Raw genomic sequence first — 57,671 nt, 5'->3', positions numbered from 1 at the left:
CAGCGGATCGTGCCCGCACCCGCTGTCGTGCAACCGAATCCGGCCGCCACCTACCAGGTCGGTCCCGGAACCGTCGTGTTCACGTCGTGGCGCTCCCCTGACGCCCTGCAGATCGGCCAGCAGCTGGCCGGCGTGCTGCGGCCGTCCACCGGGTACCTCATCCCGGTCATCCCGGTGCCGCCGGTCGACCGTCCGCTGCCCGGCATCTCGTTGACGCTCGGCGGTGCCGACCCGCAGGTCGGCGACGAGGGCTACCAGCTCGACGTGACCGACCGGTCGGTGGTGATCCGGGCGAACAAGCCGGCTGGGCTGTTCGCCGGTGTGCAGAGCCTGCGCCAGCTGCTGCCCGGCGCGGTGGAGGCCCGGTCCCGGCAGGCCGGGCCGTGGACCGTCCCAGGTGGACGGATCGTGGACTACCCCCGGTACCAGCACCGGGGCGCCATGCTGGACGTGGCCCGGCATTTCCTGACTGTCAAGGACGTCCAGCGGTACATCGACCAGATCACCCTGTACAAGATCAACTATCTGCACCTGCACCTGACCGACGAGCAGGGCTGGCGGATCGAGATCCCGGGCTGGCCGAAGCTGACCCAGATCGGTGGCAGCACCCAGGTCGGCGGCGGTCCGGCCGGCTACTACACCACCGCGGACTATCGCGCGATCCTTGAGTACGCTCGGAAGCGTTACCTGACAGTGGTTCCGGAGATCGACGGGCCGGCGCACTCGAACGCGGCGCTGGCGTCGTACGCGGAGCTGAACTGTGACGGGAAGGCCCAGCCGCTGTTCACCGGCGTCGGTCCGGCGCCGAACGGCACGCTGTGCATCAACAAGCCGATCACCTACAAGTTCCTGGACGACGTGATCGGCCGGATCGCCGAGCTCACCCCCGGTCCGTACGTCGACGTCGGCGGCGACGAGTCGATCAGCACGACGCCCGCGGACTACGCCACGTACATGCACCAGGTCGAGCAGATCGTGGCGAAGCACGGCAAGCGTTTGATGGGGTGGGGCGCGGCGCTGACCGTGACCAACCCGGCCACGTCGACCGGTCAGTTCTGGATCTATGACGGCACCGAGGACAAGCTCGCGCAGACCACCCACGAAGGTGCTACCGTGGTGATGTCGCCGTGTGTGTTCTCGTACCTCGACATGAAGTACACGCCGACCGTCCCGGCTGATCCGCTCGGTCTGCGCTGGGCGGGGTACATCGAGGTCCAGACCGCGTACAGCTGGGATCCGACGTGGGTGCTGCCCGGTGTGCTGGACAGCGCGGTACTCGGCGTCGAGACTCCACTGTGGACGGAGACGGTGTCGAGCGTGGCGGACGTCGACTTCATGGCGTTCCCGCGGTTGCCGGCGATCGCCGAGATCGGCTGGTCACCGCTTGCCACGCACGACTGGGCGGGGTTCAGCGGCCGGCTGGCCGCACAGGGACCGAGGTGGGACGCCATGCGCGTCAACTACTACCGGTCCCCGCAGATCCCGTGGCCCGCAGGCGCCAGGTAGAACGGCGGGTCACGACCGACGGTCCGGCTTCGCTTCTCCCCCCTAGAGAAGCCGGACCGTCATCTTTCGCTGTTCGCCGCTCTGAGTGAGGAGAGGACAATGGCCGGCCAGTACGGCAAGCTGTGGGACAGTTTCTGGAAGGACCTGCCCGGCCGGCCGGGCGAGGCGTTCTGGGACTGCTCGGCCACGCTCGGCGCCGCCACCCACGTCGAGCTGTTCAAGCCGCACTTCGACCCCGGGCTGCCACTGGTCGACCTCGGCTGCGGCAACGGCACCCAGACGCGGTACCTGGCCGGACTGTTCGAGCGGGTGATCGGCGCGGACATCTCCGTGGCCGCGCTCGACCGGGCCCGTGCCGAGAACGCCGCGGACAACATCGAGTACCTCCCGCTGGACGTCCTGGACGCGGAGCGGGTTCGCGCGTTCCACGACCGGTTCGGCGACGTGAACGTCTACCTGTCCGGGGTCATCCACCAGCTGTCCACTGAGGACCGGATGACGTGCGTCCGATCGCTGGCCGTGCTGGCGGGCGACTTGGGCGGCGTGTTCGACCAGGAGCTGACGCCGGCGAGCTACACGTACATGCAGCGGCTGATCAACGAGTCGAGCGAGGACCTGCGGAAGCTGGACCGGGTCTCCACGTACTTCCGGATCGGCCTGCAGCCGAGCGCGGGCGAGGCACAGCTGGAGACCGTGTTCGCGGCGGCCGGGTTCACCATCCTGGACGCGGGCGACCTGATGCTGCACACCACCGAGACCCTCGCCGACGGCACTCCCCTCGACCTGCCGACCCACTACGTGGTCGCGGTCCCCAGCCGGTCATGACACCACCAGGGCAGCCCGGTCCACCTTGCCGTTGGCGGTCCGCGGCAGATCGTCCACAAGAGACACAGTGTCGATGATCATGTACCGGGGCAACCGTTGCGCACAGTGCGCCTTCATCGCGAGCACGCCGGGTCGTTGTCCCGCCTTGGGGACGACCACGGCGTGCAGGCGCATGTCGATGCCCTCGCCGACCACGACAACAGCCACCGCGTCGACCGCGTCGTGTGTCGAGATCGCGGCCTCGATCTCGCCGAGTTCGACGCGATGCCCACGGACCTTCACCATGGCGTCCCGGCGGCCCAGGTACTCCAGTTGGCCGTGCTCGTCGTACCGGCCGAGATCGCCGGTCCGGTACGGGCCACGTTGGGGCTCACGGCCCCAGTAACCCAACATCACGGTCGGCCCGTCGACGACGATCTCGCCGTGTTCGTCCAGGATGATCGTGTCGCCGCTGGCCGCCGTCCCGATCGGCAACGGCCGGACGCGGTCCACGTCCGCGGCTGTGACCTCATAGGACGTGCAGACGTTGGTCTCGGTCGGGCCGTACCAGTTGAACAGCCGCACCCCCGGCCAGGCGGCGCGCAGCTGAAGCACGTTCGGTGTCGGGAACGGTTCACCGGCGAACACGCACACCCGCAGGTCCGGCGGTGCTCCCCGGTCCAGCAGCCCACCGAGCCGCATCATCAGCAACAACGCGGACGGCACCGAATACCAGACCGTGATCCGGCGTTTCTCCATGAACTCCACGAGCGCTTCGGCGGCGTAGGCGTAGTCGGCGGGTATCAGATCCACCGCCGCGCCGACCAGGAACGCGCCGTACAGGTCGAACACGGAGAGGTCGAAGTTGAAGGGCGCGTGGTTGGCCAGGCGGTCGGCGCCGGTCAACCCGGTCTCCTCGGCGGCCCACCGGACGAACGCCAAAGCGTTGCGGTGGCTGATACACACGCCTTTCGGCTCGCCGGTCGACCCGGACGTGTAGAGGATGTAGGCCGGGTCGTCGGGGTCGCTGACATGTGTCTCGTCGCGCTGTTTGTCGACGCCTTCCTGCTGCTCGACCTGCGCGGCTTTCGCGCGTAGCTCGGCGAACGTCACCACCTGGTAGTCGGTTTCCCAGGCCTGGCGGCCGGCGTCGTCGGTGACGATCAGCGCGGGTGTGCAGCCTGCTGCGATGCGGCCGACGCGTGAAGGCGGGTTCGAGGGCGCGACTGGGGCGTACACCGCGCCGACCCGCAACACCCCCTGCATCAATGCGACAGTGTCAACGTTCTTCTCGGCCCAGATCAGGACCCGGTCGCCGACGGTGACACTGTTAGCGTGCAGAGCCGCGGCGTAGTCGTCGGCGAGCTGGTCGAGTTCGGCGTATGTGACAGTGTCATCGTCCGTGTGGACCGCTGGGGCGTCGGGGGTGCGGCGGGCGGCGTCACGGACTAGGCGGTCCAGGGTCATGGGCGGGGTCATGACAGTCCTAACTCCATGGCGACGATCCGGCGCTGGATGTCGGTGGTTCCGGAGAAGATGGTGCTGCCCATCGCGTCGCGCAGCGCGGCCTCGATGCCTTCGGACCTCAGGTATCCGCGGCCGCCGAACAGGCGGACGGCGTCGGTCGCGCTGGCCAGCGCGCCCTCCGAGGCGGCCAGTTTGGACAGTGCGGAGTGCAGAGCCGGGGCTTCGTCGTTGTCCAGCGCCCAACAGGCGCGGTAGAGCAGCAGCCGGGCGCTTTCCAGGCGGAGCTTCATGTCCACGATCCGGTTGGCCACCGACTGGAAGTCGCCGAGCCGGTGGCCGAACTGCCTGCGCTCCCGGGCGTGTTGGACGCACTGCTCGATCATCCGGTCCTGGACACCCAGGTACAGCGCGAACAGGCAGGACCGTTCCCAGCCCATCGAGTGCTGGAAGATCGCCGAGCCCTGGCCGCGTTCGCCGAGCATGGCGTCGGCCGGGACGAAACAGTCGTCGAACGTGACCGTGCCGGCAGGGCAGCCGTCCAGGCCGAGTTTGTGGAACGGCGGCCCGGCCTTGGCTCCGGGGGTGTTCGCGTCCACCACGAAGGTGCTGATCCCCCAGTTGCCCGCGTCCGGGTCCGTGACCGCGTACGTCACGTACACGTCGGCGACCGGGCCGTTGCTGACGAAAGTCTTGGTGCCGTTGAGAACGAACCCACCCTTGGTTTCGGTTGCTGTGGTGCTCAACGTGCCGACGTCCGAGCCGGCGTCCGCTTCGGTCATCGCGTTGGCGGCGACCAGTTCGCCCGACGCGAGGCCAGGCAGCAGGCGTTCCCTTGTCGCGTCGGACCCGAAGTCCAGGATGGGCATGGCGCACGCGAACAGGTGCGCCGCCGCGGCGAACACCAGTCCGGTGTCAGCGCATCCTTTGCCGGCCGCCTCGAAGACCCTCGCGGTGTCCACAGCGGACAGTTCGCCGCCGCCGTACCGCCGTGGCAGGCTCGCGCCGAGGACACCCAGTTTGCCCAGCCGCAACCATTTGTCCCGGGTGAAGGTGTGGACGTCCTCGGGTGGGAACGCGTCGGTGGTGGCGGCCAGCACGTCCTCGTATCGTCGCCGCTGCTCGGCGGTCCAGCCGAACTCCATGGATCGGTCCTCCGGGATCAGTTCGGCGGGTCCAGGATCTGCACGACCGCGGCGGCGATGTTCACACCGGGACTCATCCCCAGCATCAACACGTGGTCGCCGGGGGCGAGTTCACCGTGGGAGAGCATGTGGTCCAGCGCCACGATCTGGTCGCTCGCGCCGAGGTGCCCGACGTGTCGGCCGAACTCCCAGGTGGACCGGGACATCGGTACGTCCAACGTGCTGAGCAGGCCGAACTCGATGTGCTCCCGGGAAGAGTGGTTGTAGGCAAGGCGGGTGACCTCCTCGATGCCGATCCCGGCCTCGTCCAGCACCCGGTCGACCAACTCGGCCCGTGCCTTCACCAACGGCAGCCACAGGTGTTCGACCCCGTCGTCGGTGCTGGCCCGCCAGTTGAAGTCGTCGATGCGTTGGGAGAAGTCCCACGTCTGGCCGGTCGTCGGCGGGAACAACGGCTCATTGCCGCGGTGCATCCCTTCCAACTCGGCCACAGTCACCGACGCGACCGACAACAAAGCCGCGACCCCGGCCCGTTTCGTCAGGACAACGGCTGAACCGGCGTCACCCACGATGAAGTCCGGCCGAAGACACTGCCAACGGTTGATCTGCGGCAGCGTCATGTTGTCCGCCGCCGCGATCACCGCGGCCGCCTTCGGCTCCCGCGCCATCAGATAGCCGCCCGCGAGTTCAAGCGCCGCGAACATCCCGTTGCACCCCTGGCGAACCTCCGCGGAAACCATGTCCCCACCGGTCGCCAGCCGCTGCAGGAAGGCCTGCGGGTACCACCCGACAGGCCCGTTGTCGTAGTTGTCGACGTACAACAGCATGGCCAGGTCGTCCCGCCTCTGACCGGCCCTGCGCAAAGCCTGCTCGGTGGCCGCCAACGCCATCTCGACCGGCGGCGTGTCCCCAGCGACAGCGGCCCCGGTGTACCCGGACCGCTCAGCCACCGCGGCCGCCAACAACCCCTGATCGACAGCCTCCTGAACGGGAACAACCTCAGGCAGGCAAACACCGAGCCCACCGATGAAGACATCACGCAGCTTCAACTGGCTCTCCCCACGTCCGCGGTCACCGAGACGGTATCCACGAACTCCCCCCTGACCAGCCACTACCACGTCCAAGCTGGACATTTCCCAAGAACGCGCCTCACCGGGCCTTCTCGACCAAGGGCCGACCCGTGGGACCGAAGACCATGCCGTGCCCGCGGGCTGTGTCGACGTACTCGCGAACCCGGTGGATCAGCCCGTTCCGAAGTTCGAAGACGAAGCAGTAGTCGTTGCTGTAGTGGTTGCCGTTGGCGAGCGTCGCCGTCATGGTCGCCTCCACGGTCACCCGCTCGCCATCGGTATGGGATCCGTGGAAGGAGATGGTGACGTCCCGCGCGAACAGACGAGGGAAGTCCTCGGCGAAGAAGCGCGCGATCGCCTGCGCCCCCACCATGTGGTTGGTCGTCTCCAGCGCGACGGCAGTGGCGTTCCCAGGAGGCGACAGCCATTCGGCGTCTTCGGTCAGGACCGCCACGATCCGGTCGGGGTCGTTGCCGGCGAACGCCTGGAAGGCGTTCTGGATGATGTTGTCGCTCATGGACCTACTGTCGCCGGCCCCTGGCGCCAGCGTCTTGGACAAATGTTCCGCATAGCATGGGCCTATGCGATCCGCGGCCGGGTGGGACGTCGTACGGCCACCGACGCCGAACCGGGTGGCCGGTGTCAGCATGGCCGGGTTTCGCGGTCGCGCGACGGGCCCGGTGGACGTGCGGGTGGTGCCACACCCGGCCGTCACGCTCGTTCTGGAGTTCGGTCACGGCCCGCTCATCGTGGATGCCACCACCGGCCGGCAACAGCGGGGCAACCTTGTCGCCGGGTTCATGCACGACGCTGTCCGCGTGCGCGGCGAGAACATCGAGTGCCTCCAGGTGCGCCTGTCCCCAGTCGTCGCACACACTGTGCTGGGCGCCTCCCTCGCGGAACTGGATCACGTGATGGTGACCCTCGACGACCTGTGGGGCCAGGACGCGGCACGGATCCGACAGCGACTCGGCGACGCCACGTCGTGGCAGGACCGTTTCGCGTCGGTGGAGGCGTTGCTTGCCTGTCGAGTGGAGACGGGACCGTCGGTGGACCGCGAGGTGGCCTGGGTCTGGGACCGGATCATCGCCAGTCGCGGGCAGGCCCGAGTCGACGAACTGGCGGCCGAGATCGAGTGGAGCCGCAAGCGCCTGTGGTCCCGGTTCCGGGCACAGATCGGCCTGTCCCCCAAGCGCGCCGCGCGACTGGTCCGCTTCGACCACGCCGCCCACCGCCTGGCCGCGAACGAAGACGCGGCCGGGGTCGCGGCGGACAGCGGCTACGTCGACCAATCCCACCTGCATCGGGACGTTCTGGCGTTCAGCGGAGTGACTCCAGCGACCGTGGCCGGCGAGACATGGCTGGCGGTCGACGACATCGCGTGGACGACGCCCGGCGTCGCGTAGACGGGACGCGGCGTCGACGGGCGAGGCGAGGCCGGGCGGGGCGAGGCACGACGAGGCGCGGCGCGACGTCGGCGAGGCGGACTGGCGCACCGCTCAGGGATGGCGTCCACCCAAGGCAACGTCCGCCTCTCCGGGCGGTCCCCGGGAGTACCTTAACCTTGACAGTGTCAATATGACAGTGTCAAGGTTAAGGCATGGACGGGGAGGAGCTGTGGACACTGGAGCAACTGTCGGACCGGGTCTCGGAGGCGCTGTCCGTCGAGTACGACGGGCCGCCCAACCGCCGGGTCGCCGACGTGCCGAACATGCGCGCCATCCGCTGGTACACCACGATCGGCCTGGTCGACCGGCCGGCCGCGATGGACGGCCGGATCGCCTTGTACAGGCGGCGCCACCTGCTGCAACTGGTTGCGGTGAAACGGCTGCAGGCAGCTGGGCGACGGCTGGCCGAGGTGCAGCGGGAGTTGGTCGGCAGTACCGAGTCCGCCCTGGAACGAATCGCCCGGCTGCCCGCTGGCAAGTCCTCGCTGGATCGGATCGCCCGGTTGCCCGGCGAGACACCGTCGCGAGTGCGGTTCTGGGCCGCCCCGCCAGCGGCCCCCGCCGACAACGCTGACAGTGTCAGATCCGATGCCGGCGTCAGATCTGATGCCGGCGTCGACCTGACCACCGGTGCCGTCCTGACCACCGGTGCCGTCCCGGCCAGGACCACCTCGGTGGACGCTGACAGTGTCAGATCTGGTCCGGACAGCACCCTGACCGCTCGTGTCAGGGCCATCGCCGCCGCTCAAAGGTCAGGCGCTGGCCGGGCTGCGGACACCAGCCAACCCACAGGCACTGACCAGAACGAAGGCACCAGCCAAACAGCCGGCACCAGCCAGGCCGCGGACACCAGCCAGGCTGCGACAGGCAACCGCCAGTCCACTGGCGCGGGCCAGCTCGCACGCACCAGCCAACCCACAGGCACCGCTCAAAACGCAGGCAACCACCAACCCGCAGGCACGAGCCAGTCCACAACCAACGATGAGGACACCGCGTTCCCGCCCGCCACCCGCCTACACGGTGCCCGCCTCGGTGACAGTGTCATGGTCATGCTCCGCCGGGAACTGACCGACGACGAGTTGGCGGCCGTTGAGGACGCTGCCGCTCCGCTCCTGGACCTGCTCGATCAGCTGAGCCGCGACGAAAGGGACGTTCCATGACACCGCCTGTGCACATGATCGACTCGGCTGTGCTTCCGGATGAGGATGCCGGGGTGGGGTGTTTGCGTACTGAGCGGGGCAATTTGCCGCTTGAGTCGCTCGATGTTCGGGCTTCGATCACCGGGTTGGTGTCGAGTGTCGAGGTGGCTCAGGGGTTTCGCAACAGTTATGCCGAGGCGTTGGAGGCCACGTACATCTTTCCGTTACCGTCCAGGGCCGCGGTCACGGCGATGACCATGGAGGCGGATGGCCGGGTCGTCAAGGGGGTACTCAAGGAGCGGGGTGCGGCTCGCGCGGACTACGACACCGCTGTCGCTGAGGGGCGGCGGGCGTCGATCGCCGAGGAGGAGCGGCCCGGCGTTTTCACCATGCGGGTGGGCAACATCATGCCTGGTGAGCGGGTTGTTGTGCGGTTGAGTCTGGTGGGTGAACTGCCGTATGAGGACAATGCGGCCACGTTTCGGTTCCCGCTCGTTGTCGCGCCGCGGTACGTTCCCGGTGTTCCGTTGGCGGGTGAGCAGGTGGGGGACGGGTTCGCGGCGGACACGGACGCTGTGCCCGACGCTTCACGGATCAGTCCTCCGGTGCTGCTGCCTGGATTTCCCCATCCGGTTCGGTTGTCCGTTGAGGTTGACATCGATCCGGCCGGGCTTCCACTGACCGCGGTGGAGTCGAGTTTGCATACAGTAGTCAGTGAGCAGGAGGGGTTGCGGATTCGGCTGCAGCCGGGGGAACGGGCCGACCGCGATGTCATCCTGCGGCTGCGGTACGACGCCGACAAAACGGTCGCCACTTCGCTGGCGGTCCGCCCGGACGACGAAGGCGGAACGTTCGCGCTCACCGTCCTGCCCCCGGCGAAAACGCCAACGGACACGGCCAAGGACGTTGTATTGGTGTTGGACCGGTCCGGCTCCATGCGCGGGTGGAAGATGGTCGCCGCACGCCGAGCCGCCGCACGCGTGGTCGACACACTGTCCACCAAGGACAGATTCGCGGTACTGGCTTTCGACAACACCATTGAGACACCAAGCGGCTTGGTCGAGGCCGGTGACCGCAACCGGTTCCGCGCCGTCGAGTTCCTCGCCGGGCTGCAAGCACGTGGCGGCACTGAAATGCTGGCTCCGCTGCGGCGGGCCGCCGAGTTGCTGGGTGAGTCCGGTGACCGGGACCGGGTGCTGGTGCTCGTCACCGACGGCCAGGTCGGCAACGAGGACCAGATCCTGCGCGACCTGGCCGGCCGCTTGGCTGGTGTCCGCGTGCACACGATCGGGGTCGACCGTGCCGTGAACGAGGCGTTCCTGCAGCGGCTCGCCGCGTCCACAGGGGGCCGGTGCGAGCTGGTCGAGTCGGAGGACCGGCTGGACGAGGCCATGCGGCAGATCCACCGCCGGATCGCCGCACCGCTGGTCACCGGGCTGCGGGTGGAACCGGCTGGGCTCGCCGCCGACCTCGGCACGCTCGCGCCGGCCCCGCTGCCGGATGTGTTCGCCGGCGCTCCGGTGGTGATCACCGGCCGGTTCGCCGGGACGCCCGACGGCGCCCTGACCGTCGTCGGCGACGGCGGCTTCCGGCAGATCGTGCCGGCGTCAAGGAGCGAGAACCCGTGCCTCGGTGCGGTGTGGGCGAGGGCGCGGATCCGTGACCTTGAGGACCGTTACGTCGTCGGCACCGGGAACAACCACGCGCTGGAACGGGAAATCGTGGACACGTCCCTGCGGTTCGGCGCGCTCTCCCGGTTCACGGCGTTCGTCGCGGCCGACGAGCACGTCGTCAACGAAGGCGGCGCAGTGCACCGGGTGACGCAGCCGGTCGAACCGGTCAGCGGCTGGGACTTCCTGGAAATGGCGCCGCAGGCGATGGCGCCGGCCAGGCTCGCCCGGCCCGCCGCGGCCGCCCCTGCTCGGGCCAGGCGGGCGCACACCAAGCGAGCGCTCTCGATGCCGAGGCCGGTCACCACGATCGAGGAGTTCGTCAAGGAGGAACTGCTTGCCCTGCGAGCGGCGAGCAGCCAACCGGTCCAGACGCGAGAGACGCTGCTGGTGCGGTTGGCGTCCCGGATCGGCAACCTGGTTGACCAGTGGACCGGGGAGCAGGCCACCGCCCTTCGCGAACTCGCCGAGCACCTGGCCCGCCCAGCGGCCGGCGATGAGGAGACCGAGCGGCGGTGGCGACTCGCCGTGAACACCTTGGAGTCGTTGGCGAAACCCGCTGCCCGCAACGAATTCTGGAAGCGCTGACGCAGCTCAACGTGGTTGCTGGCGTCTGGCGTAGTGCGCCCGCGCCTTCATTCGGTTGCCGCAACGCGCCATCGAGCACCACTGGCGGTTGCCTTTCGGCGACGTGTCGGCGAAACGCAGTCCGCAGTCGTCGGCCGCGCACTCTCGCACAGTCGTCTCCGTGGCCGCCAGTTCGATGGCGTCGACGGCGAGCAAGGTGAGCACGCTCGGCACGTCCTTACGTGCCGCGACAACACGCAGCCGGCCGCCTTCGTTGGACCGCAACTGGGGAACAGGGAGCGGAACTGCTTGGGCCACCTGGTTCACGAGTCGGACACCGGCCACGGACGGCCGGTGTCCGAGCAGCACGTCGTCGACGGCTGTCCGGAGGTCCAGGGCGGCGGCGAGTTGTGCGGCGGTGACGCGGGGGCGCGTGGTGAGCAGGCCCGCGGCGACGAACCAGTCGGCCAGCGCGGCCGGGCCGGTCAGGAGTTCCCGGCCGCCGAGTGCCCGGTCCCGGAACGTGTTGACCAGGTCCAGGCACGGTCGGCCGCCGTCGAACACCCAGTCGCTCATACCCGATTCTAACCGTTGACGACGGTTAGTCGACCCCGTTAGCTTCTAACCGTATGAGAGAGTTAGAAACGGCCACCGTCAACGGCATCCGGATGAGCTACCAACGCGTGGGTGACGGGCCCGCGCTGGTGTTGCTGCACGGCTGGCCGCAGACGTCCTACTGCTGGCACAAGGTCATCGAGCCACTGGCCCGGACGCACACCGTCATCGCCCCTGACCTGCGCGGATACGGGCACACCGACAAGCCCCGGCACGGGTACGACAAGCGGACGATGGCGACCGACGTCGCCGAACTCCTGCGGTCCCTGGGGTTCGACACGGCCAAGGTCGTGGGCCACGACCGCGGCGGCCGGGTCGCGCACCGGTGGGCGTTGGACCGGCCGGCCGAGGTCGAGCGCCTCGCGGTGCTGGACATCATCCCCACCCGGGAGATGTGGCGCCGGCTGGACGCGCCGGTCGCCCGCGGCTACTGGCACTGGCTCTTCCACCTGCAGCCCGACCTGCCGGAACTGCTCGCGGGCCAGAACGTGGCCGGGTACCTGGGGTACTTCTTCGAACGGTGGACCCACCAGCGGTCCGGCCTGACCAAAGACGCCGTTGACGAGTACGTTCGCGCGTTCTCCGCTCCGGGCGCGTTGCGGGCCGGCTTCGACGACTACCGTGCCTCGTTCCCGGACGACGCCGCGCACGACGACGAGGACGCGGCGGCTGGGCGCCGGTTGACCATGCCGGTGCTGGCGCTGTGGGGTGCGACGGGTCTGCTGGGCTCCCTGCCCACGTTGGAGATCTGGCGGGACTACGGCACGTCGGTCACGGGTGAGGCGATCTCCGAGTGCGGGCATTTCCTCGCCGAGGAGCAGCCGGCCGCGGTGCTCGACCGGCTGCTCCCGTTCCTGGCCGCGTAGGCCACGCGAAGGGGAACTTCACGGTCCGGGAACGCGCGACACACCGTCTGGGAACGCGCGACACGGTGTCCCGGGAAGATTTCCCGGGGTCTCTGGGGGTTCTGCCTCTCGTTCACGGGTGAACTGTCGTCGACCATTGCCTCGACGGACTCGCGCGCGAGCAGGGGCGGAGCATGCGGTTTTCTCGACTGGCACGGCGGCCGGCCGTGGTCATGACGGCCGTGGCCGGGGTGGCGGTGGCCGGGGTGGTCGTGGTGGGTGTCGGCCAGGGCAACCCGACGCAGGGGGTGCGGCTGCTGTCCGGGCAGGCGTGGTTCGCGTCCGGCAAGGTCGGCCAGGTGACGTTGCTGGACGGCGCTTCCGCGGAGGTCGCCGCGCAGGTCAAGGTGGCGGCGCCGGGCGACATGCTCGACGTCGTGCAGCAGGGCAACACGGCGTACACAGTGGACCAGTCGGCTGGCATGGTCCGCCGGGTGGACGGCGCCACGTTCGCTCCCACGCCGCCGGCGACGCCGATCGCGGACGCCCGGGGCAGTGGCCTCACCGTGATCGCCGGACCGAACTCATTGTACACATTGGACAATACGCGCGGCATTCTGGTGAGTACCGACCCGAAGACGCTGGACCGGCGCGGGGAGATGGTGTCGGTGGCGGGCCGGCTCGCGGCCGGAACGGTCACTGTGGACGACGCGGGCACGCTGTGGGCGGTGGACACCGCGACCGGGGACCTCAACCGGGTCGCCGGCCAGGACAAGATCATCCGCAGCGGTGTGGTCAAGCCCGGGGTCAGCACCATCACGATCGCCAACGGGCGCCCGGTCATCGTCGACCTGGCCGACCGGACCGCGACGAGCGTCGACCGCGACACCGGCCGAACCGTCGGGAGCTTCGGGCTCGACCTGCGCACGGACGACAAGGTCCAGGTGAGCGGGTCGCCGAACGCCGACCGGATCTACGTCGTCGCCACCCGAGGCGTCCTGGACGTGTGCGACGTCGCCGCCCAGCGGTGTGCCAGCGCGATCCCGTTGACCGCGGGCAGCGACTTCGGCCCGGCGGTGGAGGCCGGCGACCGGGTGTTCGTGCCGGACTACACCACCGGCCAGGTGCTGGTCGTCAGCCTGCGGGAGTCCCGGGTGATCGCCCGGCCGAACGTGCTCCGGCCGAACGTCCGGTTTCAACTGCTGACCCGGGACGGCGTGGTGTTCTACAACGACGCCGGCTCCGAGGAGGCCGGCGTCATCAAGCTGGACGGCAGCCTGACCACGATCAGGAAGTACGACCCGGCCAACCCCGAGCAGGGCGTCGCCCGGCCCGACACCGGCGGGCAGCAGCCGACCCAGGGCGCCGGCCGAACGAGCGACCAGCGCCCGGCCGACTCGTCTCCCCGGACCGATCCGTCCCACCCCAACGATCCGCAGACACCGCAAGTCGTGGTGAGCAACGCGACCCCCGTGGTCGACGAGCCGATCGACCTCAAAGTCGTCGACGCGTCGGGGACACCGGCACACAGTGCACATTGGACATACGGCGACGGCACCGAGGGCGACGGCCCGGCGACGACCCACAAGTGGGCCACCGCAAGGCAGGCGCCGTACATCGTGACCGTCGAGGCGACCATGTCCAACGGCCAGAAGGGGTCGAAGACGGTCAACATCACCGTGGGCGACAAGCACAGGTTCCACTTGCAGGTGAACGTGTCCGACGGGGGCACAGTCACCAGCGAGGACCACAAGATCGTGTGCCCAGGCACCTGTTCGGCGGAACTGGACCCACGAGTCCAGATCACGCTCACCGCGAAGGAGAACAACGGTCACCTGCTCGGCAGCTGGAGCGGCGCCTGCTCCGGCACGGACGCGAAGTGCGACGTGCTGATGGACGGCCCCAAGACGGTCACCTACCAGTTCGGCACGGTCCAGCCGATCCACTACACGATGACCCAGCCGACCGGCGGCACCATCTCGGTCGACGGCACGGTCTGCCCGCCGAAGTGCACGTACCAGAAACCTCCCGGGCAGCCCGTCACCCTGAAGGCGGCCGTGGCGAACGCCGACTACGACTTCCAGGGGTGGGCGGTCGGCTGTCCGGTGAAGACCCAGACCGACTGCACCGCGTCCTTCGACCACGACGTGACCCTGTCGGCGAACTTCGCCTCGAACAAGTGGACCCTGACCGTCCACGTCACGGGCAGCGACCCGATGTACGACCCGAACGTCACCGGTCCGCACGGCCTCAACTGCCGGTTCGGCAGCAGCGGCACGTGTGTGGTGAAGATCCCGAAGACCGAGGGAACGGTCACCCTGAAGGGCGCATCCAATTCCGGCGACACCAGCATCAGCAGCTGGGACGGCCCTTGTCAGGGGCACTACAGCGGCTGGCCGGCGACGTGTCAGTTCCAGATGGACGGCGACAAGACCACCACGGCGAAGTTCACCGACTACTGACGGGTGAGCGGCCGGAGGATGGCCTCCACCTCGTCGTGCGCGGGGCTGTCCAGGTAGCGGTTCGCCGGCCGGCACCATTCGAGCGGTTTCCGGTGGTGCTGCGGGTCGCGCACGTCCGGGTCGGCGCCGTGCGCGAGCAGCCGCAGGACGCTCGCCGGGCGGCCGTGCTCGGCGGCCACGTGCAACGGCATCCGCTGCCACCGCGCGTCCGCCTGGTCGAGCGGGGTGCCGGCGTCGACCAGCTGGTCGATGACCTCCAACCGCTGGTGGTCGGCTGCGAACACCAACGCCCGCAGGCGGCTTTGCTCGTCGGCCGCGGCCAGCGGCCAGGCGCTGACATCGCCCGCCGCGGCGGCCATTTCCAGGCTGTCGACGTGGGCTCCGGCGGCCACCAGGAGGTCGAGCACCTCGGTCATCCCGAACACCGCCGCGTGCAGCAGCGCGGTCCCGTTGGGTACGCCGCCGGAGTCGGGCGTGGACACGGCTTCGATGTCCGCCCCGGCCTCGATCAGGACCTGGGCGACGTCGGCGTCCCCGTACGAGGCGGCGGTGATCAGCGGGGTCTCGCGGTCGCCGGGCTGCGCGTCGACCGGCGCCCCGGCGTCGATCAACGCCCTGGCGACGGCCCCGGTGCCGGGCAGGTCGCGCGGCAGCCCCAACCGAGCGTGGTCGAACCGCAGCATGGCCATGTATTCCAGCAGGCCGACGCCGTGTTCGTGGTCGCACCAGCTGCGCGCCCTGGTGGTGGCCAGCCCGGGGTGCTCGGCCAGGAACCCGGTCAGCCGGGCGACGTCCCGGTTGTCGAGGATGTCGCGCAGTTCGGCCTCCACGTCGAGCGCGGTCATGGCACCTCCTTGGCGACCACCCCAGTGGTGCTTGCCGTGGCAGACTACGCCAGAACTTCGGGCAGGATCCCGGTCGCGGCGCCGTCCACTGTGATGACCGATCCGGACACATAAGACGACCGGTCGCCGGCCAGGAACGCGATCACCTCGGCCACTTCCGCGGGCGTGCAGAACCGCCCCAACGGATACGCCGTCGCCAACGCCGGATCCGTCCAGCGGTGCTGGTTGCGTGGCACGGCGACGAACCCGGGGCGTACGACGTTGCACCGCAGTCCGACACCGGCCAACTCCACCGCGGCCGCGCGGCTCAACGCCTCCAACGCGGCTTTGCCCATGGCGTAGGCCGACTGGCCTGGCACGGCCCCGCCTGCTTGCACGGATCCGACGAGCACCGCCGAACACGGTCCGTTCGCCGCCGCCACGAGCTTCTTGATGGCCGAATGCGCGGACACCGCGCCGATTTCCAGCACGGCCATCAGGTCGTCGCGGTGTTGGTCGAGCAACGGGCCGCGGTGTTCCGCGAGCACACAGTGGACCAGCGCGACGGGTTGGGCGCCGCTTAGCGCCTCGAACGCGTTCGTGAGCACATCGTCGTCACAGGCATCCCCCGTCACCGCACGGCAGCGCGGTCCGGCCAACGCCGCCACCTCGGGGTCACGGTCGACCGCGGCGACCGTCCATTCTTCGTCGAGCAACCGGGCCACGACAGCCGAACCGATGCCGCCGGCCGCGCCGATCACCACCGCCCCTCGTGTCACAGCTGTCCCTCCTGTACCACGTCGACACCGATGCCAGCACCGCCCGACGGCCACCAGACCCCGTCCAGCACGCGCTCGGCCGGTTCGGTCAGGGAAGCGCGTGAGTCGTGCTCGCCGAACATGAATTCGAGCGGAGCCGTGTCGTCGAGCGCCGCCGTGACGTGCGCGCTGACTGCCGTGGCCACGGGCCCGCTGGGGTTGTGCAGCGACACCGTCAGACCGTGTTCACGCGCCAGGCGGGCCAGGTGGAGCGCGTTGCCGGCGCCGCCGGCGTGCTTCACGTCGGGCATCAGCACGTCGAGCGCGCCCGCCTGGATCGCGGGCAACGCGTCGGCGAAGTCGCCGATGAGTTCCCCACCCGCCAGTGGGCAGCCGACCGCGTCCCGGATCCGGCGCAGCCGCTCCGGCCGGCCGAGCGGCGCCGCGTCCTCCAGCCAGACCAGTCCCAGCCCGGCCAGGCCGGGCAGGACCCGGTCGAGTTCGGCGTCGTCGAGCAGTTCGTGCACGTCCACGATCAGCCCGGCCGGCCCGATCTCGTCCCGGACCGCGCGGGCGCACGCCAGGCCCTCCTCAGCCCGGTGCGGTCCGGTCAGCCCGTCGAACGGTGCCAGCTTCACACAGGAGAACCCGACGGACACGGCCTTCTTCGCCATCAACCGGAACCCGTCCGGGGTACGTTCGGTGGTCGCCCGGTTGATGTTGGCGTACAACGGGATCGGCCTCGGTGTCGCGATCAGCGGCACCCCGTCGCGACGGGCCTGAAGGTCGTCAAGGGCCGTGCGCAACGCGCCCGTCACGGTCCGCGCGGCGAGGTCCATCCCGGGGCCGGCGTCGGAGAACTCACCCCAGCCGCTGATCCCGTCGGCCCGCACCTCGATCATCGACCACGTCGTCCGGTCCGAGACCCGCACGCGGTGGACCTCGACATCCATCCGTACCCCCTTAGTTCCAGCCAACCGGATCGTCGTAGAAGCCGACGAGCACCGCTGCCGCGGACGCGGTCACCAGCGGCTGCTCACCGAGCCCGGAGGCGACGATCCGCTCGGCGCTCCCCCACCGGCCGGTCAACCGCGCGACGACCGCACGGACGTCGTCGAGATACGCCGGGACGCTGCCGCCGACCACCATCAGCTCCGGATCCAACAGCGTCATCAGCTGCGCGACGGCCCCGCCGATCCGGGTCGCGCGCTCTCTCAGGATCGCGTCCGCCCGCTGTTCGCGCGCGGTGACGCCACGGCTGGCCAACGCGGCGAGTTCCGCTATCCCGTCACGGGCGGTCACCGTCTTGGACCTGCGTGCCGCTGCGAGCACCGCGCGATCCGTGGCCACGTCACCGAGGCGGACGTACTTGTTCGGGGCCGCACGATCGCCTGCGGGCACGATCAGGTCGGCGACCGAGCCCTCCGCCCCGGCCACCCCCACCCGGACCTCCCGGTTCACCGACAGGCCCAGCTCCAGCACGTTTCCGACGAACAGGTAGGCGATGTCGCTGACCGTGCGCGCCGCGCCGAACAGCAGCTCGGCGAGGGTCTCCGACCGGACGTGGCTGTCCACCGTGACCGGCGGGCCGACCTGCGCGCCGAAGCGCTCGGCCAGCGAGACCTCCCGCCAGCCGAGCGCTTCGTTCGCCCGGACCACCCCGGACGTGGGATCCACCCAGCCGCCGGTGGTCGCGCCGACCCCGATCACCGGCCCCGGCGCCCCGGCCGCGACCTCGTCGACCAGGACCGAGGCCTCCCGCAGGGTCGTCGTGACATCGCTCGGGTCACGTTCGTGCCGCCGCCACGTCACGCACTCCCCTTGCAGGTTCACCAGACCGACCGTGGTCCACTGAAGTCCGAAGTGGACACCGATGGCGAACCGGGCGTCCGGGACGATCGCCAGCGGCACCCGGGGCCGGCCGCCCTGGGTGCTGCGCGCGTTCAGGGCCTGTATCGAAGTCCCCGTTCGATGAGAGTCGGGATCGGGGCGGTTCCTGGCGTCGCCGCAGGAGCGCCCTAATACCGGGTTGTATTCGGGCGTTTCGGCGGTGGCGCCAGGGACCGCATCCGGCCCGGCTATCGCGGACGGGGACTTCGATACAGGCCCTAGTTCACGCAGCAGGCCGGCGTCCATCAGGGCGGCCGCGATCCGGGTGACCGCGCCCTGGGTGAGGCCGAGCCGGGTGGCGATCTCGGCACGGGACAGCGGGGTCGTGATCAGCAACTGGAACAGGGCGGCACCGTTGGTGTTGCGCGCCTGCGTCGGCCGGGTCACGCGGGGAGTCCGCGTCATGGTGTCGTGGCGCCTTCCAGCTCTCGGCCGGTGGTGGCCAGGAACGGTGAAGCCAGCACGATACCCGCGGCGATCAGGAAGGCACACGCGTACAGGCCGATCGTGGCCAGCCCGAGGTCCGCGAGCAGCGTCGGGACCAGCACCACGTTCGCCGCGATCGCGAGCCGGGTGGCTGCCTGGGCGATGCCGGAGCCGAGTCCACGCAACGCGGTCGGGAACGCCTCCGCGCTCCACACCCACGACAGGACACCCGGCCCGAACCACGTGAGCAGCGAGTACGCGATGAAGCAGACCACCAGCCACACCGTCGAGTGCGCGCCCAGCGTGGCGATGCCGATGCCGGCGACGAACACCCCGAGACAGGTCCAGATCCCGAGCGTCCGCCGGTTCACCCGGTCGATGATCGTGGCACCGGCCGTCACCGCGATCAGGCCGATCACGAACCCGGCCAGCGAGAAGTACAGCGAGTTCGACCGGCCGATCCCGGTGCTGTCCAGCACCAGCGGCCCGGCGACGGTGGCCACCGCGCCCCCGAACGCCTGGATCGCGAAGAACGCCGTGACCGCCAGCAACCTGCGCCATGCCTTGCCCGCCAACAGGTCCCGGTAGCTGCGGCGCTGTTTCACGACTTGGGCCGTCGGCGGTTCGAGGTCGAGCATCTCGAAGACGCGCCGTGCCTCGTCGTCCCTGCCCTGCGCGAGCAGCCAACGCGGCGACTCGGGCAGGAACTGCCGGGCCACGAGCACCATCGCGGCCGGGATCGCGGCCAGGCCGAACAGCCAGCGCCACGTCTCGTTGCCGAACACCGGACCCAGCAGCAGCGCGAGGACCACCGACACGATCGCGCCGCTGAGCCACATCATGTTCGGCAGGCTGCCGGCGATCCGGCCGCGGCGGCTGCGCGGCGAGATCTCCGCGAGGAACGCGTGTGACGTCGGAATGTCCATCCCCACCGCGAGACCGAGCACGAACCGGACCACCACGAGCTGCCAGAAACCGCCGGCGAACGCGGCGCCGATCGACGCGACCACGAAGAACACCAGGTTGATCATGAAGATGACCCGGCGGCCGAACCGGTCGGAAAGGTCGCCGAACACCAGCAACCCGACCGCGGTGCCGACGAACGCGGCCGCGCTGACCACCCCGACCTGCCCGGTGGTCAGGCCGAAGTACGGGCGCAGGAACAACATGGCCGCGCCGATCACCAACAGGTCGTACCCGTCGATGAACTCGCCGAAGGCGACAATGCGGGACGTCCAGTTCTTCGCGAACTTCGCCCGCGCGGCGGACGGGACCGCGACTCTTCGAGCGGTGACTGTCGACATTGGTCAGTTCCTCTCGGTCAGGACTGCGCGAAGCCGACGCTCGGCGGGGAGCCCACGGCGGTGCCGAAGAAGTCGGTCGCCGGCGCTCCGGACACGGTCACCCCGGCGTTGACCACCGGCGATCCGGTCAGCGGCCGGTAGTCGCCCGCGGCGGTGTTCGACGGGCCGGGGTTGGTCAACGCGGGATTGGCCGTCAGCGAACCGGTCGCCGGCGATGGCACGGGAACGTTGAAGAACAGGTCGTGGTTGAACGTGATCGCTGAGTCGTTGAACGTCCACACCGCTTGGCCGCTCGACGAACGAGTCCAGATGTTGTTCGTCATCGCGAGCTGCACCGCGCGGTCGTTGGTCGCGCTCTCGGTGATCAGTTGGTGCGCGGAGCCGACCTGGTCCGGCACGTAGATCGTGTTGTTGTAGAGCCGCCCGTTGTCCACGCCGCCACTGCACACCTGGATGGTTCTCGCGTGGTCGTTCACCGACAGGTTGTAGCGGATCACGAAGTCCTTCGAGTGCCCGGGAACCGTGGCGCCGTACGGGCACAACAGGAAGAACCCGCCGTCGTTGTTCCAGGACCGGTTGTACTGGAACGTGACGCGGTTGGTGGAATGATCGACGTCGTACGCCATTCCGTCCTGTGTGGAGTGTCCACCAGTGGTGTCGTTGTACTGGAACAACATGTCGTCGCTGTTCGCCGTCCACATTCCCGCGTTCGGCGAACCGGACCGGATGTTGAAGCCGATCAACGAGTTGTGCTCGACCAGGCCGCCGGTGCTCGTCATCGGCGCGATGCCGTCCCCGCCGATGTCCGACAACGTGTTGCGGCGGATGACTGTGTTCGTGATTGGATGCCAGGACTTTGTGCAGAGGTCAGACCAGAACTGCACGAGGTCGGGCCGCTGGCACCAGTTCGACCAGGTGTAGATGCCCTGCCGGTCCACCGCGGAGATGGTGTTGTCCTGAACGGTGAGCCCGGTGAAGGACGTGGGTGTCGACGTGCCGAGCGCCTCGGCGACGATCCCGCCGGACGCGCCACCGTACTTCCCGGACCCGTTCCCAGCTCCCGTCGTCGATGGCATCTGTCCGCGGACATCGTGGATGTTCAACCGCTGCAACGTGATCCCGGCCAGGTCGCCCGCGTCGGTCGCCTGCACCCACACCCCGCGTCTCGCGGTCTTGCCGTCCCCCATCGCGGAGAGTTCGAGGTCCTGGACGGTGACGTACCCGGCGTTGTTCACCCATACCGCGGCCAGGTTGCCGTTGGCCTCGATGTGCGGCAGCGCGCCGGAACCGTAGGCGCCGTACACGATCGGATTCCCAGCGGAGCCCGGGACGTGTGCCCACAACTGCCCCTTGCAGGTGGTGCCCCGCCGGAACAGCATCTGGTCACCCGCCGCCAGCGGCACCGCGTTCGCGTTCGGCATGCTGTTGATCGGCGAACTCTGGGTCCCCGAACCGTTGGTCGGCGACGTGCAGTCCACATAGACCGTCCGACCCGCCGCGGCCGCGGTTCCCGGTAGTGCCATCGCGACCAGCATGAAACCACAGGCCACGCCACGCATCATCGCGCGCATGCCACCTCCCAAGGGGGGTTACTTGTCACGCTCAAGTTACTCGGCCGTGCGTCGCCGCACAACAGGCGAAAAGTCTTAACCGATCATCCGGAGCACCGCGTGAGCGGCCATCAACCAGGTACGTTCCTTGCCCATCGCGGTCCGGACCCGCTCGGCCACCGCGAACGCGCCCTCCGGATCCCGCAGTACCGCGGCGATCGCCGCACCCCACCGCTGGGCGTCCTTCTCCTCGTCGTCCGTGACCGGCACGACCAGGCGGTGGACCTCGTCCGGCACGACCTCACGCACCAGGTCCGCGAGTCCACTCGCGTCACTCACCAGCACCGGCGTCGCCGCGACGATCGCCTCCATCCCGACCAACCCGAAACCCTCGGCCCGGGACGGCATGAGCACCAGAGTCGCCCGCAGCAGGTCATGTTCGAGTTCCTCGCTGTCCACAGTGTACGAACGAGGAGTCACCCGGAGCGACCGTTTCCCGGACCACGCGTGCACCGCCGCACGAACCTCGGTGAACTCGTCCTTCGGCACACCGCGCAGCACCAGCTCCACTCTGGACGCGTCGAACCCCAACAGGTCGACCGCGTTGGCCAACGCCCGCGCGGCCACATCGACACCCTTGACCAGCCGGTCCTCCATCCGACCGAGCAGCAGCACCCGGACCGGCCGCCCACGCGGCGGCGTGCGCGGAGTGGTCCGGTCGGTGTCGAACCCCGGGTCGATGTGCACGGGCTCGGGCGCGTTGGGGAAGGGAGACAACTCGGCCTGCACAAGATCGCGGAGCCGTGGCCCGATCCCGGCGGCGATCGCGGGCGGGCGCAGCAGCGCGCGTTCCTCCTTCATCCGCTCCTCGGCGGACAGACCGGCGTCGTTCTTCCGGTCCAACTTCAACCACTCCACCTCGTCCGGCGCCATGTGGAGGATGTGTAGCCGTGGAACGCCATCGAAGTGATCGTCCGCGACCACGGCCGCCGCGCGACCGGTGATCCGGCCGTGCCCGATGATCAGATGGGGCACAACGCCGTCCGGCAGTCTCGGCCGACGACTCAACGCCTCCTGTTCGCTGGAACCGAAGAGCCGCTTGGCTTTGATCAGCCGTACCCCACTCGCAGTGGCGTCAGCCTGCTCCTCTTCGGAGGCACTGAGCACAACGCAGTACACCTCGGCGCCGGCGACGGCAAGCGCCTGGCAAAGCCGCCGGTTGACCGTGCTGAGGCCGCCGTGCGCGGAGAACCACTCCGTGGCGAGGACCAGGATTCGGATCGGCGCGGAGCCATCGTCGGGTGACAGTCCCCCAGCGGACGCCCTGGCCGAGACCCACAGCTTCCCGCTGTCCTTGATCTTGTTCTCGTGCAGGGTCTTGCCGGGGTCGAGTCGTTCCCGGCCGTCGTCGGTCTCGGCGTCCACGACCGTGCTGACCAAATCATGGGGATACTGCCCCACGATCGCGTCGGCGATGTCCGCGGGAGTCATGACCGACGGCACCGACTGCAGCAGATACGGCGTGGTGTCCGGGCCGTACACGGTCAGCTCGCTGTAGAGGTACGGCCGGAACCGGTGGTTCTCGTAGGTCACCTGGAGCGAGACGCCGGGTGCGTAGGCCTGGATGGCCTCATGGATCCGCTGCCGGAGACGGGCGGCGTACCGACCCGGATCCGGGACCGAGACCGAGCACTGCCGGTTGGCGGTGTACAGCAACTCGGGGGCGTCCGAGGCGACCTGCTCGCGGACGACCCTCAGGAACTCGTTCGGCAGGTCGGCACCAACCAGCGTGAGCGTGTGCCACGGTCCCTCTGTGTACGGCCTCCTCGGTGGGGTGGTCCCGGACCACTTGGCATGCATGGCCTGGATCTCGGGGTTGCCCTGGAACGTGGCGGCCGTGAGGGCGATCAACTGGGGAAGCGTGTCGGGTGCGCCGAGTCCCAGCTCCATCTGTTGGATGCCCGATGTCCAGAACGAGCTCGCGTCCAAGAACAGAGGCAGCAGGTGCACGGGATAGCCGGCCCGGATGAGCACTGCCTTCGCGGTCGTCTCGTCGAAGTACAGCTTGGCCATGAGTGCGGCCACTTCGGGATGCTTCATCCAGCGATGTCCTCGGGTCCGGTCGATCGGCGGCCCTCAAAGCTTAGGCCGCCCGGCCGTCAGGACGGCGAGGTGACGCTCCCAGCGCTGGCGCGGTGTTCTTTGCCGTGCGGGTCCTTGCAGTGGTCGACTCCGTCGGTGATGCCGAGCACCGTCGGGGCACAGTGATCCACTTGCAGGGTCACGTGTTCGATGTGGTGCTCGTCCGCCAGCAGCCGGGCCAGGTCGCCGCGGACCGCGTGGCAGTCCTCGCCCGGGTCGACCAACACGTGCGCGGACAGCGCGGGCTGGCCTGAGGTGATCTCCCAGATGTGCAGGTCGTGGACTTCGGCCACGTGCGGGCGGGCCGCCAGGGCCGCGCCGATCGCGTCCGGGTCAAGACCAGCGGGGGCGGCTTCGAGGAAGATCCGGCTGGACTCGCGGACCAGGCCGTAGCCGGCTTTGACCATCAGCGCGACGACTACCAGGGTGGCGATGGCGTCCGCGCGGGCGAAGCCGGTCAGCAGCATCACCAGGCCGGCGACGGCGGTGGCGATGAACGCGAACAGGTCGTTCAGAATGTGCTGGAACGCGCCTTCGACGTTCAGGCTGGACCGGTTCGCTCGGTTGATCATCATGGTGGCGGCCAGGTTCACCACGATCCCGATCAGAGCGACCACGAGCACCAGGCCGCCGGTCACCTCGGGCGGGTTGATCAGGCGGTGGATCGCCTCATAGGTGAGCCAGGCCGCGAGCAGCAGCAGGGTCAGCCCGTTGGCCAGCGCGGAGAGGATCTCGACGCGTTTCCAGCCGTAGGTCATCCGGCCCTTGGCCGGCCGCGCGGCCAGGCGGATGGCCCACAGGGCCAGGGCGATCGCGGCGGCGTCGGTGAGCATGTGGGCGGCGTCCGACAGCAACGCCAAGGACCCCGCGAGCAGGCCGACGACGACCTCGCCGAGCATGAACACCACGATGACCGCCAGCGCGCCGGCCAGCCATCGCTGGTCGGATTCGCTGGTCGCCTGGCCATGCCCGTGGCCGTGTCCAGTGCCCACCCTGGTCCCCTCTCCTGTCGGATGCGTACCACCAATGTATGCATACATTGCGATATGTTCAACCTTCAGCGGGTGTACGCTTGAACACTTGCACAAGTACTTGACAGTTGACGGTGAGCCTGGGTTCACTGTTCGGAGCAGCCGAGAGACGGATACGGACAAGGAGGTGAGGGACGTGCGCGACAGCAGTCCGGGGCGAAGTAGGCCCCTGTATCCCCCTCACGTTCCGGCATCCGCGCCCACTCGCTGACTCTCGTTCCAGTGGTTTCGCGGTGCCCCGATCGGCCTTTGACGGCCGAGAGGAGTGTTTCCCATGACTGCGACCATCAACACGACCATCATTCGGACCGAGCGGACCGTTCTCGGCAACCCGCCCAACCGCCGCGCACAACTGCGGATGCGCTGGGAGGTCTCTGTGGACAAGAACGGCAACCGGTCCCTCCGCGCCCGCTGGACTGAAGACAAGTTCGGCGTAGCCCAAAAGTAGGTATGGGTGTTGCTTCTCATGGCGGCTGGGCCGTGGCAGAATGCGCGGATTGCTTCGCACAGCCACTGATCCACCACTCACCGTGTTGCCCCTGCGAGGACACCCATGGCAGAACAACGTCGTTCTTCCGCACATGAGTCGGAAAATCCGACTCGCCGCCGCTTTCTCGGATATCTGATCGCCGCACCCACCCTCGCGGTGGGTGTGACGTGGCTCGGCGGGGACGGCGCCGAGGCCGCCGTCCCGTCGCTGCCGCAGCCGGAGCAGCTCTTCGATCTCGGCGACCTGCAGAACCTGGCCGCGTTGCCCACTTCGGGGCTGGTCAGCGTGCAGGTCAACGAGGACGGCACCGCGTCGTTCGCCCTGCACCGCTGCGAAGTCGGCCAGGGCATCACCACCGCGGTCGCGATGATGATCGCCGAGGAACTGGACCTGCCGGTCGACCGGGTCCACGTCACGCTCGCCGACGCCCGGCCGGAACTGCTGATGAACCAGCTCACCGGCGGCTCCAACTCGGTGCGCAGCATCTACACACCGGTCCGGACCGCGTCCGCCATCGCCCGCGAACGCCTGGTGAACACCGCTGCCGCGCACTGGGGCGTCCCGGCGAGCGAGGTGACCACGAAGAACGGCGTCCTGTCGCACAAGAACGGCAAACGCGCGACGTACGGCTCCCTCACGAAAGCCGCGGCCGTCAACCGGACAACACAGGTGACGACCGCACTGAAATCGTCGGCGGACTTCAAAGTCCTTGGCACGCCACATAACCGGATCGACGCGCTGGACATCGTCACCGGTCGCAAGCAGTTCGCGATGGACATGCACGTGCCGAACGCGAAGCCGTGCATGGTGCGCCGGCCGCCGACGATCAACGGCACAGTCAGGACAGTCCGGAACATGGCCGCGGTCAAAGCCATGCCCGGCATCACGGACGTCGCGGTGGTCACCTACGGCGTCGCCGTCCGCGGCGACACGTTCGGCCAGTGCGTCGACGCGCTGCGGGCGCTTGACGTCGACTGGAATCCCGGTCCGGTGGCCGCCGAGTCGGACGCGACCGTGCTGTCGAAACTGAAGAAGGCGCAGCTGCCGATGGTCGTGCCGCCGCTCGGCGCGCTGTCGGTCGACGCCGAGTTCACGTTCGCGTTCGCCTCCAACTCCCCGCTCGAACCGGACAACGCCATCGCCGACGTCCGGTCCGACCGCGCGGAGATCTGGTCGACGCTGAAGGTGCCGATCGTCGCGCAGGAGGACATCGCCCGCCAGCTCGGCCTGCCGCAGAACAAGGTCGTGGTGCACGTGGTGCCCGGCGGTGGCTCCTTCGGCCGGCACCTGTTCCACGACGTCGCCGCCGAGGCCGCGGAGATCTCCCAGAAGATGGGCAAGCCGGTCAAGCTGTCCTGGAGTCGCACGGACGACTTCCGACAGGGGCGCGTCCATCCGATGTGCACGTCCCGGGTGCGGGCCACGTACCTGCTGGGCAACGTGCTCACGTTCGAGCAGCGGCACACCAGTTCGGAGACCAGCTTCAGCCACGGCCTCGGCCAGATGATCACGGCGACCGCGGCGCGGCTGCCGATCGCCGGCAACCTGACCTTCGCCGAGTCGATCTTCCTGCTGTCCCAGTCGGTGCCGTACAACTTCGGGGTGGTCACCCAGTTGTTGAACGAGATCCCGGAGAAGTTCAACACCGGCAGCATGCGCAACATCTACTCGCCCAACGTGGTGACCGCACTGGAACTGGTGGTCGACAAGCTGGCGCAGAAGATGGGCAAGGACCCGGTGGCGTTCCGCCGCGAGTTCCTGAAGGACGAACGCCTGCGCGCGGTGCTGGACAAGGCTGTCCAAGTCGGACAGTGGGGCAGGGCGATGCCGAAAGGCATGGCACAGGGGATCGCGGTGCACGCCGAGTACCGCGCCGCGTGTGCCGTGCTCGTCGAGATCGACTGCCGGCCGGAGACGGTGAACCGGCCGATCCGCGACGGGGTGACCGGACCGCGCGTCACCAAGGCGACAGTCGTGGTGGACGCCGGCCTGCCGCTCAACCCGCGCGGCATCGACGCCCAGATGATCGGCGGCCTCAACGACGGCATCGCCATGGCGCTGACGTCCAGCCTGCACATCAAGGACGGCATCCCGCTGGAAGGCAGCTGGGACAACTACTTCTACACCCGCCAGTGGAACACGCCACCGGATGTGCGAGTCGTCGTGATGCCCGCGACCACGGGCACGCCCAGCGGTATGGGCGAACTGGGTGTCGCGCCTTCGTTCGCGGCCGTGGCGTGCGCGTACGCACGTGCCACCGGCACCATGCCGACCAGGTTCCCGATCAACCACGGCACGTTGAGCTTCGAGCCGTACCCCCTGGAGCCGTCCACCCCGCAGTCGCCGACCGACGGCCTCGACAGCGCGTTCTAGGCCGTGTTTCAGATGTCCCGATCGCGATAGCCGGGCCGGATGCGGTCCCTGACGCCACCGCCGGCACACCCAAAGACAACCAGTATTCGCGGCGTACCGGCGGCGACGCCAGGAACCGCCCCGATCCCGGCTCTCATCGACCGGGACACCTGAAACACGACCTAGGAGTTCCCCTTGCCACAACACACTTTCAAGCTCAACGGCCGCCAGGTCACCGTGGACGTCGCCGACGACGTGCGGCTGCTGTGGGTGCTGCGTGACATCCTCGGCGTGACCGGCCCGAAGTACGGCTGCGGCCTGAACGTCTGCAAGTCGTGCACCTCGCACATCAACGGCAAGGCGTTCAACCCCTGCTCGGTGCCGGTGTCGAAGATCAGGTCGACCGACGAGATCACCACGATCGAGGGCCTGCCGGCGACCGTCGGCCGCGACCTGCACCCGATGCAGGAGGCGTGGCTGGAGGAGGACGTGGCCCAGTGCGGCTACTGCCAGCCGGGCCAGATCATGGCCGCGGTTGCCCTGGTCCGCAAGGTCCGCGCGGAGGGCCGCTCGATCACCGACGCGGACCTGGACGCCCTGCGCAACATCTGCCGGTGCGGCACGTATTCCCGAATCCGGACCGCGATCAAGAAAGGCGAGGCGCGGATGTGACCTTGTGTGTCACGGTGACATTGTCCTGCCCTGTCAGCATCGCTACGGTGTCCGCACGCAACCGGGCGATGACCATGAAACAGGGCGGTAGCAGATGCCACAGTGGCGAGCCGATCAGTTATCACCGCCTTCGCCCGCCGTCACCGAAAAGGCGGCAGACTTCCGGCTCGGTGGGTTCGTGCGGACACATCTCGCCAACCACAACGCGCTCTGGAAGGACAGCAAACGCGACGCGGCCCAGGGGCGGCTACTGGGCTGCCTGGGGGCACTCCTCGGTGTCGTCCCCACGCTGTTCGCAATCGGCGCGTTCGTCAACGGCAGAGTGGCCGTGGGACTCTTGTTGGTCATACCGCTCGCCGTTGTCATCGGCGTAGCCGTGTCGCGGAATCGCCAGCGAAGCCAGCAGGGGCCGCGGCCGTATGAGGTGGTCTACGAGTTCGAGCACGGTTTCGCCTGTCCCAGTCCGGACGGCGCCTTCGCATTCCGGTGGGACGCCATCACCTCGATCCACCAGGCCGTCACTCGCCATTTCTACAACGGGGCGTACACCGGAACCAGCCACGTCTACACGATCGCGACCGGCGACGGCGGAAAGATCGTGGTGAGCGGCCGGTCCCTCGACCAGGGCCGGAAGCAGTCCGAGTTCTCCATGGCCACGGTGCTGATGGACCAGGTCAGCGAACGGATGCTCACCGCCGCCGCGGCCACCGTCAACGCCGGCAAGGAGGTCAGGTTCGACGAGTTGGCCATCGGCGTCGGCGGCATCGCCCACGCGACCGACTCCGTCCCGTGGTCGCGCGTCACCGGGCTGACGGCCAAAAACGGCACGGTCATCATCCAGGTCGACGGCAGGAACTGGTGGACCCGCCAGGTTCAACTCGTCCCCAATTTCCCGGTTTTCTGGGCATTGAGTCAACAACTGAGCGCGACATCCAAGAACGAGCGTTGACAGCCCCGGCGGTTGCCTCACCACATCGTATCGCTTATCGTATACGAAATCAGGGCCTCTCAGCGCTGTGAGGTGATTCGTGACCGTGGCCTTGTCCCCGTCGACCACGCTGCTGGTCGCCCGGGACTTCACCGACTTCCGCACGGCGGTGTCCCAGTCGTTCGTGCCGCTGCACGTCTCCAGTACGCACAGTGACCACTTCCGAGCCCGGATCAGGTCCGGCGGTGCCGACGACGTGCAGCTGTCCGAGATCGCCGCCTCCGCGCACGTGGTGGAGCGGACCCCGGAGCTGATCGCGCGGGGCGACCGCCGCTACTACAAGCTCAGCCTGATCCTCGCCGGCACCGGGATGCTCGTCCAGGACGGGCGGCAGGCCGTCCTGCACCCCGGTGACGTCGCGTTGTACGACACCGACCGGCCGTACTCCCTGGTGTTCGAAGAGGACTTTCGGACGCTCGTGGTGATGTTCCCGCAACGGCTGCTGGACCTGCCGGCGGACCTGGTCGGGCAGATGACCGCGGTCCGCATGTCCGGCAAGGAAGGTGTCGGCAACATCGTCGTCCCGTTCCTCGTTCAGCTCGGTTCGAACCTGGACCAGCTCGCCGGGCCGGCCGGGGTACGGCTCGCGCACAGCGCGGTGGACCTGCTGACCACGATGTTCGCCGCCGAGCTGGACATGGCCCGCGCCACCGCCGACCCGCACTACGAGCTGATGCGCCGGATCCGCGCGTACGTGGACGGGAACCTGTCGTCGCCCGACCTCGGCCCGGCCCAGATCGCCACCGAGCACTACATCTCCACCCGGCACCTGCACGGCCTGTTCCAGGAGCAGGGGACCACGGTGTCCGGCTGGATCCGCACCCGCCGGCTCGAACACTGCCGGCGCGACCTGCTCGACCCGGTGCACGCGGCACGGCCGGTCGCGGCCATCGCCGCGAAGTGGGGTTTCGTCGACGCCGCCCACTTCAGCCGCGTGTTCAAGACCGCGTTCGGCTGCTCCCCCAGCGAGCTGCGCGCCACCGGTTGACCGTAAGCGTCGGGTACTTGCCCTCCAGTGCGTGATCGCTGGCCACGGCCGGGTGCCGCGCCGACGATGAGGCCATGACATCCGACGAGGAATGGCGCACCTACGACGAGTTCGCCGCCGGGATCGCCACGTACCGCCTGCCGAACGCGGACCTCACCGGTCGTGAGCTGTCGATCACCCTGGACGACGGGACAACTCTGGACCTGTGCTTCGAGGACGCCGCCCACGTGGTCCGCGACGGAGTGAAGGACCCGTATGACGCGGTCGCGGTGCGCGCGGACGTCTTCTTCGTGAACCTGCCGCTCACCAGTGTCGAAGGCGAAGCGCTGACGATCATCTTCTCCACGACGACACATCGCGCTGTCGCCGTGCGGTCGGTCATCGGCGCCGAGGACGTCGCCGGTGTCCCCCGCGTCTCGCAGACGTTCTGGACCGGGACGACCAACGGCGGACCGCCGTCCGGCGAGGTGCCTGGCCCGTCGCGTGACCTGATCGGCAAGCGCAACATCTACCGCTACAGCCCGGATCACCTCTACGAGCACGTCTACATCTCCTCGCAACGCTACGCCTGGCAGTGCCTCGAAGGCGTGCAACGCGGCCACGGGGACATGGACCTGTCCACGGTCTGGAAGTTCGCCGACGGGCTCTACCTGTTCTGCTTCCGCGAGTTCCGGATCGCCGTGGCCAGCGTCTGGCTGCACGACCTCGGCTACGCGCTGCGGACCACAGGCGTGTTCCTCGGCCTGACCGGCGACGGCCGGTCCGAACACTCCCGCGCCGGCGGGCACATCTACCCACTCGGCACGGTCAGCTACCCCGACGCCCAACCTGTCTGAAGGAGAACCCTCAAGTGTCCAATGTAGACGTCATCGCCGCACACTACGCGGCGAGCGACCGCGGTGACCTGGCCGGCATGCTGGCGCCGCTCGGCCCCGACACGACCTGGACCGAGGCGAACGGATTCCCTTACGCCGGAACGTATGTCGGCCCGGAAGCGGTCCAGGAGAACGTCTTCGCGGCGATCGGCCGGGACTGGAAGGGCTACACCTTCACCCTCGCCGAACTGCTCGACGCGGGCGACACCGTGGTGGGGCTCGGCACGTACACCGGCGAACACAGGGAAACCGGCCGATCTTTCACCGCACGGGTCGCGCATGTGTGGAAGTTCAGTAACGGTTCCCTCACAAGCTTCGAGCAGATCGTCGACTCAGTGCCCGTTGTGGAGGCAATGGTCTAGTGCGTGCCGGGCGGGACAACACCCGTGCCCGCAGAGACAAGGCACGCCGCCGTGGCCGCTCGTAGGGTCCATCCACCTCGACAAGCCACAGACGGGAACCGCCATGAGAAAGACTTTCCGAAGACTGGCGATCGCCACCACGGCCGTGCTGGCGGCCAGTGGTTGCGCCAGCACCGAGGCCGGGACGAGCGGCCCGATCGTGGTCGGGTCCGTCAACGCGCTCAGTGGCGCCGCCACATTCCCTGAGGCGTCCCAGGCCGCCAAGGCCGTGTTCGACGCCGCCAACGCCAGCGGCGGCGTCAACGGCCGACAGATCCAGTACAAGGCCATCGACGACAAGGGCGACCCGGCGGCAGCGGCCGCCGCGGCGCGCGAGATCGTCGGCGGTGACAAGGCCGTCGCGTTGGTCGGCTCGTCCAGCCTGCTGGAGTGCCAGATCAACGCGAAGTACTACGAGCAGCAGAAGATCCTGTCGATCCAGGGCATCGGCGTCGACCCGGCGTGTTTCTCCAGCCCCAACATCTCGCCGGCGAACGTCGGGCCGTACCACGACATGACGCTGACCCTGCTGTACGGCTCCGAGGTGCTGAAACTCGACGACATCTGCGCGTTGCTGGAGATCGCGGGCAACACCTTGCCGTCGTACCAGGCAGCCATCGACGAGTGGTCGCAGCAGACCGGCAAGAAGCTCAAGTACGTTGACAGCACCGTCCCGTACGGCGGCTCGGACTACACGTCGTACATCGTCAAGGCGCGGGCCGCGGGCTGCAAGGCGATCACGGTCAACCCGGTCGAGCCCGACTCGATCGGCCAGCTGAAGGCCGCGCAGGCGCAGGGCTGGACCGACGTCACGTGGCTGCTGCTGACCAGTGTGTACAGCGACAACTACGCCAAGGCGGTCACGAACGCGGGCGCCGGGATCTACGTCCCCGCGGAGTTCTACCCGTTCACGGACGCGAGCAGCTCGCAGACCAAGGAATGGCGTGACCTGATGTCGAAGAACGGCATCCCGTTGACGTCGTTCAGCCAGGGTGGCTACCTCGCCGCGAAGTACTTCCTCGAGGTGGTCAAGGGCATCAAGGGCGATATCACCCGCGAGTCGGTCACCAAGGCGCTGCAGGAGATGAAGCCGATCAGCGACCCGATGGTGGGCACCCCGTATCTGTTCGGCACGGGCCAGACGCACCACGACAACACCGCGGGCTGGCCGGTGAAGCTCAGCTCCGGCGCCGGCAAGTGGGAGCTGGCGGCCAAGGACTGGCTGCGGATCCCGAAGAAGTAGAGGAGTCTCGATGCTGCAGGGAGCGCTGGCGGGTCTCGCCGCGGGCGGGCTGTACGCGGTGCTGGCGGTGTGCCTGACGTTGATGTCCCGGCTGGTCCGGGTGGTCAACTTCGCCCAGTCCGCCACCGGGATGTTCGGTTCGTACGTCGCCGTGTACCTGGCTGTCCACCAAGGACTGCCGGTGTGGCTGGCCACGGTGGGCGGCATCCTGCTCGGCGGCGCGCTCAGCGCGGCGCTCGGCTGGGTGATCTCCACCTGGCTGGCCGAGGCGGACACCGGGACCCGGTCGGCGGTGACCGTGGCAGTGCTCCTGCTGCTCATCTCGTTGTCGTTCATCCTGTTCGGCAACAAACCCCAGCCGTTCCAGCCGATCCTCGGCGGCCCCGCGTTCTCCGTCGGCGGGGTGGTGATCAGCCAGGTCACCCTGGTCACGGTCGGCATGGCGGTGGTGGTCGCGCTCGGCTGCCGGGCGATCCTGACCAGGACACCGGCCGGGGTGCAACTCCGGGCCCTGTCGGAACGGCCGACCACCGCGGAACTGCTGGGAATCCCGGCGAGACCGCTCAGTGTCGCGGTGTGGACGGCGACCGGGCTGATCAGCACGCTGGTGGTGTCGTTCGTCGCGCCGTCGCAGTCCAACGACGCGACATCACTGGCGATGCTGGTGGTCCCGTCGGCCGCGGCGGCGCTGCTGGGCGGTTTCCGCCGGCTGGACCTGGCCGTCGTGGGCGGGTTGGCACTCGGCATGCTGCAGGGGGCGCTCGCCCAGTCCGACGACCTGTCGGTGCTGCGGTACTTCCTGCCGTTCGTCGTCATCGCGGGTGTGCTGCTGTGGTCGCAGCGCAAGGAGGTGTGGGATGCGGCCCGCTAGACTGGGAATCCCGTTGATCGTCGCCGCGGCGGCGGTCGGCGTGGGTTACGTACTGAGCGTCGGGCTCGAGGGCTACTTCGTCTACCTGGGCATGAGCGCGGTGGTGGCCGCGATCGCGCTGCTCGGGCTCGGCGTGGTCACCGGCAGCGCCGGGATGATCTCGTTGTGCCAGTTGACGTTCGGCGCGGTCGGCGCCTGGGTGGTGTCCTGGCTGAACACCATGGACGCGCCTGGCGGGTTCATCGTGTGGCTGCTGCTCGGCGGGATCGCCGCCGGACTGGTGGGTGTGATCGTCGGGCTGCCGGCGTTGCGGCTGCGCGGAATCAACCTCGCGGTGGTCACCCTCGGCCTCGCCGCCGCGGCCGACCTCACCCTTGTGCAGCTTCAGTTCCCTGGCACGACCGAGGGGATCCCGGTCGCCCGGCCGGACAGCTTCTCCGACGACCGCTCGTACTTCCTGTTGGGCGTGGTCGTGCTGGTGGTGTGCTGCCTGGCCCTGCATTTCCTGCGCCGAGGCCGCTGGGGCAGCGGTTGGCTGGCTGTGGCGTTCTCGGAACGCGGTACGGCCGCGGCCGGCGCCAGCGTCCGGACGTCGAAGCTGACCGCGTTCGCGGTGAGCGCGGCGCTCGGCGGGATCAGCGGCGGGCTGCTCACCGGGCAGGTCGGCCTGGCGTTCCCGGCCAGCTTCACGTCCATCCAGTCGCTGGCGTTGTACGTCCTGGCGATCATGTCCGGCGTGCACCTGATCGACATGGCGGTGTTCGGCGCGGTGCTCTGGGTGGCCGTTCCCGAGCTGCTCAAACGCTGGGGTGTGCCACAGGACTGGGGTTTCGTGATCTTCGGTTTCCTCGGCGTACAGGCGCTCGCCAGCGGCGGGAACCTCGGCACGGCCCTGCGGGATCTGTGGCATCGCCGGGCCCGCGCGCGGGAGGCCGTTCACTTGGAACGCGGCACCAACGGATCCGAGTACATCGCTCCGCCGCTCGGCGAGCCGGTCCTGGTGGTGCGCGGACTGAGTGTCCGCTTCGGACACGTGGACGCACTGGCCTCAGTGGACATATCGCTCCGGGAACACAGCGTGCTCGGCGTGATCGGGCCGAACGGCGCCGGCAAGTCCACCCTGGTCGACGCGATCAGCGGGTTCCTGCCGCAGGCGCAGGGCGAGGTGGAGTTGGACGGCCGCCCGCTGACCGGCTCCCCCACTCGCCGCGCCCGCGTGGGTATGCGCCGGACGTTCCAGCAGGACCGCGTCCCACCCAGACTGACTGTGGACGCGTACGTCCGGTTCGTGGCACGGCGGCGTCTGACGTCGCAGGAGATCGCGGAGGCGCTGGAGTTCTTCGGCTGCCCGCCGGCCCGGACCCCACTGTCCTGGGTGGACGTCGGCGCGCGCAGGCTGGTCGAAGTCGTCGGGCACCTGCTGGCGCGGCCCCGGATCCTGCTGCTCGACGAGCCGGCCGCGGGCCTGCCGCACGAGGAGCACGTCGCGTTCGGCGAACGGCTGCGCCGGGTGCCGGCCCGGTTCGGGGTGTCCGTGCTGCTCATCGAGCACGACCTCGACCTGGTCCGGTCGGTCTGCGACACGATCACCGTGCTCGACTTCGGCCGGGTGCTGGCGAGCGGTCCGCAGGCCGAAGTCCTGGCCAATCCCGCGGTGCTCAAGGCGTACATGGGCGAGAAGGAGCTGCTGTGACCGCGTTGCGGGTGTCCGGGCTGACGGTGTCGCGCGGGGCCGGTGCGGTGATCCGGGACGTCAGCGTCGAGCTGGCGCCCGGCCGGATCACCGCGCTCGTCGGGCCGAACGGAGCCGGGAAGACGAGTCTGCTTGAGGCGATGTCCGGGGTGATCCCGGCCGCGCACGGCAGCGTCCACATCGGACAGACCGAGATCACGAAGCACTCCCGGGTGGCGCGGTCCCGGCTCGGGCTGGCGCACATCGAGCAGGGCCGTGCCGTGTTCGGCGGACTCACCGTGCTGGAGAACCTGCGGCTCACCGCACGTACCCGCACGAGGGTCGACGAGGTGCTGGAACTGTTCCCGGAGCTGGACAAGCGCCGCGACTCCGCGGCCGCCCTGCTGTCCGGCGGTGAGCAGCAGATGGTCGTGCTGGCCCGTGCGTTCGCCGCACGGCCGGCGTTCCTGCTCATCGATGAGATGTCACTGGGCCTCGCGCCGGTGGTGTTCACCCGGCTGCTGCCGGTGATCACCCGGTTCGCCGAGGAAGGCGCGGCGATCCTGCTCGTCGAGCAGTTCACCCACCTCGCGCTGGGGGTCGCGCAGGACGCGATGGTGGTGTCCTCCGGCCGGGTCACGTACACCGGCAGCGCCCGGACCCTGCTGGACTTCCCCGACACACTGCACTCGGCCTACCTGGGCGAGGCGTAGCCTCGCCCAGGTCCCGTCACATGCCGGCGCGTTCGAAGGCGAGAGTGGGCAGGTCGACCGCGTGCGCGCCGCCGTCGGCGACCAGGACCGCACCTGTGATGTACGAGGACTCCGCCGAGCCCAGGAACCGCACGATCGCGGCGATCTCGTCCGGTTCGGCCGGCCGCCGCAGCGGGACCTCGGCGGTCACCCGGCGGTACGCCTCGTCGTGGCCGCCGCTGAACCCGGCCGCCGCGGCGAACTGGTCCATCTCGCCGTCCGCCATCGGGGTCCGGACCCAGCCCGGACACACCGCGTTCGCACGGACGCCTTTCGGCCCGTAGTCGCGGGCGATCGACCGGGTGAGGCCGATCAACGCGTGCTTGGCGACGGTGTACCCGGCCACGTTCGGCCCGGCGAACAGCCCGGCCAGCGACGACACGATCACCACCTGGCCACCGGTCTCCACCAGCGCGGGCAGCGCCGCCCGGCAGAACACGAACGCGCTCGACAGGTTCGAGCGCATCGCGATCTCCCACTCGTCGTCGCTCGTGTCGGTCACCGAGGAGAGCCCGTGGCCGCCCGCGTTCGCCACAATGACGTCCAGCCGGCCGAACCGGTCGACGATCTCCGCGATCGCCTTGTCCGCGTCCTCCCGCAGGCTCGCGTCGCAGGCGATGACGTGCGCGCCGGTCTCCTCGGCGACCTCCGCCAACGGTTCGCGCCGTCGCCCGAGAACCACGACCTGGGCGCCTTCGCCCGCGTACCTGCGGGCCACCGCCGCGCCGATGCCCGTGCCGCCGCCTGTGACGGCGACGACCCTGCTCGATGTGTTCACCCTCAAACCTTTCCTAAGCGGGAAAACCCGACCGTGCCGACACGCCGAAGTCGGCGAGCACAGCCTGGCCGTTGACCGTCCGCGACCGCGCGGACGCCAGATACAGCACGTGCTGGGCGACGTCGTCGGTCGCCTGCACGGGAAACTCCGGGTCGTCCAGCGCGTCGCCGAGGTCACCGCGGGACATCGGCGTGTCCACCACCGACGGGCACACGCAGTTCACCCGGACTCCGTCCAGCTCGACCGCCAACGCCTTGGTCAACGTCACCAGGGCGCCCTTGGACGCACAATAGGGCGCCATGCCCGGCGCGCACACGAACGCGGAGTCGCTGGCCAGGAACACCACCGACGCACCCGGCGCCAGCCACGGCAAACAGTGCTTGACCAGCAGGAACTGCCCGGTCACGTTGACCGCGAGCACGGTCGCGAAGTCCTCGGCGGTGGTTTCGGCCACGGGTGTGCCGACCGGCCCGGAGATCCCGGCGCAGCCGACCACGACGTCCAGCCGGCCGAACCGCTGGGCCACGGTGTCGACCGCAGAAGCAAGCGCTTGTTCGTCAGTGACATCGGCCTGGACCGCCACGACCTCGCCGTCCAGCCCGCCGAACTGCCGGACCGGCTCGTCGGTGAAGTCGCCGACCAGCGGCGGGATCGGGCTCCGGTCGATCAGCCCGACGCGGGCGCCTTCAGCGAGGAACGCCCGCGCGCACGCCGACCCGATGCCGGACGCGGCGCCGGTCACGAGCACGGCCTTGCCCGCCAGATCAAGTCGCATGTGGTCATCCTCAGGCCCCGCCATACTGCGGGGTTTGGCCGCGAGCGCATCCTTCTTGTCCTGTGCCGCACGACCGCCATCGGGCCGTTCCGGGCGGGCGTGGCCTGGCGGAGACTGCCCGGACCAGCACTGTCATGACTACGAGGAACGAGACCCATGCCCGACACCGCCCTTAATATGTCCGATACGTCGACCTGGCTGCCGTTGGACGGCCTGGCGCCGGGATTCGACGCGAACAAGGCCGCGACCGTCGGGGACCTACACGGCCGCTCCTTCGCGCTGACCTACCCGGACGGCCTGGCGTTCTCGGCGGCGTTCGCCGGCAACAGGATCGACTGGAACGGCGGCACCGACGACTGCGAGACGTTCCTCGTCGACGACGACCTCTACTACGTCCAGTTCCATCCGCAGACGCGTCCGGAGCAGGCGTACTCGCTGTTCCTGGACCTGCGGCAGGGCCGGGCGCTCGTCGTGATCACCACGATCGGCGACACGGGTGTGCCGCCGCGCGTCAAGCAGACGTTCCTGCCCGCCACCCTGGACGGCTTCGACGTCCGTGGGGACGCGCCGGCCGCCAGCACGGCACTCATCGGCAGACGGGCCATGTGGGTGTACAGCAGCGCCCACGCGTATGAGCACGTTTACCTCAGCCCGCACTGGTACACCTGGCAATGCCTGTCCGGACCGGAGAAGGGCCTGGCCGACACCGACGAGAACTCGGTCTACCAGCTGCGTCCCGGCATCTACGTGTTCACGTGGCGGGAGAAGGTGATTTCGTGCGCGTCGGTGACCGTCGCCGACCACCGCAACGCCCGTGCGTTGCGCTCGCACGGCGTGCTGTTCGGTCTCGACGCCACCGGTCAGACCCCCACGCACTTCACTTTCGGCGCGTACGGGCGCCTGCTGAGCACGACCGTGCACCCCGCTCCCTTCGACCCGGCCGAGGACTGACCGTGACCGCCGACCTGATCCTCACCAACGCCAAGGTGTACACAGTGGACACCGGGCAGCCGTGGGAGTCGTCGCTCGCCGTCAAGGACGGCAAGGTGTCGGCCCCCGAGCGCGGTCCGGACACCGAGGTGGTCGATCTCGGCGGCGCGTTCGTCATGCCCGGGTTCGTCGACGTGCACAACCACCACAGTTTCGCCGGCCGGGCCGCGCTGTTCGAACTCAACTTCGGCGGGGACGCCTCGTTCGCACAGATCCTGGACGCCGTCCGTTCGCACGCGCGTGACCTCGGCCCCGATGAATGGGTGGTCGGCGGCGCGTGGGCGTCCACTTTGGTCGGAACGCTGTCGCCCGCGGCCGCGCGGCACGCGCTCGACGAGGCGTCCGGTGGACGTCCAGTCGTCCTCGCCGACGACAGCAGGCACTGCCGTTGGGTGAACAGCCGGGCGTTGGCGATCGCCGGGATCACCGCGGCGACCCCGGACCCGCCGAACGGGGTGATCGTCCGTGACCCGGTGGACGGCACCCCCACCGGACTCCTGTTGGAGGCCGCCGGCCTACAGGTGGAACGAGCCGTCCAGCAAGCCGGGGTGTTCAGCTCCGACCAGCACGTCGAAGCGTCCCGGCACGCCATCGGCATCCTGCATTCATATGGCGTCACCGCGTTCCAGGACGCCGGGGTGTCCATCGACATCATGGGCGCGCTCAAGCTGCTGGACGCGGCGGGCGAACTGGACGCGTGGGTGGTGTCGTCGATGCTGGTCAACGACCCGCTCTTCGGCTTCGACCCGATCGGGCACCCGCTGCTCGCCCTGGCCGAGCACTACCGCACCGAGCACCACCGGCCGGACTTCGTGAAGATCTTCCTGGACGGCGTGCCGCCCACCCGGACCGCGGCGTTCCTGGAGCCGTACCTGCCGGACGACATCCACGGCCCCGGTTTCCGCGGCGAGACCACCATGAACGGCCCCGAACTGGCGGGCTGGCTGCTCGCCGCCGCGAAAGCCGGCCTGTCCGCGAAGATCCACTGCACCGGCGACGCGTCGGTCCGCGCGGTGCTCGACGCCGTCGAGAAAGTCCGCGCCGAGGGCCACAAGGACGTGATCTTCCAGGTCGCGCACGGCCAGTTCGTGCACCCGGACGACCTGCCACGGTTCGCCGACCTGGGCGTGGCCGCGGACATCTCACCGTTCCTGTGGGTACCCGGCGTGATCCCGTCCGCGATCGCCGGCGTCCTGCCGGCCGAACGAGCCGAGCGGATGCAGCCGAACCGCGCGCTGCTGGACAGCGGCGCGATCGTCGCGGGCGGCTCGGACTGGCCGGTCAGCGAGTCCCCGAACGCCTGGGAAGGCATCGCCGGCCTGGTCACCCGCCAGGACCCGACAGGCACGTTCCCCGGCGCGTTGTGGCCGGAGCAGGCAATCACCCTGCCCGAGGCGATCGAGGTGTTCACCCTCGGCAGCGCCCGCGCCTGCGGCCTTGACGACGTCACCGGCTCACTGACCCCAGGAAAGTCGGCCGACTTCATCGTGCTCGACCAAGACCCCTTCCACACCCACGACCTGGCCGCCACCACCGTCACCCAGACCTGGTTCGCCGGCCGAAAGGTGTTCGATCGGACCTAGTACCCGGTACACCATCGACGGACGCGTTCTCCTACACTGGTAGACAAACCAGTGCGGGAGGTGACGCGATGCCGAAGATCATCGACCACGACCAGCGTCGCAGTGACATCGTGGACGTCACCTGGGACCTGATCATCCAGGGCGGACTCGAAGCCGCCACCATGCGGGAGATAGCGGCCGCGGCCGGCTTCGCCAACGGCGCCCTGAAACACTACTTCCCCAGCAAAGCGGACATCATCGAGGCAACCTACATCCGCGCCCTGGACATGATGCGCGAGTACGTGCAGCTGGACGGGCTCCGCGGCCTCGCCGCCCTGCGCGAACTGTGCGTGTCCACCATGCCGATCGACGCCGAACGCATCACCGCCGGCCGGGTCCTGCTCACGTTCTGGCAGATGTCACTGTCCAACCAGAAGCTGCACGACAAGTACCTGGAACACGTGCGCTCATGGCGAGGACTGTTGCACCGGTACATCACCGAAGGCCGCGAGGACGGCGACATAGCCACGACGACACCGGACGAGCAACTGGTCGACGAGGTCGTGCTGCTCAACGCCGGTGCCAACGTGATGAGTCTGGTCAGCGGCGAGTTCTCCACAGTAGACCTACAGCTGCGACACCTGGAGTCCTTCTTCGAACGCCTTACTCGTGCGGCACCCTCGGGCGGGTGACCCGCACGACGGTCAACAAGTCGTGCAGCCCCTTGAAGTCGTCCGGGTTGGTGGTGAACAGCGGGAGATCCTCGGCAACCGCCGTGGCGGCGATCATGAGATCGGTCATCCTGCGTCGTGGTTTGCGCCCGGCGGCGATGACAGCGGCCGACACACGCCCATAGATTCTGGCCGCCTCGGCGTCGAACGGGACAGGATCGAACTCGTTCTCGGCACGTTGAAGAACATCCAACCGCCGTGCACGTTCCGCGTACTCGTCATACGCGTCCTGCTCGTCATTCCGGCGCACCTCATGCAGCCCTGCGGAGAGCTCGGCAAGTGTGATCGCGCTGATGGCCATCTCGTTCGGCAGTTCGGCGGGATCGATCCATCGGCGCAGAATCAGGATGGTGGTGTCGAGCAGACCATGCTGGCTGGCGTCAGCGCTCATAGGGGTCGCCGGCCTCCTGGTCGACGGCCGCTTCCTGGTCGGCACGGAACGCGTCGATGTCGACCGGCGCCGCGTTGTGGGACATGGCCGCGAACTCCGCCCGCGAGACGAAGCGCCGACGGCGACGCAACGGAATCAGTTCACCGATCTGATGACCATCACGGGTGACAGTGAACGACTGGCCGTGCTCGACGGCATCCATGATCTCTTTTGACCTGTTCCGGAGGTCGCGTTGGGTGATCTCGGGCTGCGCGGTCACACCCACGACTATAGCCGAGCGGTGGCACGCCGTGCTACTTAGTGCCACATCAGGTCCGCGTACCGGGTCAGGTCCACCTCGACCGCGGGGTCGAGGTGCACGGTCACACCGCTTCCGCGACGAGCACGCGTGGGCTGCCCGGCAGGGTCAGCCGGTCGAACGGGCGCCAGCCCGCGTCGGTGAGCCAGGCCCGCACTGTCGTTTCGAGGTACACCACGGTTCCGTCGATCACCAGGTACTCCCCCGCGTGCAGCGCGTCGAGAGGCCGCTGAACGGGGTCCGTATCGAGGAAGAAGTCGAGCACAAGCAGACGGGCGCCCGGTCCGGCGGCAGCGCGGGCGCGAAGCAGGATCTCCGCGTTTTCCGAAGCGGTGAACCTGTGTACGACGTGGTTGACCATCACCAGATCGAACGCGCCCTCCGGACGGGCGTCGGTGGTCGGCGAGCCCAGCACGGTACTGCGGTCGGCGACACCCGCCTCGGTCACCGCCTGCGTCACTGCGTCCACCGACCGGGGGTCGAACAGGAACGTTGTCCGCAGCTTTTCGTTGGCGTGCATGGCTTCCGTCGCGAACGCGCTGGACAGGCCGCCGAAGTCGAGCAGGTTCTCGTACGGCCGGAAGTCGAAGACCTGGGCCAGCATCCGCGCGTGCAGCTCGTTGTAGGTCATCACCCCGGCGAGGAACGTGGTCCAGCGGTCGCCGTCCATGTCGAGCTTTCCCGGCTCGCCCGTGTCGACCGTGTGGCCGAACTGGAGCCAGTGCGGATAGCTGATCGACTCCAGGAACGTCAGGTACGGAGTGAGATCGAGCCCTGAACCGGTCAGGTACTCCGCGGCTTCGGCGCCGAGCACATAGCGGCCTTCGACGCGCGTCACCAGGCCGAGCGAGACCATGGTGTCGGCGATCATCCGCACGGTCGTCAATGGCTTCCCGATGCGAGTCGCCAGTTCGTCGGCGTTCAGCGGGGCGTCCGCGAGTGCGGCGAACAGGCCGATCCGGCTCGCGGCGAAGAGCTGTTTCGACGCCATGTACCCGACCGCGATGTCCACGATCCGGTCGGGACTGACTGTTCTGGCTGAGCCGGTCACGGCCCCCTCCTCACACGTTGTTCCCGGCCGAGACTCTACAACCGTAGACGAAAAGTCCAGAGTCGGTTTCCCCGTACAGCAGGCAAAAATCCAACGGAAACCGACTTCCTACATCCGTAGAATAAAACCATTGACATCGTCTGGTCCGCAGTGTCAACATGCGTAGAACTACCCTTGTCGGCCCCTCTCGCCGGCAGTCCGGCCTGTGCGGCGCGTCGGGCACCAGGAAGGGGATTTCATGACGCTGCTCGCGATCAGGGATCTCGCCAGTCCGCACCAGATGTCGGGCGGGATGCAACGCCTCCCCACCGCGCGCCTCGTTGAGAAAGGATTACGTTGTCCGACAACACTTCCCTGACAGTGAGCCGGTTCCCCGCCCAGGAAGCCGGGCCGCCCGTGCTGCTCGTGCACGGCTTCGCCTCCGACGGCCACACCGACTGGATCACCACCGGCTGGCCCGCGGCCCTGACCGCCCAGGGCCGTCGCGTCATCGTGCCCGACCTCCCCGGCCACGGCTCCAGCCCCGCCCCCAAAGACGCGACCGCCGCCACAGCCAAGGCAATGCTCGACGAGCTGGCCCGAGCGGTAGGCAACGTGTCCGAAGTGGACGTCATCGGCTACTCCCTTGGCGCCCGCCTGGCCTGGGACCTGCCCACACTGCTGCCGGTACGCCGGATGGTCCTCGGCGGGATCAGCCCCGTGGAACCGTTCGGCGCGCTCGACCTGACCGCCGTGATGGCCTTCACGACAGGCGGAAAGCTGTCGGCGGATCCGCTTACGGCGGCCATCTCTCGGATGATCAGCGCTCCGGGGCGTGATCCGATCGCGCTGTGTCGATGCATTGAGGGCTTGCGGGTTGAGCCCTTCGCTCCTACTGCCCTCGACTTGCCGGTGCTTTTCGTGCGGGGGGAGGAGGATCCGATCAGCCAGGGGATCGAGACGCTGGTGGATTTGGTTCCTGGGAGTGAGTTGGTGGTTGTGCCTGGGGATCACGGCGGTTGTTTGCGGGGGGCCAGGTTCAAGGCGGCCGCGCTGGAGTTTCTTGAGGCTTGACGGCCCCCGTGAGTGGTTTTGTCAGTTCCAACTCACAAAACCACTCACGAGGAGATCTTCACGTCACCAGGTTCCGTCGGGGTTCACCGCACGGTCGAGCCACAGGTTGTCGACGGCCGCGCGGATCTCGGGGCCGTGCTCGGCCCATAGTCTCAATGCGCCCAGGTTGTCCATCAGTTGTCCTAGCTTGCTCACTCCGAAGAGGACGTTGGCGACTGGTTCGTAGGACAGGCAGAAGGCTATGGCGAGTTGGGATCTGGTGGCGCCGAAGTCTTTGGCGATCTGCGTGAGGGTGTCCGCGGCGGCTTTGACGGAGTCGCGGATTCCGCCTGGGTCGGCGCCGATCTTTCGGGTGGGGGTTTTGTTGCCCAGGAGGATTCCGCCTTCGAAGATGTCGGAGGCTTGCAGGGTCAGGCGGCCGGATGTGAAGTGGTTGCCGTAGTGGGGGCCTTCGGCCATGGAGCGGCGGACGATGCTGTACTTCAGTTGGGCGAAGGTGGGGGTGGGGAGGCCTTCGGTTGTCGCGAAGGTCAGGGCTTTGTCCAGGTCTGCCGCGGCCCAGTTGTTGACACCCCAGCCCTGGAAACGGTTGGCGCGGATCTGTTCGGCCACTTCGGTGACGATCCGGGGTATGTCCGGCGACTCGAAGTAGTCGCCGACCACTACTATGTCGGCTTTGTCCACGCCGATCCGGGTGAGGGCGGTGTCCAGTTGGTGGGCGAATCCTGTTCTGGGGTAGTCCCAGAGCCACAGCTTTCCGCACAGTTGGTAGTCGTCGCGGGGGATGCCGGCGGCTTTGACGGCTTGCCCGAAGATCACGTCGGTGCTGGAGCCTTCGCTGTGCGGGCCCATGTCGTAGTGGGCGACGTCGAAGAGGGTGACACCGTTGTCCACGGCCGTCCTGATCAGACTGACAGCGTCGTCGAAATCCATCCGGTCCCAGGTGTTCCAGGAGCCGAGGCCGAACCTTGACGTGGCGATCCCACCGAGTCTTACCTGTTCTCCGTTCATGAGGTTTAGTCTACGATCGTAGAATGAACAAGAGAACCGTTGTGGTGACCGGTGGTGCGAGCGGTATCGGACGCGCGACGGCCGAGGCGTTCGTGGCCGCGGGCGATCGGGTCTTCGTCGCCGACATCGCGGGTCGGGGCGCGGCCGACGAGATTGGCGCCGACGGCGCTGAATACGTCGAAGTCGACATCTCCGACCCCGCGTCGGTGGACGCCGCGGTCGACGCCGTGATCGGTCGGGCCGGGCCGATCAACGTCCTTGTCAACAACGCCGGCATTGTGGGCGGCGGCGGTCCGCTGACCGTGCTGGACGTCAACGTGTTCGACCGGTGTGTCCAGGTGAACTTCCGGGGCACGTTCCTGATGACGCGGGCTGTCGGCGCGCACATGGTCGCGGCCGGGACCCGTGGGGCGATCGTGAACATCTCGTCGATCGGCGCCCGCCAGCCGACCCCGGGTTTGGGGCACTACGAGGCCACCAAGGCCGCGGTGGACGCCCTGACCAGGTCCGCCGCACTCGAACTGGCACCGCACGGGATCCGTGTCAACGGCGTCGCCCCCGGTCCGGTGCTCACGCCGATGACGGCCGGATTCGCCTCGGACACCGCCGCCCGCCAGGCCTGGGAAGCACGGATTCCCTTGGGCTCCATTGCTTCGGTAGCGGACGTCGTGCCTTCCGTTGTGTTCCTGGCCTCGGCCGACGCCCGCCACATCACCGGCGCTATCCTCCAGGTCGATGGCGGCCAACTCCTGGTCTGACTATCCGGAGTAGACGATCCGGCCGCCGGTGACCGTGGTCTCGACCGCGACATCGGGCAACGAGGCCGGATCGGTCTCCAGTGGATTCGTTGAGACGGCAAGGTTCCCTCCCGGCCATGGACTTTTTGTTCCACAACTGTAGACTAATGCGATGGCACTGCCCACCACGACTGCGGCCGCGGTGCTCACCGAACACAGCGCCGCACTGACTCTGCGAGAACTACCGCTGCCGGACGAAATCGAACCCGGCGCCGCACTGGTGCGCGTCACCTGCACCACGTTGTGCGGCACCGACGTGCATCTCTGGTCCGGCCAGATGACGTTCCCCGGGATGCTGCCGATGGTGCTCGGCCACGAGATGGTGGGCGAGGTGGTCGCGGCCGGCGACGGCACCACGGACACGTTCGGCCGGGACGTCCGGCCCGGCGACCGAATCGGCTGGTCGGAGTCCACCTGCGGGAAGTGTCACGGCTGCGCGATCCTGCGCGAGCCGGTGGCCTGCGCCAGCCGCGGCTACGGCTTCCTCCAGCGGGCCGACGAATTCCCTTACGCCACCGGCGGTCTCGTCCAGTACTGCTATGTCACGCCAGGTGCGGCCAAGCTTCTGCTGCCGGCGGAGGTCAAGGACACCTGGGCCGCGATGTCCGGCTGCGCGGGCAAGACAGTCCTGCGCGCCTTCGCGAGATCCGGTGGTGTCCGTCCGGGTGCGACAGTCGTCGTCCAAGGCGCGGGCGCGCTCGGCGTGTTCGCGACGGCGGTCGCGCGGATCTCCGGCGCGGGCACGGTCATCACCGTCGGCGGCCCCGACGACCGGCTCAAGGTCGCCGAGCAGTTCGGTGCCACTGCCACGATCCCGGTCGACTCACGCCCACATGACCGGATCATCCAGGTACGTGACCTCACCGACGGTCGCGGCGCGGACCACGTCTTCGACTTCGCGGGCGGCCCGACCGTCGGCGAGGAGGCCGTCGCGTTCGCCGCCCAGCGCGGGACCATCGCGGTCGTCGGTTCGACCGGCCCGCAGCCGTCGCCGGTGCCGTTAGGTACGGTGATGGGCAAGGAACTCACTGTCGTAGGCTCGCTCAACGGCGACATCGCCGACTACCACCGCTCGGTGGAGTTCTTCGGTACGTTCGGCACCAGGATGCCCTGGGACGAGCTGTTCGGCGAGCCGGTCGGGCTGTCCGGCGCGTCCGCCCGGGTCGAGTCGATGTCCCGGTTCGGCGAGCTCAAGGCCGTCATCGATCCCCGTCTTCCCTAGGAGAGTCCATGCCCATCCCGCAACGCAGCATCGGCCGCGACGGCCCGCTCACCGGTGTGCTGTCGCTCGGCTCGTGGCACACGTACGACCGGATGGACTTCCGCGAGGCCGTGACCATGCTGCGGACCGCGATCGACGCCGGGATCAGCCTGTTCGACGTCGGCGTCTACGGCATGCCAGGCGCCGCCCCGGTGTTCACCGACGTGCTGTTCTCCGCGATGGTCCGCGCGGCCGGGCTCAAGCGGGACGAGTACCTGGTGTCGGCGAAGCTCTGGCTGGAAGGCTATCCCGAGCACGACCTGCGCGGGCAGATGGAGAACGCGTTGTTCCGCGCCGGTATCGACCACGCGGACGTCGTCATCCTCGGGGACATCCGGCGCGAGGACACCGATCTGCACCAGCTCGTGCTCGACCTCGCCGACCTGCACAGGGCCGGGTTGATCGGGCGGTGGGGGGTGAACAACTGGTCGGCCACGAACATCCGGTCGCTGCACGACTTCGCGCGCGACGAGGGCGTGGCCGGGCCTGCCATGGCCCAGCTGAAGTACAGCGTGGCCCGACGGTCCATTCCAGACGGAGAACCGTTCGCCGAGGTGTTCGGCGAACTGGGCGTCACGCTGGAGTCGTCGGACGTGTTCGAAGGCGGGGTGTTGCTGGGCAAGACCGGCGAGAGCCGCCAGGTCGGCCGCGACCCGGGCGGTATCCGGGCCCGTGTCATCGAGTCCGTCGACCGGGTGCGTGACCTCGCGGACGAACTGAACGCCACGCCGGCCCAGCTGTGCCTCGCCTTCACGCTCACGCATCCGGCGAACACCACGACCTTGTTCGGCGCCACCAGCACCGAACAGCTGCGGGACAACCTCGGCGCCGTCGACCTCGTCGAGCAGGTCGGCGCGGCCGAGTTGCGCGCGCTCGTCGAACCGCTGTGGGCGGACCGGGACGTCGTCGACCCAGAGGGACCGTGAGCGGGCTCGACCGGAGCTGACGGCGGCGTTGCGGGCCCTCCCTGAGGGTCCGCGCCCGGGCTGCGCCGAATCCTCAGCGCAGCATGAAGCGGGCGGCTCGTTCGCCGATCATGACCGCGGGCGCGTTGGTGTTGCCGGTGATCACCGTCGGCATCACTGACGCGTCGGCGACCCACAGGCCGTCGATCCCCTGCACCCGCAGCGAAGAGTCGACGACCGCGCCCATCCGGCACGTGCCGACCTGGTGGTGGTACGTGATGGCGGTCCGGCGGACGTAGTCACGCACGTCGTCGCCGGGTTCGGGATACAGCTGGCGGGCGCCCCACTCCTGGGCCAGCGCGGGCGCGCGGCCGATCGCCTGGCATTGTTGCACCGACGCCACCAGGCTCGCGAAGTCGGCGGGATCGGCCAACGCGGCGAGATCGATCACCGGCTCGTCCTCCGGATGCGGGCCGGACAGTCGGAGGCTGCCCCGGCTGCGCGGTGTCACCATGCCGGCCATCAGGGAGAAACCCGTCTCGGGACCGGTCATCCACGGTTCGTACATCGGGACGCTGAAATGGATCGGCTGGGTGTCCGGCACGGCCAGCCCCGGCCTGCTGCGCCAGAACAAATGGGTCTGGGTAACCGATCGCCCCGGCGACGGCGGTTCCACCTCCCGCAGGTCCGTCGCGAAGATCACCGGGGACAACAGGTGGTCGTGCAGGTTCTTGCCCACCCCGGGCAGGTCGGCCACGACCGCGATGCCGAGCGCGGCGAGCTCGGCGGCCGGTCCGATCCCGCTGCGCAACAGGATCGCGGGCGACGACAGCGCACCCGCGGCAAGCACGACCTGGTCCGCACGCAGCAGTCGCAGCCGACCGTCGACCTCCACCCAGACACCGACGGCACAGCCGTCCGCGATCTCCAGCCGGTGCACCAATGCTCCCGTGTGGACGGTCAGATCCTCGGACACTGGCTCCGCATAGGCGAGCCAGGTGGAGAGGCGGCGACCGCCACGCATGGTGACCCGTTCAACGGACACGCCGTCCAGCCGATCCCCGTTGTAGTCCGGGTTGAACGGCACCCCTGCCTGGACCGCAGCGTCTATAATGGACTGTTGGATCGGGTGCAGCGGCTCGTTCGGCACGACGTCGAGCAGGTCCTTCTCGATCAGCTCGAACACCGGCCGCACGTCGTCCCACGCCCAGCCTGGAATAGCCCATCCGTCGTAGTCCTGAGGCGCGCCACGGACCCAGATCATCGCGTTCAGCGCGTGCGAACCGCCGAGGACCTTGCCGCGCGGCAGATGCAGCCGCCGGTTGGCCGCGTGTGGCTGCGGCACGGTGTAGTAGTCCCAGTCCTCCGGGCCGTGCCACAGCTCTCCGGCTCGCGCCGGGTCGTGGATCGCCGGATTCGTGTCCACACCGCCGGCTTCGAGCAACGTCACCCGGGCGCCCGCGTCGACGAGTCGCCTCGCCACCACCGAACCCGCCGAGCCCGCGCCCACCACGATCACGTCCATGGCCTCAGCGTCGCAGCCCGCGTCCGAACGCAGGACCATCCCTTCGCTGGGCGACAACCGGCGTGCCCTGGCGGACAAGACCGGTCCGGTGGCCGCGACCGATACTCGATCACCACGCGGGTCCCTGCGGCCCGCCGTCAAGGAGGAGCTTGGGATGCCCACACGCCTGTTCATCGACGGACAATGGACCGATGCGGGCGGCGGCACCATCGCGACCATTGACCCGGCCACCGGAAAAGTACTCGAAGAGGTCGGTACGGCGTCGAAGTCCGATGTCGACGCCGCCGTCGGTGCCGCCCGGCAGGCGTTGGCGGCACGGGAGTGGGCCGGGCTGCTCCCGGTGGACCGGGCCGCGCTGTTGTTCCGCCTGGCGGAACTCATCGACGAGCACCACGAGGAACTGGCGACGCTGGAGACCCGCGACCAGGGCCAGCCGATCGGCGTCTCCCGGCAGGTGAGCGTGACCGGCGCGGCGGACCACTTCCGCTACTTCGCCGGCTGGGTCACCAAGATCCAGGGCACCACCAACCCGGTCTCCTACCCGGACACGTTGCACTACACGCGCCGTGAGCCGGTCGGGGTGAACGCGCTGATCACCCCGTGGAACTTCCCGCTGATGATCCTGGCCTGGAAGCTGGCGCCCGCGCTGGCGACCGGGAACACCGTGGTGATCAAGCCGAGCGAGGTGACCCCGCTCACCAGCGTCCGGCTGGTCGAGCTCACCCAGGAGGCCGGGTTCCCGGCCGGGGTGGTCAACCTGGTCACCGGCGACGGCGCGGTCGGCGCCATGCTGAGCACGCACATGGACGTCGACCACCTGTCGTACACCGGATCGACGGCGGTCGGGAAGCTCATCACGGTGGCGAGCGCGGAGTCCAACCTCAAACGCCTCACCCTGGAACTGGGCGGCAAGGCACCGAGCATCATCGCCCGCGACGCGGACATCGACGCCGCCGTCGCCGGCAACCTCGCCGGCTCGACGCTGAACGCCGGGCAGGTCTGTGCCGCGTACACACGCTTCTATGTCGATCGCCAACGCGAACAGGAGTTCGTCGAGAAACTGGCCGGCGGCCTGGCGGGGCTGCGGATCGGACCAGGACTCGACGAGTCGACCCAGGTGGGTCCGCTGGTCTCGGCCAAGCACCGGGACCACGTGGACCACCTGGTTTCGACCGGCCGCGGCGAGGGCGCCGAGCTGGTGACCGGCGGCCAGGTGGTGGACAGCGACGGCTACTTCTACCAGCCGACCTTGTTCGCCGGCGTGCGCGACGAGATGACGATCATGCGCGAGGAGATCTTCGGCCCTGTGCTCGCCATCACCGCGTACGACGACGAAGACGAGTTGGTCGGCCGCGCGAACGACACCCAGTACGGCCTCGCGGCGTCCGTGTGGACCCGGGACATCCGTGCGGCGCAACGGTTCGCGGACGGAGTCAAGGCGGGCGCGGTGTTCGTCAACATGCCACCCATCCCCGACATGGCCGCGCCATGGGGTGGGTACAAGGCGTCCGGGTGGGGCAGGGAGATGGGACCATGGGCGCTCGACGCGTACACCGAGACGAAGTCCGTGTGGCTGCACTACGGCGACTGACGGGGGTTCCCCCGGGCCAACGATCGTATATGATTTCGGATACGTCTGCGGAACACTGGGCAGGAAAGCAGCCATGACCAGCACATCTCCCCTGTCGGCGCGCCCCGGCAAGATCATCGCGGTGCACCTCAACTACCGGTCCCGAGCGGCGCAACGCGGCCGCACACCGGCCGTCCCGAGCTATTTCCTCAAGCCCGCCACCTCCGTGGCGGCCAGCGGCGAGGCGTTGGAACGGCCGGCGGGCACCGAACTACTCGGCTTCGAAGGCGAGATTGCCCTCGTGATTGGCGAACGCGCCCGTCGCGTCGGCCCGGCCGAGGGCTGGTCGTACGTCTCCGGCGTCACGGCCGCCAACGACTTCGGCGTCTACGACCTGCGGTACGCCGACAAAGGCGCCAACCTGCGGTCGAAGGGCGGCGACGGCTTCACGCCACTCGGCCCGTCCGTGCTGCCCGCAGCCCAGGTCGACCCGGCTGACCTGCGGATCCGGACCTGGGTGAACGGCGAACTCGTCCAGGAGGACACCACCGCGGAGCTGCTGTTCGACTTCGGGCAGCTGGTCGCGGACCTGTCCCAGCTCATCACGCTCGAACCCGGCGACGTCATCCTCACGGGCACACCCGCGGGTGCTTCGGTCGTGCGGCCAGGGGACGTCGTCGAAGTGGAGGTCGATACCGCCGGGCAGTCGACCGGCCGGCTGGTGACCCCGATCGTCGACGGCACTGTCCCTTTCGGACCGTATGGCGCGCTGCCGCGTGTGGACGATCAGCAGCGCGCGGACGCTTACGGCACAACGGAGTCCTTTGTCCTCACCGAAGAACTGCGGGAGCGGATCACCAGCGTCGGTGTGGCGACCCTGTCCGCGCAGTTGCGCAAACGCGGCTACAACAACGTGTCCATCGACGGTCTCACGTCCACCAAGCCCGGACAGAAACTCGTCGGCCGGGCGCGGACACTGCGTTACATCCCGCACCGCGAGGACCTTTTCCGTGAATACGGCGGCGGATACAACGCCCAGAAACGTGCGTTCGACTCGCTCGAACCCGGCGATGTGCTGGTGATGGAGGCACGCGGCGAGCGTGGCACGGGCACAGTCGGTGACATTCTCGCGCTACGCGCGCAGGTTCGGGGGGCGGCGGGGATCGTCACCGACGGCGGGGTCCGCGATGTCGCCGCGGTCGCCGCGCTCGACATCCCGACGTACCACGCGGGGCCGCATCCGGCGGTGCTCGGCCGCAGGCACGTGCCGTGGGACGTCGACGTGACCGTGGCCTGTGGGGGCGCGTCCGTGCAGCCGGGCGACGTGATCGTCGGGGACGCCGACGGCCTGCTGGTCATCCCCCCGCACCTGGTCGAAGAGGTCGTGGCCGGGGCGATCGAGCAGGAGCGGCAGGAGTCGTTCATCGCCGAGCAGGTGGCCGCGGGCGCGCGCGTCGACGGCCTCTACCCGATGGACGACAGCTGGAAGGCGAGGTACGCCGAGTGGCAACCGAAGGCGTAAGCGCGCTCAGCAAGTCGCAGATCGCGTACCAGTGGATCAAGGAACGGATCGCGGACGGCACCTTCTCCCCCGGCTTCCGGCTGGTGCTCGGCCAGATCGCCCAGGAGCTCGGGGTCAGCGTGGTGCCGGTGCGTGAGGCGATCCGGCTGCTGGAGGCGGAGGGTCTGGTCACCTTCGAACGCAACATCGGCGCGCAGGTCGCGATGGTCGACGAGACCGACTACCAGAACACGATGCAAACCCTCGCCCTCGTTGAGGGATACGCCGCCGCGCTCGCCGCCGACGTGTCACCGCCGGAGGTTCTGCAGACAGCACGGCGGCTCAACGCCGAACTGGCGGACTGTCTGCACCATTTCGAACCGGCCCGGTTCACCGCGCTCAACCGCGAGTTCCACGCCGTGCTGTTCGCTCCCTGCCCCAATCCGCAGGTTCTGGACCTGGTCACGCGGGGCTGGAACAGGTTGAGCGGGCTACGCATGTCGACCTTCAGCTTCGTCCCCGGCCGCGCGCACGAATCCGTGGCCGAACACGAGAACATCCTCGACCTGCTCGAACGCGGGGCACCCGCGCACGAGATCGAACTGGCCGTGCGCGAGCACCGACTGGCGACCCTGAACGCGTTCCTGGCGTATCAGGCCGAACGCCACCCCTAGGAGGAAAATCCATGCGTTTCCGCGCAGACCCCCAGTCGATCAGGGGCTCGATCGCGCCGCTGATGACGCCGTTCACGGCCGACGGCGACGTCGACCACGACGGCTTGGCGAACCTGGTCCGGTGGCAGCTCGCGGCGGGCTCGCACGGCATCTCCATCGGCGGCTCCACCGGCGAACCCGGCGCGCAGACGATCGCCGAACGCGCCGAAGCGATCCGCACGGTCGCCGCCGCCGTCGGCGACCGTGTCCCCTTCGTTCCCGGCTCCGGATCGGCGAAACTCGACGAGACGCTCGAACTCACCGCCGCCGCACAGGATGCCGGTGCCGACGCCGTCCTGGTGATCACGCCGTACTACGCGCGGCCCACCCAGGAAGCGCTGTACGTCTGGTATCGCACGGTCGCGCGGGAGTTCCCGGACCTGCCGATCGTCGCGTACAACGTGCCGAGCCGGACCGCGGTGGACATCGCCCCGGAGACCGTGGCCCGGTTGTTCCGCGAGCTGGACAACTTCGTCGGCGTCAAAGAGACCACAAAGGACTTCGAGCACTTCTCCCGGGTCCTGCACCTGTGCGGGCCGGAGTTGCTGGTGTGGTCCGGGATCGAGCTGCTCTGTCTGCCGCTGCTGGCTCTCGGCGGCGCCGGGTTCGTCAGCGCGACCGCCAACATCGCGCCCACCGCGTGCGCGCAGATGTACGACGCGTGGCAAGTCGGCGATCTCCAACGCGCCCGCGAGATCCACTACGGCCTGCACCCGTTGGTGGACCTGTTGTTCGTCGAGACGAACCCGGCACCCGGCAAGTGGGTGCTCGAACAGCGCGGGCTGATCGGGTCCGGGTACGTCCGGCCGCCGCTGATCACCCCCACCGACGCGGGGCGCGCGCGGATCAAGGAACTGATGGCGCAGGGCGGGACCTACCTCAGCCCGGTCGACGGCTTCGCCCTGGAGGGAAAGTGAAGCACCACATCCCCGAGGATCTGCCCGGCAAGATCCAGCACTACATCGGCGGCGAACTGGTCGACAGCGTGTCGGGCAAGACTTTCGACGTGCTCGACCCGGTGACGAACCAGACCTACGTGACGGCCGCCGCGGGCCAGGCCGAGGACGTCGACCTCGCGGTCGCCGCCGCCCGCAAGGCGTTCGCGGACGGCCCGTGGCCCAGCATGCTCCCCCGGGAACGCGCCCGGGTGCTGAACCGGATCGCGGACGCCGTGGCGGCCCAGGACAGCAGGCTGGCCGAGCTGGAGACGTTCGACACCGGGCTGCCGATCACCCAGGCGCTCGGCCAGGCGCAGCGCGCCGCCGAGAACTTCCGGTTCTTCGCGGATCTCATCGTGGCCCAGGCCGATGACACGTACCGCGTGCCCGGCCGGCAGATGAACTACGTGCACCGCAGGCCGATCGGCGTGGCCGGGCTGATCACGCCGTGGAACACGCCGTTCATGCTGGAGAGCTGGAAGCTCGCGCCGGCACTCGCCTCCGGCTGCACGGTCGTGCTTAAGCCGGCCGAGTTCACGCCGCTCTCGGCGAGCCTGTGGGCCGGGATCTTCCGGGACGCCGGGCTGCCGGACGGGGTGTTCAACCTCGTCAACGGTTTCGGCGAGGAAGCGGGCGACGCGTTGGTCCGGCACCCGGACGTGCCGCTGATCTCGTTCACCGGCGAGAGCACCACCGGACGGACGATCTACCGCAACTGCGCCACCGCGCTCAAGGGCATGTCGATGGAGCTGGGCGGCAAGTCGCCGGCGATCGTGTTCGCGGACGCGGATCTCGACGCCGCCATCGACTCGACGCTGTTCGGGGTGTTCTCGTTGAACGGCGAACGCTGCACCGCGGGCAGCCGGATCCTCGTCGAGCGCTCGGTGTATGACGAGTTCTGCTCCCGTTACGCCGAACGGGCGCGGAACATCGTCGTCGGCGACCCGCACGACCCGGCGACCGAGGTAGGCGCGCTCGTCCACCCGGAGCACTACGACAAGGTGATGCGGTACGTCGAACTCGGCAAGACCGAGGGGCGGCTGCTCGCCGGCGGCGGCCGTCCGTCCGGTTTGGACACCGGGAACTACGTTGCGCCCACGGTGTTCGCGGATGTCGCGCCGGACGCCCGGATCTTCCAGGAGGAGATCTTCGGCCCGGTGGTCGCGATCACCCCGTTCGACACCGAGGACGAGGCGCTGGCCCTCGCCAACGGTGTCAAGTACGGCCTCGCCGCGTATCTTTGGACATCGAACCTGACCCGAGCGCACACGTTCGCGCAGTCGGTGGAGGCGGGCATGGTCTGGCTGAACTCGCACAACGTCCGTGACCTGCGCACCCCGTTCGGCGGGATCAAGGCGTCCGGTCTCGGCCACGAGGGCGGCTACCGCTCGATCGACTTCTACACCCACCAGCAGGCGATCCACATCACGCTCGGCGCCGTGCACACCCCACGGTTCGGGATCGTCCAGGAAGGACAGTCATGACCGCAACGCCGCCGGACGTGATCCGCTGCGCCTACGCCGAACTCGTCGTCACGGATCTTGAGGCCTCCCGGACGTTCTACGTCGACATCCTCGGTCTTGTCGTGACCTATGAGGACGATGAGGCGATCTATCTGCGCGCGTTCGAGGAGTACCTGCATCACTCTTTGATTCTGCGCAAGGGCGACACCGCCGCGCTGGCCGTCCTCGCCTACCGTGTGCGGACCCCGGCCGACCTTGACCTTGCTGTTGCCTACTACACCGGGCTCGGCGTCCGGGTGGAACGCCGGCCGGCGGGCGCGACCCGAGGCATCGGCGAGGCGGTGCGGATCGAGGACCCACTGGGCTTCCCGGTGGAGTTCTTCCACGACGCCGAACACGTCGAACGCTTCACCCAACGGTACGACCAGCACGGCGCCGGCGCACTGTCCCGTTTGGACCATTTCAACGTGGTGACCCCGGACGTCCCCGCCGCCCGGTCGTACTACGAAGGGCTCGGTTTCCGAGTGTCCGAGGACATCCAGGACGACGAGGGCACGGTCTACGCCGCCTGGATGTTCCGCAAACCGACGGTGCACGACGTCGCACTGACCGGCGGCGACGGACCGCGCCTGCACCACATCGCCTTCGCCAGCCAGGAACGCCACCAGATCCTGCACGTCTGCGACCACCTCGGCGCGCTGCGCAAGTCGGACATGATCGAACGCGGACCCGGCCGCCACGGCGTGTCGAACGCGTTCTACCTCTACGTGCGTGACCCCGACGGGCACCGGATCGAGCTGTACACCCACGACTACTACACCGGCGACCCGGACAACCCGGTGATCACCTGGGACGTGCACGACAACCAACGCCGCGACTGGTGGGGAAACCCGGTGGTGCCAAGCTGGTACTCCGACGCCTCCCCGGTCCTGGACCTGGACGGCAAGGCCCAACCACTCATCGAGCGCTCGGACGCCCGCGAGGCGGACGTGACGATCGGCGCCGACGGCTTCTCGTACACGTCCAAACAGGAGGGTTTCAAACTGGGCGAGCAGGTCTAGAAAGCGCGCCCCCGTTCCACATCGGCACGCTGAACAGGAGCTTGTCGGCGACGTCGAAGCGATCGAACGTGGCGGGCGCGGCCCGCCACGCCTCAGCCTGCTCCCCCTGCGGCTCGCCGCCACCGAACAAGGACTCCGAGGCTTCGCCTCGGTTTATGGACTGCGGTCCGTTTGTCAAGGATCCTTGACCCGGGCTGCGTTGTTCAAAAGAAGCGCTCGCCGCGCGGCAGATCGACCAGGAGACAGGGGAACTGACTGCGTCCTGCCTCCCGCCCGACCTGCCAAAGGCAACCACAGGCGTCAAGAGGCCGGCTCCCGCTCGGGGTTGCTCGCGCTTTCAGCCTCTTGACACCTGTGGTTGGGCTGCGCCCAGGTCGGCCGGGAGACAGAACGAGGCACAGGTGTGTTGCGCGGGCACGCGCCTATTGTTGGGACGCGCCTGCAAAGCACCCCTGCGCCAGGGCGGGTCGCTGCCGACCATCGCCTCGGTGTTGGGTCAGCCAGGGGGCTTGGCGTGGTGACTCACTGTCCCAGGACGCGGTGAGCCAGGTCGGCGAGTGCTGTGGTGATCCTTTCCTTGTCCAGGCCCAGTTCTTGGGTCTGGTGTTGGAAGACTTCGGGGGCGAGGGGGGCGAGCAGGATGTCGGCGAGGGGGTCTGGGTCTTTGTGGCCGGCGTCGCGGATCAGGGTGAGGATGTGGGCTCGCCAGAAGCCGTAGGCGCCCGCGCTGAATCGGGACCGGCCGACCTCGGCGCCCAGGGCGAGGTGTACGTGTCGGGCCAGTAGTTCCACCATCGCGGCGTAGAACGCGGCCAGGCGTTCGGCTGGGGACGTGCCGGGGCCCAAGGGTGGGGGGCCGGACAGGAGTTGTTCCTGTAGGCGGCGTTCGTGTTCGTCGAGGAGGGCGAGGGCGATCGCGGCGCGGTCTGGGTAGCGGCGGTAGAGGGTGCCGCGGCCGACGCCGGCGGCTTTGGCTATGTCGTCCATGGTGACTGTGCTCGCGCCGCGTTCGGCGAACAATGTCTCTGCCGCGGCCAGCACTTTCAGGCGGTTACGGGCGGCGTCGGCGCGTTCCCGGTTCGCGCTGGGCGTTGACAGGTCATGGGTGGCCACTCTCCGAGCTTAGCAAGCAACTGGACACGCTGTCCACTTGGGGTTACAGTCGTCGACAGAACTGGACGTCATGTCCACTTAATGGAGGCGCTATGAACCTGCTTCACCTCGATGCCAGTGCCCGCCGTACCTCGTTCTCCCGGGAGCTGAGTGGGCGGTTCGCCACCGCGTGGCGGGCGGCGCGTCCCGACAGCGGGTACGTCTACCGTGACCTGGCTGT

At 68.7% G+C, this 57,671-nt stretch carries 52 protein-coding genes and 1 pseudogene (2 of these 53 cut by a window edge); 32 read left to right on the top strand and 21 right to left on the bottom strand.

Annotated features, from left to right (window positions below; translation table 11 throughout):
• On the top strand, positions 1-1,506 hold the 3' portion of the coding sequence (locus tag EV192_RS21905; RefSeq protein WP_132118160.1) for a family 20 glycosylhydrolase. 129 nt of this gene lie to the left of the window's left edge; only the last 1,506 of its 1,635 coding nucleotides appear in the window; its start codon lies off the left edge, out of view; its stop codon occupies positions 1,504-1,506.
• Positions 1,507-1,605: 99 nt separating this feature from the next.
• Complete coding sequence (locus EV192_RS21900) at positions 1,606-2,331, top strand: class I SAM-dependent methyltransferase (RefSeq protein ID WP_132118158.1); 726 nt, start codon at positions 1,606-1,608, stop codon at positions 2,329-2,331.
• On the opposite strand, the gene EV192_RS21895 is transcribed toward EV192_RS21900, so the two are convergent.
• From EV192_RS21895 to EV192_RS21880, 4 genes are all read right to left on the bottom strand, one after another.
• Positions 2,326-3,789: an amino acid adenylation domain-containing protein gene (locus EV192_RS21895; protein ID WP_207926168.1), complete on the bottom strand. Its 1,464-nt coding sequence runs from the start codon at positions 3,787-3,789 to the stop codon at positions 2,326-2,328. The two genes, EV192_RS21900 and EV192_RS21895, sit on opposite strands and share 6 nt — an antisense overlap.
• On the bottom strand, positions 3,786-4,919 hold the full coding sequence (locus tag EV192_RS21890; protein WP_132118156.1) for an acyl-CoA dehydrogenase family protein: 1,134 nt from the start codon (positions 4,917-4,919) through the stop codon (positions 3,786-3,788). Before EV192_RS21890 ends, EV192_RS21895 begins: the two co-directional genes overlap by 4 nt.
• A 17-nt stretch (positions 4,920-4,936) precedes the next feature.
• The gene (locus EV192_RS21885) at positions 4,937-5,968 is read right to left on the bottom strand and encodes a ketoacyl-ACP synthase III family protein (protein WP_165960535.1); all 1,032 of its coding nucleotides are present in this window, start codon (positions 5,966-5,968) and stop codon (positions 4,937-4,939) included.
• Between the two features lie 100 nt (positions 5,969-6,068).
• Complete coding sequence (locus EV192_RS21880) at positions 6,069-6,506, bottom strand: nuclear transport factor 2 family protein (protein ID WP_132118153.1); 438 nt, start codon at positions 6,504-6,506, stop codon at positions 6,069-6,071.
• 64 nt (positions 6,507-6,570) lie between these two features.
• Here EV192_RS21880 and EV192_RS21875 point away from each other — a divergent pair, with 64 nt between their 5' ends.
• From EV192_RS21875 to EV192_RS21865, 3 genes are all read left to right on the top strand, one after another.
• Positions 6,571-7,395 (top strand): helix-turn-helix domain-containing protein, encoded by an 825-nt coding sequence (locus tag EV192_RS21875; RefSeq protein WP_132118151.1) that lies wholly within the window; start codon positions 6,571-6,573, stop codon positions 7,393-7,395.
• Between the two features lie 194 nt (positions 7,396-7,589).
• Positions 7,590-8,597, top strand: a complete 1,008-nt coding sequence (locus tag EV192_RS21870) for a MerR family transcriptional regulator (RefSeq protein WP_132118149.1) — start codon at positions 7,590-7,592, stop codon at positions 8,595-8,597.
• Complete coding sequence (locus EV192_RS21865; RefSeq protein WP_132118148.1) at positions 8,594-10,834, top strand: VIT domain-containing protein; 2,241 nt, start codon at positions 8,594-8,596, stop codon at positions 10,832-10,834. Before EV192_RS21870 ends, EV192_RS21865 begins: the two co-directional genes overlap by 4 nt.
• A gap of 6 nt (positions 10,835-10,840) precedes the next feature.
• On the opposite strand, the gene EV192_RS21860 is transcribed toward EV192_RS21865, so the two are convergent.
• Positions 10,841-11,389, bottom strand: a complete 549-nt coding sequence (locus EV192_RS21860) for a CGNR zinc finger domain-containing protein (protein ID WP_132118146.1) — start codon at positions 11,387-11,389, stop codon at positions 10,841-10,843.
• A 53-nt stretch (positions 11,390-11,442) separates the two neighbouring features.
• Here EV192_RS21860 and EV192_RS21855 point away from each other — a divergent pair, with 53 nt between their 5' ends.
• Together EV192_RS21855 and EV192_RS21850 are read left to right on the top strand one after the other, a co-directional pair.
• Entirely contained in the window at positions 11,443-12,294 is an 852-nt protein-coding gene (locus EV192_RS21855; protein WP_132118145.1) for an alpha/beta fold hydrolase, read from the top strand.
• A 173-nt stretch (positions 12,295-12,467) separates the two neighbouring features.
• Entirely contained in the window at positions 12,468-14,735 is a 2,268-nt protein-coding gene (locus EV192_RS21850) for an InlB B-repeat-containing protein (RefSeq protein WP_132118143.1), read from the top strand.
• Here EV192_RS21850 and EV192_RS21845 read toward each other — a convergent pair.
• The 8 genes from EV192_RS21845 to EV192_RS21810 form a co-directional block, all read right to left on the bottom strand.
• Positions 14,729-15,580 (bottom strand): ankyrin repeat domain-containing protein, encoded by an 852-nt coding sequence (locus tag EV192_RS21845; protein WP_132118141.1) that lies wholly within the window; start codon positions 15,578-15,580, stop codon positions 14,729-14,731. The two genes, EV192_RS21850 and EV192_RS21845, sit on opposite strands and share 7 nt — an antisense overlap.
• A gap of 44 nt (positions 15,581-15,624) precedes the next feature.
• On the bottom strand, positions 15,625-16,338 hold the full coding sequence (locus tag EV192_RS21840) for an SDR family NAD(P)-dependent oxidoreductase (protein WP_132118139.1): 714 nt from the start codon (positions 16,336-16,338) through the stop codon (positions 15,625-15,627).
• The gene (locus tag EV192_RS21835) at positions 16,335-17,270 is read right to left on the bottom strand and encodes a mandelate racemase/muconate lactonizing enzyme family protein (RefSeq protein ID WP_132118137.1); all 936 of its coding nucleotides are present in this window, start codon (positions 17,268-17,270) and stop codon (positions 16,335-16,337) included. The genes EV192_RS21840 and EV192_RS21835 overlap by 4 nt, the downstream gene beginning before the upstream one ends.
• Positions 17,271-17,280: 10 nt before the next feature.
• Complete coding sequence (locus EV192_RS21830; RefSeq protein ID WP_132118135.1) at positions 17,281-18,612, bottom strand: ROK family transcriptional regulator; 1,332 nt, start codon at positions 18,610-18,612, stop codon at positions 17,281-17,283.
• On the bottom strand, positions 18,609-19,937 hold the full coding sequence (locus tag EV192_RS21825) for an MFS transporter (RefSeq protein ID WP_132118133.1): 1,329 nt from the start codon (positions 19,935-19,937) through the stop codon (positions 18,609-18,611). Before EV192_RS21825 ends, EV192_RS21830 begins: the two co-directional genes overlap by 4 nt.
• Before the next feature lie 17 nt (positions 19,938-19,954).
• Positions 19,955-21,508: a right-handed parallel beta-helix repeat-containing protein gene (locus tag EV192_RS21820; RefSeq protein ID WP_132118131.1), complete on the bottom strand. Its 1,554-nt coding sequence runs from the start codon at positions 21,506-21,508 to the stop codon at positions 19,955-19,957.
• Between the two features lie 75 nt (positions 21,509-21,583).
• Complete coding sequence (locus tag EV192_RS21815) at positions 21,584-23,587, bottom strand: glycosyltransferase (protein WP_132118129.1); 2,004 nt, start codon at positions 23,585-23,587, stop codon at positions 21,584-21,586.
• A 59-nt stretch (positions 23,588-23,646) separates the two neighbouring features.
• Positions 23,647-24,621 carry a cation diffusion facilitator family transporter gene (locus EV192_RS21810; protein ID WP_243726980.1) on the bottom strand — a complete coding sequence of 325 codons (975 nt, stop codon included), beginning with the start codon at positions 24,619-24,621 and terminating at the stop codon, positions 23,647-23,649.
• Positions 24,622-24,934: 313 nt separating this feature from the next.
• Here EV192_RS21810 and EV192_RS53965 point away from each other — a divergent pair, with 313 nt between their 5' ends.
• From EV192_RS53965 to EV192_RS21760, 11 genes and pseudogenes are all read left to right on the top strand, one after another.
• Positions 24,935-25,108, top strand: a complete 174-nt coding sequence (locus EV192_RS53965) for a hypothetical protein (RefSeq protein ID WP_165960534.1) — start codon at positions 24,935-24,937, stop codon at positions 25,106-25,108.
• Between the two features lie 105 nt (positions 25,109-25,213).
• Complete coding sequence (locus EV192_RS21805) at positions 25,214-27,523, top strand: molybdopterin cofactor-binding domain-containing protein (RefSeq protein WP_132118125.1); 2,310 nt, start codon at positions 25,214-25,216, stop codon at positions 27,521-27,523.
• A 174-nt stretch (positions 27,524-27,697) separates the two neighbouring features.
• Positions 27,698-28,174 (top strand): (2Fe-2S)-binding protein, encoded by a 477-nt coding sequence (locus EV192_RS21800; RefSeq protein WP_132118123.1) that lies wholly within the window; start codon positions 27,698-27,700, stop codon positions 28,172-28,174.
• A gap of 178 nt (positions 28,175-28,352) precedes the next feature.
• A complete protein-coding gene (locus EV192_RS21795) occupies positions 28,353-29,123 on the top strand; it encodes a DUF6585 family protein (RefSeq protein WP_132118121.1) in 771 nt (256 codons plus the stop codon).
• Positions 29,124-29,202: 79 nt separating this feature from the next.
• Positions 29,203-30,185, top strand: a pseudogene (locus tag EV192_RS21790) (AraC-like ligand-binding domain-containing protein).
• A 39-nt stretch (positions 30,186-30,224) separates the two neighbouring features.
• Positions 30,225-30,986, top strand: coding sequence for a MoaF C-terminal domain-containing protein (locus tag EV192_RS21785; protein ID WP_132118117.1), 762 nt, complete (start codon positions 30,225-30,227; stop codon positions 30,984-30,986).
• A gap of 14 nt (positions 30,987-31,000) precedes the next feature.
• Entirely contained in the window at positions 31,001-31,387 is a 387-nt protein-coding gene (locus EV192_RS21780) for a nuclear transport factor 2 family protein (protein WP_132118115.1), read from the top strand.
• A 103-nt stretch (positions 31,388-31,490) separates the two neighbouring features.
• Entirely contained in the window at positions 31,491-32,669 is a 1,179-nt protein-coding gene (locus EV192_RS21775) for an ABC transporter substrate-binding protein (protein WP_132118113.1), read from the top strand.
• Positions 32,670-32,679: 10 nt separating this feature from the next.
• Positions 32,680-33,540: a branched-chain amino acid ABC transporter permease gene (locus EV192_RS21770; protein ID WP_132118110.1), complete on the top strand. Its 861-nt coding sequence runs from the start codon at positions 32,680-32,682 to the stop codon at positions 33,538-33,540.
• Complete coding sequence (locus EV192_RS21765) at positions 33,527-35,233, top strand: branched-chain amino acid ABC transporter ATP-binding protein/permease (protein ID WP_132118108.1); 1,707 nt, start codon at positions 33,527-33,529, stop codon at positions 35,231-35,233. Before EV192_RS21770 ends, EV192_RS21765 begins: the two co-directional genes overlap by 14 nt.
• Positions 35,230-35,925 carry an ABC transporter ATP-binding protein gene (locus EV192_RS21760; RefSeq protein ID WP_132118106.1) on the top strand — a complete coding sequence of 232 codons (696 nt, stop codon included), beginning with the start codon at positions 35,230-35,232 and terminating at the stop codon, positions 35,923-35,925. Before EV192_RS21765 ends, EV192_RS21760 begins: the two co-directional genes overlap by 4 nt.
• Before the next feature lie 16 nt (positions 35,926-35,941).
• Here EV192_RS21760 and EV192_RS21755 read toward each other — a convergent pair whose 3' ends face one another.
• Together EV192_RS21755 and EV192_RS21750 are read right to left on the bottom strand one after the other, a co-directional pair.
• Positions 35,942-36,742: an SDR family NAD(P)-dependent oxidoreductase gene (locus EV192_RS21755; protein ID WP_132118104.1), complete on the bottom strand. Its 801-nt coding sequence runs from the start codon at positions 36,740-36,742 to the stop codon at positions 35,942-35,944.
• A 13-nt stretch (positions 36,743-36,755) separates the two neighbouring features.
• A complete protein-coding gene (locus EV192_RS21750; protein WP_132118102.1) occupies positions 36,756-37,517 on the bottom strand; it encodes an SDR family NAD(P)-dependent oxidoreductase in 762 nt (253 codons plus the stop codon).
• A gap of 156 nt (positions 37,518-37,673) precedes the next feature.
• On the opposite strand from EV192_RS21750, the gene EV192_RS21745 reads away from it, so the two are divergent.
• The 3 genes from EV192_RS21745 (at position 37,674) to EV192_RS21735 (ending at position 40,761) form a co-directional block, all read left to right on the top strand.
• Positions 37,674-38,468, top strand: coding sequence for a molybdenum cofactor biosynthesis F family protein (locus EV192_RS21745; RefSeq protein ID WP_132118100.1), 795 nt, complete (start codon positions 37,674-37,676; stop codon positions 38,466-38,468).
• A gap of 2 nt (positions 38,469-38,470) precedes the next feature.
• Entirely contained in the window at positions 38,471-40,090 is a 1,620-nt protein-coding gene (locus EV192_RS21740) for an amidohydrolase (protein WP_132118098.1), read from the top strand.
• A 68-nt stretch (positions 40,091-40,158) separates the two neighbouring features.
• On the top strand, positions 40,159-40,761 hold the full coding sequence (locus EV192_RS21735; protein WP_132118096.1) for a TetR/AcrR family transcriptional regulator: 603 nt from the start codon (positions 40,159-40,161) through the stop codon (positions 40,759-40,761).
• Here EV192_RS21735 and EV192_RS21730 read toward each other — a convergent pair.
• The 3 genes from EV192_RS21730 to EV192_RS21720 form a co-directional block, all read right to left on the bottom strand.
• Positions 40,733-41,191, bottom strand: a complete 459-nt coding sequence (locus EV192_RS21730) for a type II toxin-antitoxin system VapC family toxin (protein WP_132118094.1) — start codon at positions 41,189-41,191, stop codon at positions 40,733-40,735. The genes EV192_RS21735 and EV192_RS21730 overlap by 29 nt on opposite strands.
• The gene (locus EV192_RS21725; protein WP_132118092.1) at positions 41,181-41,450 is read right to left on the bottom strand and encodes a type II toxin-antitoxin system Phd/YefM family antitoxin; all 270 of its coding nucleotides are present in this window, start codon (positions 41,448-41,450) and stop codon (positions 41,181-41,183) included. The genes EV192_RS21730 and EV192_RS21725 overlap by 11 nt, the downstream gene beginning before the upstream one ends.
• Positions 41,451-41,553: 103 nt before the next feature.
• A complete protein-coding gene (locus tag EV192_RS21720) occupies positions 41,554-42,540 on the bottom strand; it encodes a methyltransferase family protein (protein WP_132118090.1) in 987 nt (328 codons plus the stop codon).
• Between the two features lie 360 nt (positions 42,541-42,900).
• On the opposite strand from EV192_RS21720, the gene EV192_RS21715 reads away from it, so the two are divergent.
• On the top strand, positions 42,901-43,593 hold the full coding sequence (locus tag EV192_RS21715) for an alpha/beta fold hydrolase (protein ID WP_243726979.1): 693 nt from the start codon (positions 42,901-42,903) through the stop codon (positions 43,591-43,593).
• A 63-nt stretch (positions 43,594-43,656) separates the two neighbouring features.
• Here EV192_RS21715 and EV192_RS21710 read toward each other — a convergent pair whose 3' ends face one another.
• The gene (locus EV192_RS21710; protein WP_132118088.1) at positions 43,657-44,604 is read right to left on the bottom strand and encodes an aldo/keto reductase; all 948 of its coding nucleotides are present in this window, start codon (positions 44,602-44,604) and stop codon (positions 43,657-43,659) included.
• Positions 44,605-44,627: 23 nt separating this feature from the next.
• Between EV192_RS21710 and EV192_RS21705 the strand changes: the two genes are divergently transcribed.
• The 3 genes from EV192_RS21705 to EV192_RS21695 all read left to right on the top strand — a co-directional run bounded on the left by EV192_RS21705 (position 44,628) and on the right by EV192_RS21695 (position 47,588).
• Entirely contained in the window at positions 44,628-45,362 is a 735-nt protein-coding gene (locus tag EV192_RS21705; protein WP_165960533.1) for an SDR family NAD(P)-dependent oxidoreductase, read from the top strand.
• Positions 45,363-45,513: 151 nt separating this feature from the next.
• Positions 45,514-46,623 carry a zinc-binding dehydrogenase gene (locus EV192_RS21700; RefSeq protein WP_132118086.1) on the top strand — a complete coding sequence of 370 codons (1,110 nt, stop codon included), beginning with the start codon at positions 45,514-45,516 and terminating at the stop codon, positions 46,621-46,623.
• Positions 46,624-46,631: 8 nt separating this feature from the next.
• Positions 46,632-47,588 carry an aldo/keto reductase gene (locus EV192_RS21695; protein WP_132118084.1) on the top strand — a complete coding sequence of 319 codons (957 nt, stop codon included), beginning with the start codon at positions 46,632-46,634 and terminating at the stop codon, positions 47,586-47,588.
• A gap of 73 nt (positions 47,589-47,661) precedes the next feature.
• Here the strand turns inward: EV192_RS21695 and EV192_RS21690 are convergent, their stop codons facing one another.
• Positions 47,662-49,092, bottom strand: coding sequence for a GMC family oxidoreductase (locus tag EV192_RS21690; protein WP_132118082.1), 1,431 nt, complete (start codon positions 49,090-49,092; stop codon positions 47,662-47,664).
• A 154-nt stretch (positions 49,093-49,246) separates the two neighbouring features.
• Here EV192_RS21690 and EV192_RS21685 point away from each other — a divergent pair, with 154 nt between their 5' ends.
• The 6 genes from EV192_RS21685 (at position 49,247) to hpaD (ending at position 56,338) form a co-directional block, all read left to right on the top strand.
• Complete coding sequence (locus EV192_RS21685) at positions 49,247-50,683, top strand: aldehyde dehydrogenase family protein (protein WP_132118316.1); 1,437 nt, start codon at positions 49,247-49,249, stop codon at positions 50,681-50,683.
• A 73-nt stretch (positions 50,684-50,756) separates the two neighbouring features.
• A complete protein-coding gene (locus EV192_RS21680) occupies positions 50,757-52,184 on the top strand; it encodes a fumarylacetoacetate hydrolase family protein (RefSeq protein WP_132118080.1) in 1,428 nt (475 codons plus the stop codon).
• Complete coding sequence (locus EV192_RS21675; protein ID WP_132118078.1) at positions 52,166-52,837, top strand: GntR family transcriptional regulator; 672 nt, start codon at positions 52,166-52,168, stop codon at positions 52,835-52,837. The genes EV192_RS21680 and EV192_RS21675 overlap by 19 nt, the downstream gene beginning before the upstream one ends.
• An 11-nt stretch (positions 52,838-52,848) precedes the next feature.
• The gene (dapA, locus tag EV192_RS21670; RefSeq protein WP_132118076.1) at positions 52,849-53,793 is read left to right on the top strand and encodes a 4-hydroxy-tetrahydrodipicolinate synthase; all 945 of its coding nucleotides are present in this window, start codon (positions 52,849-52,851) and stop codon (positions 53,791-53,793) included.
• Positions 53,790-55,298, top strand: coding sequence for a 5-carboxymethyl-2-hydroxymuconate semialdehyde dehydrogenase (gene hpaE, locus EV192_RS21665; protein WP_132118074.1), 1,509 nt, complete (start codon positions 53,790-53,792; stop codon positions 55,296-55,298). Before dapA ends, hpaE begins: the two co-directional genes overlap by 4 nt.
• Positions 55,295-56,338: a 3,4-dihydroxyphenylacetate 2,3-dioxygenase gene (gene hpaD, locus EV192_RS21660; RefSeq protein WP_132118072.1), complete on the top strand. Its 1,044-nt coding sequence runs from the start codon at positions 55,295-55,297 to the stop codon at positions 56,336-56,338. The genes hpaE and hpaD overlap by 4 nt, the downstream gene beginning before the upstream one ends.
• 522 nt (positions 56,339-56,860) lie before the next feature.
• Here hpaD and EV192_RS21655 read toward each other — a convergent pair.
• A complete protein-coding gene (locus tag EV192_RS21655; RefSeq protein WP_243726978.1) occupies positions 56,861-57,451 on the bottom strand; it encodes a TetR/AcrR family transcriptional regulator in 591 nt (196 codons plus the stop codon).
• 92 nt (positions 57,452-57,543) lie between these two features.
• Here EV192_RS21655 and EV192_RS21650 point away from each other — a divergent pair, with 92 nt between their 5' ends.
• Positions 57,544-57,671: the start of an FMN-dependent NADH-azoreductase gene (locus tag EV192_RS21650; protein WP_132118070.1), read on the top strand. 535 nt of this gene lie beyond the right edge of the window; the window shows 128 of its 663 coding nt (coding positions 1-128); it begins with the start codon at positions 57,544-57,546; the stop codon falls past the right edge of the window.

Origin of the sequence: Actinocrispum wychmicini, from assembly GCF_004345645.1 — a bacterium.
GTDB lineage: Bacteria > Actinomycetota > Actinomycetes > Mycobacteriales > Pseudonocardiaceae > Kibdelosporangium > Kibdelosporangium wychmicini.
This window is presented reverse-complemented; position numbering and strand designations above follow the sequence as displayed.

Excerpts from the sequence above, each read along its gene's own strand:
- dapA (WP_132118076.1), top strand. The coding sequence starts at position 52,849 with ATGCGTTTCCGCGCAGACCCCCAGTCGATCAGGGGCTCGATCGCGCCG.
- EV192_RS21695 (WP_132118084.1), top strand. The coding sequence starts at position 46,632 with ATGCCCATCCCGCAACGCAGCATCGGCCGCGACGGCCCGCTCACCGGT.
- EV192_RS21895 (WP_207926168.1), bottom strand. The coding sequence starts at position 3,789 with ATGACCCCGCCCATGACCCTGGACCGCCTAGTCCGTGACGCCGCCCGC.
- EV192_RS21785 (WP_132118117.1), top strand. The coding sequence starts at position 30,225 with ATGACATCCGACGAGGAATGGCGCACCTACGACGAGTTCGCCGCCGGG.
- EV192_RS21890 (WP_132118156.1), bottom strand. The coding sequence starts at position 4,919 with ATGGAGTTCGGCTGGACCGCCGAGCAGCGGCGACGATACGAGGACGTG.
- EV192_RS21900 (WP_132118158.1), top strand. The coding sequence starts at position 1,606 with ATGGCCGGCCAGTACGGCAAGCTGTGGGACAGTTTCTGGAAGGACCTG.
- EV192_RS21860 (WP_132118146.1), bottom strand. The coding sequence starts at position 11,389 with ATGAGCGACTGGGTGTTCGACGGCGGCCGACCGTGCCTGGACCTGGTC.
- EV192_RS21820 (WP_132118131.1), bottom strand. The coding sequence starts at position 21,508 with ATGCGCGCGATGATGCGTGGCGTGGCCTGTGGTTTCATGCTGGTCGCG.
- EV192_RS21680 (WP_132118080.1), top strand. The coding sequence starts at position 50,757 with ATGACCAGCACATCTCCCCTGTCGGCGCGCCCCGGCAAGATCATCGCG.
- EV192_RS21870 (WP_132118149.1), top strand. The coding sequence starts at position 7,590 with ATGGACGGGGAGGAGCTGTGGACACTGGAGCAACTGTCGGACCGGGTC.
- EV192_RS21875 (WP_132118151.1), top strand. The coding sequence starts at position 6,571 with ATGCGATCCGCGGCCGGGTGGGACGTCGTACGGCCACCGACGCCGAAC.
- hpaD (WP_132118072.1), top strand. The coding sequence starts at position 55,295 with ATGACCGCAACGCCGCCGGACGTGATCCGCTGCGCCTACGCCGAACTC.
- EV192_RS21850 (WP_132118143.1), top strand. The coding sequence starts at position 12,468 with ATGCGGTTTTCTCGACTGGCACGGCGGCCGGCCGTGGTCATGACGGCC.
- EV192_RS53965 (WP_165960534.1), top strand. The coding sequence starts at position 24,935 with ATGACTGCGACCATCAACACGACCATCATTCGGACCGAGCGGACCGTT.
- EV192_RS21805 (WP_132118125.1), top strand. The coding sequence starts at position 25,214 with ATGGCAGAACAACGTCGTTCTTCCGCACATGAGTCGGAAAATCCGACT.
- EV192_RS21880 (WP_132118153.1), bottom strand. The coding sequence starts at position 6,506 with ATGAGCGACAACATCATCCAGAACGCCTTCCAGGCGTTCGCCGGCAAC.
- EV192_RS21690 (WP_132118082.1), bottom strand. The coding sequence starts at position 49,092 with ATGGACGTGATCGTGGTGGGCGCGGGCTCGGCGGGTTCGGTGGTGGCG.
- EV192_RS21710 (WP_132118088.1), bottom strand. The coding sequence starts at position 44,604 with ATGAACGGAGAACAGGTAAGACTCGGTGGGATCGCCACGTCAAGGTTC.
- EV192_RS21750 (WP_132118102.1), bottom strand. The coding sequence starts at position 37,517 with ATGCGACTTGATCTGGCGGGCAAGGCCGTGCTCGTGACCGGCGCCGCG.
- EV192_RS21845 (WP_132118141.1), bottom strand. The coding sequence starts at position 15,580 with ATGACCGCGCTCGACGTGGAGGCCGAACTGCGCGACATCCTCGACAAC.
- EV192_RS21745 (WP_132118100.1), top strand. The coding sequence starts at position 37,674 with ATGCCCGACACCGCCCTTAATATGTCCGATACGTCGACCTGGCTGCCG.
- EV192_RS21770 (WP_132118110.1), top strand. The coding sequence starts at position 32,680 with ATGCTGCAGGGAGCGCTGGCGGGTCTCGCCGCGGGCGGGCTGTACGCG.
- EV192_RS21830 (WP_132118135.1), bottom strand. The coding sequence starts at position 18,612 with ATGACGCGGACTCCCCGCGTGACCCGGCCGACGCAGGCGCGCAACACC.
- EV192_RS21685 (WP_132118316.1), top strand. The coding sequence starts at position 49,247 with ATGCCCACACGCCTGTTCATCGACGGACAATGGACCGATGCGGGCGGC.
- EV192_RS21825 (WP_132118133.1), bottom strand. The coding sequence starts at position 19,937 with ATGTCGACAGTCACCGCTCGAAGAGTCGCGGTCCCGTCCGCCGCGCGG.
- EV192_RS21700 (WP_132118086.1), top strand. The coding sequence starts at position 45,514 with ATGGCACTGCCCACCACGACTGCGGCCGCGGTGCTCACCGAACACAGC.
- EV192_RS21855 (WP_132118145.1), top strand. The coding sequence starts at position 11,443 with ATGAGAGAGTTAGAAACGGCCACCGTCAACGGCATCCGGATGAGCTAC.
- EV192_RS21730 (WP_132118094.1), bottom strand. The coding sequence starts at position 41,191 with ATGAGCGCTGACGCCAGCCAGCATGGTCTGCTCGACACCACCATCCTG.
- EV192_RS21865 (WP_132118148.1), top strand. The coding sequence starts at position 8,594 with ATGACACCGCCTGTGCACATGATCGACTCGGCTGTGCTTCCGGATGAG.
- EV192_RS21705 (WP_165960533.1), top strand. The coding sequence starts at position 44,628 with ATGAACAAGAGAACCGTTGTGGTGACCGGTGGTGCGAGCGGTATCGGA.
- EV192_RS21815 (WP_132118129.1), bottom strand. The coding sequence starts at position 23,587 with ATGAAGCATCCCGAAGTGGCCGCACTCATGGCCAAGCTGTACTTCGAC.
- EV192_RS21735 (WP_132118096.1), top strand. The coding sequence starts at position 40,159 with ATGCCGAAGATCATCGACCACGACCAGCGTCGCAGTGACATCGTGGAC.
- EV192_RS21775 (WP_132118113.1), top strand. The coding sequence starts at position 31,491 with ATGAGAAAGACTTTCCGAAGACTGGCGATCGCCACCACGGCCGTGCTG.
- EV192_RS21835 (WP_132118137.1), bottom strand. The coding sequence starts at position 17,270 with ATGGATGTCGAGGTCCACCGCGTGCGGGTCTCGGACCGGACGACGTGG.
- EV192_RS21765 (WP_132118108.1), top strand. The coding sequence starts at position 33,527 with ATGCGGCCCGCTAGACTGGGAATCCCGTTGATCGTCGCCGCGGCGGCG.